Raw genomic sequence first — 56071 nt, 5'->3', positions numbered from 1 at the left:
GGGCAAGAGCCCGAGCGGAGGGATGTATTCCGCCTGGAGGCGTGCAGCGATTGCCCGTAATCGCATGGAGGGGACGAGGGAGCATAAGCGGAGCGTTGGCGCCTGGCGTTAAGAAGGGATTTTTTCCTTGCCAGCTTCCTGGCGAATGGGCGTCGTTCAAGCAGCGCGCGTTTCGCACATTCGTCGGGCTTCGTTAAGAAGGAAAAAATCTCTTTAGCCAGCCGACTTCGCGCAGCGCTGCCCCTCGTCTCCGCCTTTCACATTTAGCTGCGCGCTGAAGCCGGAATGCATCCCGCAGCGGTCTTGATTTCCTCCTTTCATCAAGCAGAAATGCAACTGCCAGCAGTTCCCCGATCGACCCTGCGGGCCACTTCCCCCGAAGGGGGAAGCTTTGCTTCGCGCCCGTGCGCGGGGCTACGACGCTTGTAAATATTCGCAGTCGAGTAGTGTTGATGCCCGTCAGCTCAAGGACCTCTTCCACCGCTTACGCGGTCCCCCTTCCCCGTGCGCGGGGAAGGCTATGCATGAAGATTTCAGATAGACCGTTTATAATGAAAAAAGATTCATCAACAAAAAGAATATGTCAAAGGAGATGAGCAATTTGAAACAAGTATTTGCATCCCTGGCCGCTGGTGCCGTTTTGACGATGGGGACGACGATTTGTGCGGCATCGGTCGCACCCGCTGCACTCGTCGCGGGCGGCATCGAATACGGAGCTTCGGCCGACTATGTCCAGCAGGTATATGGCGCACCTTCTGAGATTGAGACGAAGCATCATCACGAACTCTTTAGCGGTGCGGTCACGAAATACGAATACGGCGATTCCTTCGAAGTGACATTCGTAGACGGCCTGGCACGCCACATCGAGATTTCCCGTCACAATGGCATCAAGACGGCGGCCGGCATCGAGGTTGGCTCCACGCTGGAAGAAGTAAAGGCCGCTTACGGAGAGCCGAACAAAATCCACGGCGACAAGTACATCTATCTCTGTGATGATAACTCGGATCTCGGCATCGTGTTCGAGGTGGAACACAACAAAGTAGACGAGATTGAGATTGGCTATCTGGACTGATCGTCATCATCGCAGACGAAACCAATAGAAACCAATAAATGGGCGCATCCTGCAGGTTCAGCCGCTGCGGATGCGCCCACTGTCTTCCTTTCGTACCTCTCCGGCACTTTTGCAAAGCATCATGACGACGCTGTTAAATAATACGTATTGAATTAATACGTATTATTTGCTAAAATAAGGGAGGATGGATTATGACGCCAAAAGAAATGGAGAAACTTATAAAAAAAGACGGTTGGAAATTAATCCGAATCAATGGATCTCATCACCAATATCGCCATGCGACTAAACCTGGTATCGTGACCATTCCGTTTCATGACAAGCCAAAAGATTTACAAAAGAAGACCGTTTCTTCTATTTTTAAACAAGCAGGGTTGAAATAAGGGAGTGATAAAATGTTAAGCATGTATCCGGCTATTTTTTTCCACGAAAAGGATGGCGGCTATTCTGTCGTATTTCCAGATTTAAATCATCTCTCTACCTGTGGAGACACATTCCAGGAAGCGATGGAAATGGCCGTAGATTGTTTGGCGGGTTATCTTTATACCATGGAAATGGACGGAGAGCCCGTTCCGGCGCCTACCCCCATTGAACAGGTAAATCCGCATGCCGAAGAAGACCCCGATGATCCGTACGCCGATGCGGACATCCTGGTCAACATGGTATCCGTCGACGTTCCGGAGTACGCCAAGCAGCATTTTACGAAATCGGTCAAAAAAACGCTGAGCATCCCGCAATGGATGAATGACCTGGCCATCTCGAAAAAGATCAATTTTTCCAAAGTTCTGCAGCAGGCTCTGTTGAAAGAATTAAACATCAAGAGCACATGATCAATATGGAGGGTTAAATAACATGTCATCATCCCAGCTTTTACCGTTTGCGTCCGACTACATGGAAGGCGCGCATCCCGCGATCCTCAAGCGTCTGGCCGAGACGAACCGCACGCCCATGCCCGGCTACGGCACAGACACCATCAGCGAGGCGGCGCGCGCGAAGATTCGGGCGGCCTGCCAGTGCCCGGAGGCCGACGTCTATTTCCTCGTCGGCGGCACGCAGACGAATGCAACCGTCATCGACGCGCTGCTCGCCTCGTATCAGGGCGTCGTCGCGGCGGATACGGGGCATATCAGCCTGCATGAGGCCGGCGCCATCGAGTTTGGCGGGCACAAAGTCCTGACACTGCCGCATACAGACGGCAAGCTGCGCCCGGAAGACGTCGATGCGTATCTGACGGCCTTCGAGGCCGACGGCAACCGCGACCACATGGTCATGCCCGGCATGGTCTACATCTCCCATCCCACGGAATACGGCACGCTCTACACAGCAGAGGAACTACGCAGGCTCCACACCATCTGCCATGCCCACCACATCCCGCTCTATCTCGATGGTGCCCGCCTCGCCTACGCGCTCGCCTGCCCCGAAAACGACGTGAACCTGCCGCTCATCGCTGCGTGCTGCGACGCCTTCTACATCGGCGGCACGAAATGCGGCACACTCTTCGGCGAGGCCGTCGTCTTCCCCCAAAAGAACCGCGCGCCGCATTTCTTCACAATCATGAAGCAGCACGGCGCCCTGCTCGCCAAGGGCTGGCTGCTCGGCCTGCAGTTTGACACGCTTTTCACGGACGGCCTCTACGAGCGGATTGGCGCCCCCGCCATCGAAGCAGCCGGCACGATCCGCAGGGCCCTGCAGAAGTACGGCTATCGCCTCTTCTTCAAGACCCCGACCAACCAGATTTTCGTCGTCATGGCCAATGACCAGCTCGAAACGCTCGCCAAAGAAGTCTCCTACAGCTTCTGGGAGCCGTACGACGAGGATCACACCGTCATCCGCCTGGCAACGAGCTGGGCCACGACAACGGAAGAAACGCAGCAGCTGCTCGCCGTTCTGGCTGAAACAGCCCATTAAGGTATGTCTATAGACCTCTTCCGGCCCTGCGGGCCACGCCCGGGGATGCAACCGGCATCCCGCTCCTGCGGAGCCCCCAAAAAAGGGGGGGGGAGCTTCGCTTCGCGCCCGTGCGCGGGGCTGCGACGCTTGTGAGGACTTGCTGTCGGGGATTGTTCTTCCCCGTCCGTCCAAGGACCTCTTCCACCGCTTCGCGGTCCCCCTTCTCCGGGGATGCCCCCGGCATCCCGCGCTTCGCGCCCGTGCGCGGGCTACGACGCTTGCAAGAACTTGCAGTTGAGTTTTGTTCTTGCCCGTCTGTCCATGGACCTCTTCCACCGCTTACGCGGTCCCCCTTCCCCGTGCGCGGGGAAGGCACGCGGCTTGCTGTGCTGGTTGTTCCGCCGAAGGGCAAGAGCCTGAGCGGAGGGATGTATTCCGCCTGGAGGCGCGCAGCGATTGCCCGTAATCGCATGGAGGGGACGAGGGCGCATAAGCGGAGCGTTGGCGCCTGGTGTTAAGAAGGGATTTTTTCCTTGCCAGCTTCCTGATGAATGGGCGTCGTTCAAGCAGCGCGCGTTTCGCACAGTCGTCGGGCTTCGTTAAGAAGGAAAAAATCCCTTTAGCCAGCCGACTTCGCGCAGCGTTGCTCCCTTGTCCCCGCCTTTCACATTTAGCTACGCGCTGAAGCCGGAATATATCCCGCAGCGTCTTTTACGTCTGTTTACATCAAGCCTGCGCGTCACGGCTTGCAGGCTCCCCTTCAGTCGGCTGCGCCGACAGCTTCCCCGACCTCATCCGTCAGCCTTCGGCTGCCACCTTCCCCAGAGGGGAAGGCTTTGGGGACGCCGACCGACTTCGCGCAGCGTTGCTCCCTCGTCCCCGCCTTTTTTCGTTTAGCTGCGCGCTGAAGCTGGGATACATTCCAGAGCGTCATTGGTCGTGCATATGGCCTCCTCCATAGCCCCCTTTCGGCCCTACGGGCTACGCCCGGAGATGCTACTGGCTCCGCTCCTTTGGAGCTACCCAAAGGGACCAGCTTCAGTTGAGTCGAGGTAAATAAGCCCGCCCCAAGAAAACAGCCAACAAAAAATCCCTTGCTCCTGAAATATGCAGAAGCAAGGGATTTTTGTTACGCCGTCTGGCTCTTGGCGCGGCGGCTCAGGGCGAGGCCGATGAAGATGACGCCGGCGGCGAGGACGGCCTGGATGGCGATGGCGGCCCAGTCGCCGAAGGTGCTCGTGAGCATCGAGCCGATGATCTTGTCATGGGCGATCATGGAGCCCGCCGTCCACCCGAGGAGGCCGGCGCCGGCGTAGAGCACGATGGGGAAGCGGTCCATGATCTTGCCGATGAGCGTGCTGCCGCCCACGATGATCGGGATGCTGATGAGGAAGCCGAAGACGACGAGCAGGAAGCTGCCGTGCGACGCGCCCGCAATGGCCAGCACGTTGTCGACGCCCATCGCGGCATCGGCGATGATGATGGTCTTGACCGCGCCCATGAGGCTGTCCGATGATTCAACGTGCTCATCCTTCTTCTCCGGCACGAGCAGCTTCACGGCAATCGGCAAGAGGATCAGACCGCCGATGGCCTGCAGGTACGGGATGGTCAGAAGCCACACGGCCACGAGCGTCATGACGAGCCGGATGATGACGGCACCGGCCGTGCCGATGAGGATGGCCTTCCTGCGCAGGTTCTCCGGCAGCTTGTTCGCCGCCATCGCGATGACGACGGCGTTGTCGCCGCCGAGCAGCAGGTCCATCAGGACGATCGTGCCGAGGGCCATGAGGAATTGCATCGATAAGATTTCCATGGTGTAGATTCCTTTCTCTCTCAACTAATACACAGACAACAAACAAAAAGAGACTTCCGCATGGTATCCGAAAACCGGGTATCATGCGAAAGTCTCACCTATTACATCCGTAACGCTGCCACCAGCCGCTCGCGCGGCATGCTTGTTGACGGCAGACCAAAGAGGTTACTCCCCTTCGCTATTCGTTTGTAGCATCAGTATAACAGACAAAGGCACCTGCTGTCAATCTCAGAAATTGTCCTTGTTTGCCGCATAGACTTCCGGCAGGATGGCCGCCAGATTCATGAACTCCTTGATGTTGTGCGCAAAGAGCCCGCGCGCGGCCTCAAGTGGCACCGAAACGCCTTCTGGCAGGGCTTTGACGATTTCGCCCGCGCGCAGCGCATAGCCGATCCAGAAGCGCGAAGCAAACAGGATGCCGTCCTGATACGGGAACCACTTATGCGTCATGGCCGCCGCACAGTCCCCCGCCCCGATGGCACAGACAAGAGACTGACACGTTTCCGTCCCCAGAGCAGATTCGTCAAAGCCAAAATCGCGCGGGCGCTTGAACTGCAAATGGAGAAAAGACGGCCCGTTCCCGATGTCTTCCATGATGTAATGGTCGACGCCCCAGGTTTTCTGCGCGACGGGAACCGCGGGGTCACAGACATATGCCGCCTTATCCGCCCGCGCAAAATAATGGTCTTCCGGGTCCCAGATCTTGTAGCGCAGGTCGGAACCTACGCTGTGCCACGGGAACCACCAGTCCATCATCTCACCGGTCACGCCAGGCATATACGTCTCATTGCAGACAAAGCCCGTCCCGTCCTCCGCCACGCCATAGCCGACCTGGCAGAATTCTTTATCCGTCCCCTGCAGGAAACGGTCTCTCTCCGCAAACGGAACTGCAGGGACAGATGAAGGCGTCTCAACCAACGCGAGCTTCTCGGGCGGGACCTCTGCCATCTTCCGCTCGAAAAGAGAATAGTACGGCAAAGCCTTTTCCTCTTTGCTCACGCCCACCTTTTTCCCAGTATATAGCGACATAAGAAGACCACCTTTCTTGTTCTACCACTCAACTTATGATACGATTGTATCACAGTGAATGTATCAAAACTACCCGTTTACGAGATGTAGAACAGAAAGGCTCAAACATGTATCACATCGCAAACGACCCGCGCGCCAAAAAATCAGCGGCGCTCATCGCCAAAAGCGTCCTGGCCTTGTCACAAGAAACACCTGCCGACCGGCTTGCCATCGCCTCCATCCAGCGTGCTTCTTCCGTCAGCCGCAGCACCTTTTACCGGCTCTTCGATACACCAGTGGATGTGCTGCTCTGGCAAATCGATCAGCTCTTTGACAAATTTGCCCGTCAAGTGCCGCAGAAAAAGACCCGGAAAGACATCCTGTTTTCCTTTTTCTACGCCATCATGGAGCACGCAGATCTGCTTGTCGCGCTCGAGAAATGCAATCGCCTGGATGCCCTGGCCCAGTGCCATCAGCGCTATTTCCAGCAGATGGGCTCCTTGTTCGGCATCCCGACAAATCATGCAGACGGCGGACAGGAATACCTCATCGACATCATGAGCTACTTGCTGCCCGTCGCCATCTCAACCTGGATTCACCGCGGCCAGAGCGATACCCCCGAAGAAGTCTATCGCTACTTCTGGCAAAGTCTCCGGACCATCGCCAAGCTCGACTCGTTATGAAATCATCAGATGACCGCATAGCCGTTTTCCTGCAGGACGGCCATCGCCCTCTCAAAATTCTCTTCCTTGACCAGGATGTAGTCCGTGTTGTAGGTCGAGACGGCAAAAATCCCGATCTTGTTCTCAGCAAGGATCGTGGAAAGCTTGGACAGGATACCGATGAGCGAGAAATCCAGTGTGCCCTCGATGCGGAAGGCCCGCCAGCCATCTTCGCGCGCCGTCGTCTGAGATGGCGTGTCCTCGGTCTTGCAGACCAGCGAGAGTTCTTCGTCCGTCTTGGCGAGGAAAAAGAAGTCTGATTTTGTATCCACTTTGTCCATCGCATCCAGCTTGCATACCGTCAGCGGAAAATCGATCTTTTTCAGTTCCATATGCCCCTCCTTAAAGGCGCTGCTCTGCGGCGCGTACGGCATGGCGCACGCAGTCGTCGCAGGAGCAGAGCATCTTGCCCGTCTCAATGCCCTTGAGGTCCTTGCAGATCGTGGCACCGGCTTTTTCCTCGAACTCATACAGGATGTCGCGCATGACGGCTGCCGTCGGCCTGCCGCTCTTGTTCATGAGCCCCATGACCATGCCCGCGCCGCAGAGCGCGCCGCACGTCGCCTCCGTGCAGCCCATGCCCATGCCAAAGCCCGAGCCGAGTGCCCGAAGCTCTTCCTCCGATTTGCCGAGCTCTTCGGCAAAAGCCAAGAGCACCGCCTGCGCGCAGTTGCAGTTCTCGTGTTTATACGCCACGGCCTGTTCGGCCCGCTTATCCATATCCATGCTAATCCCCACCTGTTTTTCAATGTATTTGCTTCTCTATCATTATACGTGATTCCTGCCGTCTTGCAAGTCTTGTCTCATCCCTGGCGCTCATGGCATTTCCCGCAACAAGCCAGCCATTGCCCGTGTGCCGCCCGACGCTGCTCCGAAACACTCACTTATTGTTGCACAATGTTAGTACATTGTAATATAATTAAATAAAAAGGAGATGATTTTATGGCTACAAACGCAACCATGACCATCCGCATTGATGCGGATCTGAAGCGGCAAGCAGAAGCAATCTGCGAAGAAATGGGACTTACGATGTCAGCCGCCGTTACCATTTTCACGAAACGCCTGGTCAAAGATCGCGCAATCCCGTTCCGCGTCACGGCCGGTGACCCATTCTACAGTGAAACCAATCAGCGGCATCTCCAAGCAGCGGCCCAACGCATGGATGCCGGAACCGAAAATACATACATTCATTCGTGACATCAAACGTCATGGCTATGATAGCGGCGGACAGGATGAACCATTACGCTATTTGGACGGCGGATGGCACAGCAAACGTATTGATAAAAAGAATCGCTTTGTTTATCGAATCTTGGATGACCGTTTGGAAATCATCCAATGTCGCAATCATTATCAGGATTGATGGAGAACAGGAGGTTTTTTATGTTTCGCAAGATGAGACGATTTAAGCAGCAGCTTACAGACGAAGCGTGCATCCAGATTCTCAAGCACGAAAAGCGCGGCGTGCTGTCCGTTCTCGGGGATGACGGCTATCCCTACGGCGTGCCGCTCGACCATTACTACAATGAGGAAAATGGCAGACTCTATTTCCACTGCGCAATGGCCGGCCACAAACTCGATGCCATCCGCGCCTGCGACAAGGTGTCGTATTGCGTCACGGGAGAAGGTCATCACGAAGACGGCGTTTCCTGGTCGCTGACGTTCCGCAGCGTCATCGTCTTCGGCCGCATGAAGGTGCTCGACGATCACGCAGCAGCCCTGCACCTTGCCCGCCTGCTCGGCGAGAAATTCACACAGGATCAGGCGTATCTCGACAACGAAATCAAACATGCCGGACCGCGCATGCTCATGCTGGAACTGACGCCCGAGCACATCACCGGCAAGCGCATCAACGAATCCTGATCGCATCGGCGCACCGGATGGATGCAACAGACCGCCAGACTTTTCCCATTTTCCATCAAAAAAGGCACTGCCAAGCGAGCAGTGCCTTTTTTGATGGAGTCCGTTCTCCTTTATGCGTAGAGACTTTTGAGCAGATCCACATCGATATCGAGGTCGGTATTCCCCGCTTTGACATACGCCACGACCTTCACGCCCGTCAGGGCCTCGATCATGGCGGCGTTGTCATCCTGCATGAGGTCCCCCGGCACAGGACGCCCAGGCTCAACTCCTTGACGAGATCGTCGAGCACGACATGCTGCTGCTCGTCCCAGCGCAGCGGACAGATGATACCGCCGCTCCCTTCCATCGTGAGATACTGGTACCGCTCCCTCGCGCGTGCAAAATCCGCCTTTACCCGGTCAAAATCGATTGGTCGATGATTGAGCTTGGCTGCCAGATGCGGGGATACCGCCTCCTCATACACATACGTGACGAGATTCTCCGTCTTCTCGCCAATCCTGGCCACGCGGTTGACATAGAGCGCGTCGCCCGGCTGAAGATACCCCTCCTCATCCGCGAGGGCCCCAAACCGCACGCCGAGCATCAGGCCCGCGAGTAGCGTAAACATGCCGGGAATTTCGTTGTTCATGATCCAACCGAAACGGATGGTGTCCAATGATTATCTGCTGGGACGAAGAAGCATGGAACGATTATTTCCTGTGACATGGGCCGATTTTTGTCTGTCAAAAGACTGTATACTGTACACTTTTACGGTTCAAGCAGGAAAATTCCCGTTCATGGTGAATGCTAGAACTAAAAGGTATATTTTGTATTTCATTCAGGGATACATAGAGGTGATTATTATGTCAAATGAAAAAACTGCCACTTCGTTTTCGAAGAAATACGGACTCCTCTTTGCGGTCCTCGCGATGCTCGTCGTCTTCCTGCTGCCGACACCGGCCGATCTGACCACGGTCGGTCATCGCATGCTGGGCATCCTGATCTTTGCCATCATCGTCTGGATCACGGAGGCCGTGAGCTATCCGGTCAGCGCCGCCATCATCGCGACACTGATGATCCTCTGCCTCGGCATGAGCCCAAATCCGCAGGACCCCATGAAACTTCTGGGAACCTCAAAAGCCGTCGGCATGTCGTTCGGCGGCATCACGAGCAACGGCGCCGTGCTCGTCGGTGCGGCACTCTTCCTCGCGGCGGCCATGATGCACACGGGGCTTGACCGGCGCATCGCCCTCTTCATCCTCTCGAAGGTCGGCGCGAAGACGAACCGCATCCTCGCGGGCATGATCTTCGTCGGCTTCATCCTCACCTTCTTCGTGCCGAGCACCACGGCGCGCGTCGGCTGCATCGTGCCGATCGTCCTCGGTATCATCTCGGCCTTCAAGATGAAGAAAGACAGCCGCTTCGCCGCCCTGCTCATGGTCGCGACCATCCAGGCGGCGAGCATCTGGAACATCGGCATCAAGACGGCGGCCGCGCAGAACATGGTCGCCCTCGGCTTCATCGAGAAACAGCTCGGCGCGACGATCTCGTGGGCCGAATGGTTCCTCGCGGCGGCGCCGTATGCCGTCATCATGTCCGTCATCCTCTACTTCGTCTGCCTCAAGATGCTGCCGCCGGAAACGATGGAAGTCGCGGGCGGCAACGAGACGGTCCGCCAGGAACGCGCGGCCCTCGGCCCCATGAAGCCCGCCGAGAAAAAACTCATGGTCATCTCGCTCGCACTGCTCTTCCTCTGGGTGACGGAAAAAACGCTCCATCCGCTCGACACGACGACCTCAACGGTCATCGCCGTCACGATCATGCTGCTGCCGGGCATCGGCATCATGAACTGGAAGGAAGCACAGGCCCGCATCTCGTGGGGCACGCTGATCCTCTTCGGCGTCGGCATCAGCATGGGCTCGGCCCTGCTCTCGACGAAGGCCGCCGCCTGGCTCGCGAACCAGCTCATGGACGTCTTCGGGCTGGCCAGCATGAGCGTCTTCATGGTCTTTGCCATCCTCGCACTCTTCCTCATCGTCGTCCACCTCGGCTTCGCGAGCGCGACGGCCGTCGCCTCTTCCATGATCCCGATCATGATTGCCGTGCTGCAGGGCCTCGGCAACGACGCCCTGAACATCGTCGGCATCACCATGGTGCTCCAGTTCGTCGTCAGCTTCGGCTTCATCCTGCCGGTCAATTCACCACAGGGCATCCTCGCATTCTCGACCGAAACGTTCTCGGCCAAGGACTGCATCAAAGTCGGCCTGCCGCTCACGATCATCGGCTACGTCCTCATGCTGATTTTCGCCCAGACCTACTGGCACGTGCTCGGCATCTTCTGATCCCCAATACCAAAAAGACGGACTGCATCGCCATGACCGTGCAGCCCGTCTTTTTTCTTCGAGAGGAAAAGCAAATCGTTTGCCAAAACTCGCCGCCTATTCGTTTCATCGGCAGCGCTTTTGCTTTCGAAAGTACCATGATATAATGAAAAATAAAAGAAGAAAAAGAAAAACAAAGTGTGGTGCGTGCTATGTGGTTAGAGAAGCTGATTGTAAAGAATTTCCGCAGCTTTAAGGAACTTTCCGTTTCATTTGAGCAAGATTATACTATCCTCATCGGCGTCAACGGTTCAGGAAAAACTTCTGTCCTCGATGCAGCTGCGCTTGCTCTGGGCGGATTCTTGGCCGGGCTGGACGGTGTGGAGACAAACTCCCTTCACCTGGAGGATGTTCGCTATGCGATGTACGAACAAGGAAGCAGTGTAACGCGTGAACGTCAATATCCGCTGATTGTGGAAGGGCATATGAACCTGCAGCCCAGTCACGAACTGGTTTGGTCGCGGGAATTAAACAGCGACCGCGGCAGAACGACAAGCCGCCATGCGAAATCCATCATGGATTACGCTGCCGGTTTGCAGAAACAAATACGGGACGGCAGCCCGGATGTCGTGCTCCCGTTGATCGCCTACTATGGTACAGGACGTCTCTGGGCACGGAAGCAGACACGTGCAGCCAAGGCAGCCAAACGACGCCTCGGCCTCAGCTCCCGTATCCGCGGGTACAAGGACTGTCTCGACGCCGCCTCAAATGTCCAGATGATGCTGGAATGGTTCGAGAAAATGACCTACCTGCAATTGCAGGAAGGAAAGGTGATTCCGGAATTACACGCTGTAGAAAAGGCAATGGCGGATTGCTATGCAGAGATGGATGACCGGGCTTCAGCTGTCCAAGTGCGTTACAATGTCAAATACGAAGAATTGGAAATCCTGATACGAAGAGCAGATGGAACATTGGAATACCTGCCGCTCCACCAGCTGAGCGATGGTATCCGTACGATCCTGACCATGGCAGCAGATATCGCCTATCGCATGGCGATACTCAATCCACAAATGCTCGCAGCTTGTGTCAAGGATACGCCTGGTATCGTGCTGATTGATGAAATTGACATGCACCTTCATCCCGCCTGGCAAAAGAACATCATCCGGAACCTCCGGCATACCTTCCCCCACGTACAGTTCATCCTCACGACACACGCGCCAAGCGTTCTGGCCAATGTACATCGAGAGAACATCCGCATTCTGCAGGAGAATCGGGCAGATATACCAGCGGTCAAGAGCTGAGAGAAGCTCTATAGACCGAGCAGGGCGGTCTTTGTGCCTATTGCATGCAGCGAATCCATCCTGAACCTGAACGAAGAACATCTCGTCGATAATCGGCAAAAGAGGTTGATGGCATTGAAACGAGCTCTCATGCAACGCTTCGGCAATAAAGGGATATCCGGACAGGTATGGAATCGCCTATACGAAAAATACGCGCCCAAGCAGGGCGAAGAATACCTCCCCTATGTTGGGATCCTCCTGTGGTATATTCAGAAAAAGATCCATAAGACTACTGTAAAATAAAAACGGCCCGTCAAGTCCTTTCAAATAAGAGAGTGCCATTGCATTCTCTTAGCCACAAAAATCCGTTTGGCAATTCTCTAAAACGGAATTTGCCTGACGGATTTTTGTAGTTCCTTATTCTTATCGAATCTATTCACGTCTCTTTACAACAGCCAACAAAGCAATCTCCAAGGACTTCCAGTTCAAGCCTGCGCTTTTGTCCAGATGTTCTTTCATGAATACCAAGGCCTGGCGTTTTTCGCTTTCTGTAATCTTTTGTTGCTGCAAATCTTCGTGCTCTGCGATAAACGCATCAACATCTTCAACAGTCCATTTATCCTCGATGGCATATGGCCAGCCCTTGACCGATACATTTTCTTCTTTCAGGTCTTCATCGGTCATGACATACTTTCCCTTGTCTGAATCTTTTATGGCCTGCCTCAAGGCATCTTGCCAATCATCTGCTTCTACCGTAATATTCTTTGCATATATATTTTCTATTTTAATTGTAAATTCCATAGCTCTCTCTCATGTTACATCATCGTTTTCATGCGGTATTCGCCCCGCCCCAAGAACTCCAAATATCCTTTATTGCGTAGGAACTGCAACTGTTGGCGAATTTTGGGATGGACGTTATGATTTTCTGGATGTCTTATTTGCAAATAATCAGAAAAATCATATACATCCTGAAGCGAAAAATACTCTTTGCCCAGTTTCTCCAAGCAGTAAAGCACATCCATCAGCCAGCCACGAGCTGAAATTTTGCGAACAGCCAGAGCTGATGTCGCTGCCACCTTTCGACATATCTGTTCTGGCTCAAGAATCTCTCTCTGACGGATAACTGGTATTTTCCCCTGAGTCGGAATATTACGCCAAACGATATTGCATCCAGTCCAACCTGCGCGTTGGGCTTTTGATGAGAGTGGCTTTCGCTTTCGGATAATTTCTGTAGTGAAAAAATATTTGGGGATAATCCAAAGATTCTCTACCACGTACTCTGGCCGTCGGTATTCCATAACAAACAGATGCGGATTATGTCCATCTGTCAATCTCGTCATCATGGTATGGTAGGCTCCATCTACGATAATCCCCCCAAAAGGACCATTATGACTTTTTAATTCAAAGACGCTGTGGCAGCGAGGACACAGCAAGTCAGCAACGGGCTTGTTGTTCTGCAAAGCTTCTAGATGAGGCGCTCCGCACATGACGCAATACATGTTGTCTGCCGCCCAGGCTTCGGTAATCACTCTGGCCTGTTGTCGTAAACTACGGTAGGGAGACCCAAGAGCGGCATCCATGCGTATATCCATGAAAATCCTCCTCTAAAACGATCATGGCCATTAATCAATAGACGATGACCGGGGTGTTCTTGTCGACGTTCTTGTAGATGGCGGCGGCGTTGGCGGGCGGGAGATTGAGGCAGCCGTGGGAGCCGCTGCGCTTGTAGATCTGGCCGCCAAAGGTCTTGCGCCATGGAGCGTCGTGCAGGCCGACGTTGCGGTTGAAGGGCATCCAGTACTTGACCTTGGAGTCGTAGCCCTGGCCACTCAGCATGGCGTCGCGCGTCTTGTACGTCAGGCCGTAAATGCCTTTTGGCGTCGCGTACCCCTGCGTCGGATTGCCCGAGACGAAATAGCTCTCAAGAATGCATTTGCCGTCCTTATAGAGCCAGAGCTGCTGCGCGGAGAGGCTCGCCTCGATGTAGGTCGTGCCCCAGTCCTCCTTGGCATGGACGGCCGCCGTCTGCGCGTAGACAGGCTCGCAGGTCGTGCTCTCCTTCGCGGCGAGCAGCTCCAGAAGATGCGTCATTTCCTGCTCCTGATCGATGCGCCAGCCGTAATCGCCCTGCGAAATCTCGATGTCCTGCCCCGTGCTCGTGTGAAATTTGCGCACGGTGTAGGCCGTGTCGTATTTGTCGGCCAGCTCCTTGATGAAGGCCTTGACCTGCGGCTGGTCGAAGGAAACGCCGGACGCAGCCGTATCGTCCTCCTGGAGCCACGAGACGATGCGGTCGCCCGTGAGCGTTTCGCTCTTGTCGCCGAACGTGTAGGTGATCGTGACACCCGCGTAATCCTGCTGCGCCTGCTCGAGCGGCGTCGGCGGCGTCAGGAGCCGGTTCGCGGCCGAACTGCCCGAGAGGCGGCCGCCGAGGAATACGAGGCCGACGACGAAGCAGGCCGCGAGAAATCCGGCGACGCTAGAGAATAAAAGAAGTTGTTTTCGCTGCTGTTTGCGTTCCTGTTTGCGTTCCATAGAAGAATCCGTCCTTTGTGAGCATCTTATATGCTGACCTGCTGACATGCATATGCGTACATGCGTACATGCGTGCCAAGAATAAAATCTAATTTACAACTAATGTACCACATTCTGCGCTCAAATACAAAACTTCTTCCCGATTTTTTCGGACGATTCCCCGGCGCGGCAGGCGGCGCAGCAAAAAGGAGCACCTCCAAAACGCATGGAGATGCTCCCTGGCAGTCGGCGCCACCCGCGGACTCACGGTGTGCAAGGCCGCTCAGCCGCCTCATTCGGCATGGTTGCGGCGGTTGAAATAATCGATCCATTTGGCCGTCAGCTTGATGTGCGTGACGCCGGCGGCATACGGGGCCAGGTCGTAAGGCTGGTAAATGAGCGCGAGGTCGCCGTTGCCGAGCATGTAGTAATTCGTGCTGATCGCATTGTCCCAGCGGTACTGGCTCAGGTCTTTGTCGGGGATGACTTCATCGCGGGCATTGTAAACCGGGAAGCCCAGGACCTGCACGCGGTCAGCAGGCGTCAGTCTGACAAAGTACGATAGCGGCAGCTTCTCCCCTGTCGCCTTGTCGTAGTTGAGGCCGATGTAATTCGGCATGCCGTGTGCGCCACCCGTCCATTTGTACTCGCAGATGACGATCGAAACGACCTGCTCATCCTCGTACTTGACCTCATACGAGAAACTGCCGTCGATGAAGTCGCCGCGCTCATAAGCCGCGCGGAAGTCCGCGATGTACGTGTAGATATCCGAGTTGATCGCTTCCTGCGCGTCCGGGTTCTGCGTGTAGACGAGCGGATAATTCATCGTGTAGTTGATTTTCGTGTCGGTGCCCGTTTCAACGGTGGCCCCCGCCGGCAGCGGCACGCCCCAGAGCGAGATCGTGCAGAGCCCGGCCAAGAGCAGCCTGGTCAGTTGACGCTTACGCATAAAAATCCCTCCTGTCCATCATTCAACTCCATCATTCAATACAGCCGGCGTCATTCCCCCATAATGGTATCCACAATAGTCAATACCTTCTGAAAGAGATCATCCGGACAAGGTTCCAGAAACTTCCATTTCCGTGACTGGTTCCGTGACTGGCAGTTTACATATCTCTTCATCCGATGCCCCAGTAGCTTCTAGGATATCACGAAAGGCAAAATCTTCCTTCAGCATATACAAAATCAGCTCATCCTGAACAATGCGTGCGCGATTCAAATCTCCTTCTGCTTTCATGATTCGCTTGTTATCAAGCTGTTTTGCCGTCGATTAAATCCATGACTTTTTCAAGCGGCAGGCCGGAAATCTCTGAGATTTCTTCTGGTGAATATTTTCTTTTATTAATCATGTTTTTTGCAACTGTAATCATATTTTTTATTTCGCCGCGCGCTTCGCCACGTTTTTCGATGCCTTCACTCAGATTGCACATTTCGGAAACCCCCTTTTCGAGTTGTGGTGTGACTTCGATGTCGAATTCCTGTTTGAGCGTTTTGATCTTTTCTCCTGGGCTGATGTTGTCCAGAAAGACCATGTTGAGCATTTTCAACAGGCCATGCAGTCGGTGTACTTTTTTTGTCCCAGGCAGACCAGGATAGGTGTTAGCAGGTCATAGTCTGTCTGTGGTGCATGGGATGCTCCTACGAGGTTGTATTCTTGCATTTTGTAACGCGTGATACTGTAGGACCATTCTTGCGTGGGATTGGTACAGATCCATATGGAGTAGACCTTCTGGATTTTTTCGTAGTGGGATTTGGTAAAAACGGAGCCGTACTGGCTGGATATCATCCGGCTACAGTAATAGACGGCACGTTTTAACAATGGATAGCCGGGATTGAAGTCATTCTGAGCTTCGATGTTGATGATGAGCTCAATCAGTTTGCCGTTGTTCGGCACAATGGCCGTAAAACGGATATCATAAAATACGGTGCCTTCTGTTTCGGTCTTGTCTTCGGTCTGCTGATTTTTGATGCGGAACGAACCGCCGTTGTCTGCTTCAACAACGACCGTACCAACGTCTGGTGTTCCTTGGATACAATGACGGACAATGTAGCGGAGAGAATAGCCGCGGAATTCATCCAAGCAGGTCTGAAGGATATAAGCGATGAGGCTTTTTTCGGACAGAACCTGCTTACAAGTCGCATCGTATAATTTTTTCTGCTCGTTGTTTGTATCCTGATTTTTCACGCGCTCACATCCTTTCCGTAATTTATATTTATATTTTACAATAGTAAATGATTTCATGCAATGGATGAAGAACGGCGCTACCGCAATGGGCGCAACGAGGTACGCAACGCGCACACTCCAGCAACGAACGCCCCCGAAGGAGGAAGCTTCGTTTCAATAATCAACATAACGCTTCGCTGCTACAGCATCTTCGTACAGAAAGTCCGGGCCGGACTCGAACTCAAAACCGCAATCCGTCAGGCCATCACCTATTGCGAGACACACGATATCCTGGCGGACTATTTCCAGAAAAATGAAAGTGAGGTGTTCGATATGGTCAACTTCAAATGGGATCAGAAACGCGCACTCGAAATCGCTAAAGAAGACGGCTTCGCCGACGGTATTGCAGTTGGCGAAGCACGTGGCGAAGCACGCGGCGAACGCAAAGCTACAATGAAAATTGCACTTTCTCTCTTAAAGAAAGACCTTCCCGTAGGCGTCATAACCGATTCGACCAATCTCTCACTCGAAGAAATCCGTAAAATCGCCAAGGACAATGGCCTGACTTTCTAACCAGCCGAATAAGATCCAGACACCAAAAACGAGATGCTCATTACCGGGCATCTCGTTTTTGGTAAGCACTAAACCATGCAATGGATGATTGCCTAAGGAGCCAACGCAAGCTCGCGCCCGCTGCTCCTGACAACCGTTTATCAAATATGATAGAATAAAGGTAAAAAGAACGATTAGGCGTCCCCACTGCCTTCCCCTCTGGGGAAGGTGGCAGCCGAAGGCTGACAGATGAGGTCGGGGAAGCTGTCAACACAAATATCTGCTGTTTCCCCTATCGGCCCTGCGGGCCACTTCCCCCGAAGGGGGAAGCTTCGTTTTCCTGGCAGACTATTTCCAGAAAAATAAAAGTGAGGTGTTCGATATGGTCAACTTCAAATGGGATCAGAAACGCGCACTCGAAGTCGCTAAAGAAGACGGTTTCGCCGACGGTATTGCAGTTGGTGAAACACGCGGCGAACGCAAAGCCACAATCAAAATTGCACTTTCTCTCTTAAAGAAAGACCTTCCCGTAGGCGTCATAACCGATTCGACCAATCTCTCACTCGAAGAAATCCGTAAAATCGCCAAGGATAATGGCCTGGCTTTCTGACCAGCCGAATAAGATCCAGACATCAAAAACGAGATGCTCATTACCAGGCATCTCGTTTTTGGTAAGCACTAAACCCTGCAGTGGATGGTTGCCCAATGTCCATAGGCCTTATCCGCCCTGCAAACTCAGCGCTGGATGAGGTCGTCATTTCATTATACACCCTCCCTCATATTGAAATCAAAATATGAACGGGCGCCAAGGTCATCAGGACCTTATACTGCTCTTCTCCAAAAACATCTAAATGGTTCTGAATCTGATCCTCGTGGAACCAATCCGACAATTTCGTTTCGACCGCGACCTTGAAGCTCTGCTGCACAATCACTGCATCCAGCCTCCTCTTAGGAGCATTTTCCTGCAGATTAAACGCCAGCCCCGGATTAAAATCCCATCTTGAATTTGATGCACGAACTTTATCTCCATTCATCCTTTCAATTGTCAGAATGAACTGCGAATCATTATATCTAACGGATATTTATTTCATATGTACACCTACCTCACCTCTACTATCTATCCCATACAGCGGCCGGAGCTACCGGATGGACCACACACTCATACGGTAGGATGTTGTAGTGGAACCCGCCTCCTGACAAGATCCGCTGAAAGTGGGAAATTTCCCACGATGATGACGGAGATTTTTGATAATGAAAATGAGGAAATCTGCCTGACAAAAACAATGGAAAGCAAATATCATGAGCGCGGCAAAAATACGGAATAAATCAAGCCCATAAAGGCGCTGTCTGAGACATTATCATACTCTCCTTTGTAAAGTATAAAATCATATCAATCAATATACCTTGTAGAATTTTTTAAAGTGTCTTCCATTATCTCGTTCCTGCTGATAAACGAAAACATGCTCGATATTCCCACGATCAGAGAGTTTCAATGCGTCTTGTGCAATATAAAAAGTATGTTTAGGATTTGTAGTCGTATAGATGTTAACCGTAACCTTATCTGGTAAATCTCTTAAGACCCTTACAATCTCATTAATGAATTGGCGATTGAAGTGACGATCTGATTTTCCTTTATTGTTCCTACTGATTTTAAAAGACGGAAGTTCTTTTTTATCAAGAGGAAGCTGCTCCATCGATATTAGGTAAGTATCCTCAATGATTATATTATATTCTAATCCACCATGTAAGTTATTAAAGTCCTTAACTATTACTTTTTCATCCGCGTCGCTCTCTGGAAAGCTTTCATCTTGTAAAGGAAATTCGTGAAATACTTGATGTATGACTAAACTGAATTGCATATGGATTGGTACCAAGATCAAGTTGCATTTTGATATTCCCATTATGGATGAACAAAATCTATACCAAAAATACGAATAATCGTGATAATAATTATCCATATTCAAAATATATTCTTTATTACAAGAGCGAATCTTATACAAGATAAACCCGAGAAGCATAATCTTTAGAACAGGTATAGCGGGAAAAGCAGTTATGATAATATAGAATATACTATCTGGCAAGTCTTTAGGGTTTAACCATCGTTCACCAAAAGACTCAGGCAAATCCACGGAATACACAAGTATTAGCGCGATAATAAACATCAAGATTTCAATAACAATACGCTTATTATCAGAGATAAAATTGATAATCTTTTTACAATCCACAACATTGACATCCCTTCATTGGTATAAGATTATCCGGATATTCCACAGCAAGAGGCGTAATAGTCGTAAGCTTATGTTGGATACCATAATTAGAGTAAATTTGTTGTAATGTATCCAATAAAACGGCAGTAGTCCGTAAAAGGATAGTTGTCCCATATGCAGCACGTGTTCCACCGCATCCATTTCGTATGATACTATCAACATATGAATCGTTTAGTGTTTCTGACATATGAATTGCTCGATTATTGATCATCTTCCCATTTTCATCGGTGAACAAACATTGATAACAGCCCTTACTTTGATAATCAACAGCTAAAATATGACTGTATCGTCCACCAGCCTCAAGCCAAGTATAAATCACAGGAATATTACAATGATTCATTTTTAAAGCACGATTAAATGCTAATTGTGAATCACTGCTCCCAATGGTAAATATAATAAGACTGAATTCCTTAATCATATCACATAAGATTTTTTTATCGAGTTTCTTGTGGAATGCCGTCACATTTATTTCCGGATGAAAGTTTTCTAGCAATTTCTTGATATAATCGACCTTATATCCCCCTACTAGAGCAGGATTGCCAGCCCAACGCATCGTATTCTCAATTGACAAATAATCCGAATCATATACTGTCAAAGATATACAACCATTTTTCACTAATTCCGAAGCAACATAACTTCCCAATGATCCACAACCTACCAAAAGAATTTTCTTCCCATATAATTTTTGTTCATTTCCAACAATACGATTCAAGAAAAGATAATCCATGCGTCTTGTACGAAATGTTTTAATCTGCTCTGCAGCATGCATAATTTCATTTAACAAATTCTCATGCTTTTGATTTCCACAACGGATTTTGACTGTAAATAAAATATCAATCTCTTGAACATGCATAGAAAAAACGAACCATATATTACGTTTAGAAGAAGTAATACGTTTCAGCTTTTTATATATATCGGGAGAAATATGATCGATAGCCACATCAGCTAAAATATGCTGAATATTTTTAATAGACCATGGATTTTTTCGATACGGTGGAATGATATTTCTCTTATCGCTAATAGGGATAAGATAGGCATCATCTCCTACATCTTCTTCCCATATCCTCACATCCTGACTAAGCAAATCATTTAAGGTAATCCCATCTTCAACAAGTCGCATATTTTTACCATGTCGATAAATCTTTAGTTTAGAAAAGCTTTTTGCTTGATGCAAGAACACATCGACAGTCATCTTCTCTGTCGCCATATTATGCCAATAGACCGAGAATTCTTTCTGAAACTCTCGCTCTTTATCAACAGGGCTCATGAATAAAAGCTTCAAGAGTCTTCTAATGGCATCGTATATCTTATCTTCATAAGAAAACAGAGAAGATATATAATCATATGCTTCATATAAGCAAAGAGGTGCATATGCCTCATCTGGCAAGAAATCGAACTCTTTCTTTGTATAATCGTAAAAAAATATATGAGGAATAAAACCAACATGTTTTACATTGATAAATAAACTGACCTTGCTCTCAGGAAAATCTAGTCGTGGAGGGAAGAGCAAGAATTCCTTCTTATCGACATAAAAAGAATAGGCAATGTCCTTAATATTTTTTGTATCAGATATCTGTTCAAATTGCTCTAAAATTTTCTTTACTATATTTTGCTTATCCAAAGCCATGCTCCCTTTTAGACTTTATAAGGATACTTGCAGACTTCACTGATGCATCTTCTGGTACTTCGAAATCATCACCCAGAACTTTCTGAACTGACAGTGCTGCATCATGATCAGAAGAAGCATTGACTGCATCCTCAAGATTCGAAACAGCTGTCGATAAACGCTTATAAAAGGTCAGCATATACTGCTCACTGCTGTTGCGCATCTTATCGAATACATCTGTATACGGTTTTACCGTAAGATAACGTTTAATATCTGCACCTACAACATTATAGTAAGCATCAAATCTAAGAGAAAATCTTCCTTGAATTTGTTTTAGCGTATTCTTAAGCGATAATAAATCATAATCTTTGCCATCTTCTATTGCAGGCATAAAGCAATCACATGCCAGCAAAGTCAAGCCTATGCTAGGTGGAACTTCATGGTCTGATTTAGAATTTGCATATGCTTCATTTTTCCATTTTTTTATATACCGAATAATGCGCCGCAACTGTTCATTTCCATTGATGGTATTGCAGAGTGTATCATTCAAGCTATCTGGATCAGCACTCTCCCAAGAATAGGTTTCACCATATTCTTTTCCGCGTGCCAGGTACAGAGAACCATTATGATCCGCATATAAAGGCAAATCAACGTGAAGCCACTCTTTTCCGTCCTCATAATAAGAAGCCCGCACACATGGCTCTTTGATTGATACTGTCCGCGTTGGAATTGTGATAGCTTCCCTTAAATATTTCTTAATTTCTCTAGGATCATCTTGTTCATCAATATCCAAAGGGATGATGACCGCTACATCGCGATCCACTACATCCGATTTTATCGTCGTATGATACTTATAACTCCCTTGATCAATCATTCGTATATCTGACTTATTCAGAGAAATATCGTGTTCGCCGAGAATATCCGGTAGTTTATTTTTGATATCATCTTCTAGTATTTCTCTCTTATCCTTTAAAGCTTCTGCTTCTTTATCAATACAAATCTGAGCATAAAAATCATCAAATTCTTTCTTTAATTTCATGATTAACCCTCCCTATATAATCTTTATTAATCTCTTGAATTCTTCTCAAGAATTTTATCATTTCAGCTCATGATTACAGCAAATCACAACAGGATTCAATAAGCAACATAATTTTCTTTTATTATACTCCAAAATACTATGTTATACAATAAAAGATACAGACTACAGCTCATCTAGAATTTCTCAAATTACTGATAAGTGAATATTCTCCTTGAAAGAAACCGTAAAACCACTACATAGAAACTGAGATTCTAGCCCACCCCCTTTTAGTCTATTGTGAATGTCAAAAAGATGAGCCATGTGCGAACGAATAACTGAGCTACCTTGGATATCATCTCATCTGTTAACTGCCTAACCGAAAGGAGGCACCATTGTAAGCGCTAAATCATCCGGTGTATAATCTGCCAGTCTGCTAGCTCACTTTTTGTTATCACTGAAATATGCATCAAAAAAGCTCCGCCGCACAAAACGGTGAAGCTTAGAAGATTTATTTGCAACTTTGCTGGATAATCTCGTTCCATGGTAGGACGTTGTCGAGGTGCTCGGGATGCCGCTGGATATCAGCGTTCCATGTCAAAAGACAAGGAAATCCTGGTTCATCTCGCGCAGGGAAAGAGCCAGCGGCACATCGCAGCTGCGCTGCATGTGTCGCGCAACATGGTTGCAAAAGTGGCTGCCGCTGCCAAGAATCTGTCGCTTTCACCAGCAGACTGGAAGGAGTTGGCGGAATCAGAGCTTCTGAGCCGGTGCCGGTCATACCAGACTTCTGCTATATCCATCGAGAGCTGCTTCGCAGCGGTGTCACGCTGAAGCCACTCTGGGAAGAATACGTAGGCAGCTATTGGCAGAGCCATCAGCTCTGCTTCCATTACTCACAGTTCTGCAAGTGGTATCAGAATCATGTTAAGCAGAACAATCTCACCATGCACATCCGCCATAAGCCTGGCGATTACATCAATGGCCGACTGGAGCTAAACTAAGATATCGGCTTCCAGGAACAATCATCTACCGAGATTGCTCAAGGATGCGAGGCTGTTCTATCCGAATGTCACATTGCGAAATCACATTGCGAAATATCGAGTATCTTCCAAACGGCCATCTCAATCGAGATTTACTGAAATGCTTGGAAAGCAACGAGTATATCTAGCATCACACCAATATCGTCATCATCGGCGCGACCGGCTCCGGTAAAACCTATCTGGCCAACGATCTCAGCACCAATGCGTGCTACGACGACTTCAAGGTCAAGTAAATGCGCTTGACTGACATGTTCACTACTTACCGCGAGGCCAATCATTCACCACCATCATCCATTCGCAATACGACCCGGAAGAAAGAATTGATTGCCTGGGTGAATCAGCTGTATCCGACGCCATCCTGGACCATCTGCTCAGCAACCTGTGTTCATTTACATCGAATACCCATCAAACACCGATCATGGCTGCTCCGTTCAAAATCAAATCCAATTATTTAGGAATAGATATATGATACTTTTTATTCATATCCAAATCAGGCTCTATCGTGATTTTCAATTGTTTTGAAATCAATCCGTGTTTATACATGGTACGGCTTAAAGCATTGCCCATATATAATGGATGTGGCCAGTTATCACGATTATCACCTTTCGGTACTCGTAAAACTACCTCCTTTTCTCCATTGCGATCTGCTTCCTGCAGTTGCTGAATAATCTCTCGATCAACTGCTATACATTCCTTTTCCGATATTCCATTCGATATAACATTTTGTTGAAAGCCGCTGCCACCAATAGCCTCTATAGCAAAGTAAAGTACAAGAATCGGAAGGATTATTGCAACTTTTGATATTCGTTTTATTAAATATGCCAAGGAAAAACAGATAAACAGGAGAGTCCATATAATAAAGGAAATAAATACGTCGCTACGTCCTATATAGGCTGGGGAAGCTTTTGCACAAATCAGAAGCAAATAAAGACAGGATATAGCAGATGTTAAAATATACATTTTAAAAAAGTTACGATAAACATATGAATCTTTTTTGTAACTTACAAAAATCCCGCCCACTATAAAGAGCAAAGCAAAGCATATGAATTCCTTGCTCATCTTAGCAAGAATTGCCAGAAAATATTTCCCTGTTTCTACAATCGGCAATGAGAAAACACTATGTCCAATATCATGAGCTCTTCCGCCATGAGCTTCAAAAAACAAAGAGGTTAACCAAACTAGTAAGATTCCAATATAAAGGAGATTATCCTTCACGAATATTTTATATTCTTGATTAGTATGCTGTTCCTGCAAAAAACGAAGCAGCAAAGCACTAAAAACATAAGATGCCAGAATAATACTAGCAAGTATATTGGAAAATATTGCTAGATATACAATAAAAATTAAGCAACTCCAAGAAGAAATTGAACGAGAGAAAAGCATTCCATGTTCACATGAAGCAACAGAATTTTCTTTAAAAGCCAAAGCCATAAAATCATATCTAGCCAGATACAAGACAAGAGAAATATTTACGATTGCAGGTATCACATAATGATATAAGCATGTAAGATTATATGTTCCAAGCAAATAAGCAGCAACAGAATTTTTTGAATAAAAAATTACAAAATGAAGCGATAAAAACAATGCTGTAAGTAGGATTGCAACTGAAGTTTTTAAAGAAAATATCGTTTTTATAAATTGATAGAATTGATACAAATAGGCGCAGATTAACAGACTAAATACCGCAGCTGAAACAAAAATAATGGAGTAAATATAGTCTCCAAGTACAGGGAAGATCATATTTGCTGAGAATATTCCAACTAAGGGAAACAGATCTTCTGGAAGGACCTTAACCGGATTATAAGTTGACAATAATGGCACAGCCTTTCGCATAAGCGATAAATTTGCCCAGTCATCGCCATCATAAGGAACCAAAGGATGTGCCACAGTGAAAAATGAAAAAACAGCTACAAAAATAGATGTGAAAAATGTGATTTCCTGCCAATGTCGTTTCCAGTACTTATTTTCCATGATGAATCCCCCTCTTGCTGACTTCTTGGTTGAGCTTTATTTTTCCGTTATAATCCTTCACCAAATAGAGAGGGCGAAACTTGCTTTCGTTAAATACTCGACCCAAATACTCGCCGATGATTCCCAGGAAAAGCAGCTGGACGCCGCCGATGAACAGGATGACCGAAATCAGCGACGGATACCCCGCTACATCGCCGCCGTAAATCAGGGTACGCACGACGATATATACCATGTACAAGATGGCCACGAATGCCAGGATACAGCCGAGGAACGACGCCGCTCGGAGCGGTGCGATTGTAAAACTCGTAATGCCTTCAATCGCCAGATTCATGAGCTTCCAGTAATTCCACTTCGTCTTGCCGGCCGCACGTGCATCGCGGTCGAACAGGATCTCTTTCTTGTTGAAACCAATCCAACTGAAGAGTCCCTTCGTGTAACGCTGCGACTCACGCATCAGACGCAGGGCATTGAGGCACTGCTTGTCAAGGAGACGAAAATCGCCGACATCGGGCTGGATGGGGATATTCGTCAGATGCTGCAGGATGCGGTAAAACGCATGCGATGACCACTTCTTGAAGAACGTCTCCCCCGCTCGGCTGCGGCGTTTGGCACAGATATCGTCATAGCCTTTTTCCCACCACGAAATCATCTCCGGGATGAGCTCCGGCGGGTCCTGCAAGTCCGCATCCATGATGACCGCCGCATCGCCCTGCAGGTAATCAATCCCTGCAATCATCGCGATTTCCTTGCCGAAGTTCCGGGACAAATTGACATATGATACGCGCGCATCCTGCGCACGCAGTTCCCGCATGATGGCAAGCGTCCCATCGCGGCTGCCGTCATTCACGAAAACGAACTCAAAATCGTAATCCGGAATCCCACGGACCACCTCCGACGTCCGCGCATAGAACTGCCGCAGCACCGCCTCCTCATTGTAGCATGGCACCAGAATAGAAATCAGGCGTCTGTCTGTCTGTCTGTCTGTCTGTCTGTCTGTCTGTCTGTCCTGAGTGTACTTGTTTTCATTCATCTGTCAATCCCTTTCCCTAAAATCAAACATTATTTTTTCATTATAACATATTCCTCAGGAAAACATAAAGGGACTTGAGATATGCCCAATGTCCCTACAACTGCAACCGTATATCCCTGTTCTCTTTCCTAAACAAATCGTTTGAAGATTTTCTGGACTTTACTCTTTTCATCCGCATTCATCGCCAGGAAATAAACCATCACACCATACAACAGGGTATATCCCACAATCTTGAGAAGGAACACGAACTTCCCATCTCCCGGCGTATAGGCATTGATTCCATAGCCGAGCAAAAGACAAAGAACGATTGAGACAGAAGCCTTGCCAATCTGCTTCCAGAAGGCCGGTATATCGAGGCCAATGTACCGATGATAGAAGCAGTTCATTGCGAGGCCATTCCCCAGCAACATGGAAAAACCTGTAGCCACAGCGCAGCCGAGCCCGCCGAAATGCATGCCAAGCGGAATGGCCAGCAGGAGATTCAATACCCCCGTCAGAAAATAAATCTTCGCGCGGAAATCATACCGGTTCATCGCCTGCAGGATGGCCAGACCGATATTCTGGATAAGATCGATTGTAAACGGCAGGACAATGAGAATGGTAATCCAGTAAGCATCTTCAAATCCGCTGCCCGCCCAGAGGGCGATGAACTGGCGGCCGAAGATGATGAAGCCCGTGGCCACCAGAGCCAGCAGATAATACTGCCAGCGGCCAATCTGGATGAACAGCGCCGAAAGCTCCTGCAGCGGGCGCCGCTTGGCCACGAGTTCTGTAATGTGCGGCAGGTAAACACCCGAAATTGCCGTAGAAAGAGCCATATAATTCATGTAGATCAGCGACGCGATGGAATACACGGCCACCGCGCCCGTCCCCTGCACGATGCCCAGGATGATCTGATTCGTCTTCCAGAAGACCTGGTCAATGAGGCTGACAAAGAAGACGCTGAGCGCCAGCTTCTTGAAATCATGGAACAACGCCTGATTCCAATAATGAAAGCGGATCGTGACATGCAGGCGCGCAAAGCAGTAATACATGCGCGCGAGAATCAAGGCCACGTTCAGGGCCGTCTGGGCAACGGCAACGGCCATCGCTGTTGGGACTTTCTGGAGAATGAGGATGACGAGGAGTGGCTGCAGGATCAGCTGCACCGTTTCGAGGCCCTTCAGGAACAGGAACTTCTCATGCGCATTGATGACCGAACGGAACACCATCGTCGAGAGGCTTACGGCGATATTGAACAGCAGCAGTAAGAACATTTGCCGTGCTTCCGCAAGCTCCCCTGCCGTCATACTGGCTTCGAAAATCGCATCGAGATTCCAGTAACAGATGACCCCGACCAACAAAGACAGCAATGTCGCCGCTCCATACCCATAAAGTGAGATCGCCAGGATATTCTCCATGCCCTCCTTGTCCTGCAGGGCCTTGTACTTCGTATAGAAGCGCGTCACTGCAGCCGTCAGGCCAAAGTCCATGATGCTGAAATACGCAATCAGGGAACCGATCAGCTGGTAGAGCCCGTATTCCTCTTTCCCGATAAAATGCAGCAGGATAGGAACATAGAGAAAGCCCACGACCGCATGGAGTGCAATATTCAGATAGCTGAGTAAGATACCGATTTTACGTTCATTCATTTTATATCCAGTCTTTTAATCCCTTCCGGCTCCTGATAAATCTCAGCATATGCATAAGCCAAAATCACCCAGTATGCATACAGTAATGACAGCGAACCATTGCAACCAGCTACAGCACTGCCAATAAGTGACAATGTAACCGCCATGGTATCCAATTGTTCTGTTCCAGTTGTCACCCGGATTTTCTTGAAGAGTTTAAGCACGATGAAAAAGAAAGGAAACATAAATACCAACAAGCCAATAACACCATGCTGTGCAAATTGAGAAACATATTCGTTCATTGCACCTAACCCATATTTCAATACTCCCTGCTCATTAAAGCTATGCACCCACAATTGGACTTCTCCATTTCGTAAATCGTATTCATTAAAATTGTGAACCGTATAAGAAGAAGTCAAATAATCACCCGTTCCAAAAAATGGATGCTCCATCCCTGTTTTGAGGTTAGAACGGATTAAAGCATATCGCGCTCCATTACTTCTGGCATTGTCCTTGGTTAAAGAACTTACATTATCACTCAAGTAGCTTTCTACTGTCACGACCTGATTATTCTGCTGCATGAAGACTTTAATAAATCCAACAGAAAATAGTAATGATAAGGCAGTGATAAGCAGAATAGCACCGAGTCGTTTTACGTACATCCTACGCGTAAAGACAAGTGTAAAAATCACAAATAATACTAAAAGTCCCCAATACATTGCCACGGGTGTACGTGCCTTTGTCATAAAAATCAAGAAGGTATAAAAGAAAATTAATATGATTTTAGGCGTAAAAATAGTTTTCGCCTTTAAAACATACATCCATAAAAATGGCAGGGCAAAAGCGGCATAATTTCCCATTCGCGATGGTTCTGAAAACACCGAACGAAGCTGATTTTTCCAAAGAAGTGGAGGCCACCAGCCATGATCAACCGCAATGGGATGCAGCATCGGATTGATGAATGATAAAACCGATGTCGCTACAGGATTCCCAGCTAAATAAAGCAATTCAATACAAGAATATACAGAAATAATAGCAACAGAAATAAATACGCATTTCTTTAAAATCCGTAAATAATCTGGATATGAATTTTTGATAACAGAATATAAAATGAATGCAAAACCAAATGTATAAATAACATTAAAAATTGTACCTTTTACAGCTCGTACACCAATCCAACTCATGAAAACGCTTTGTACAGAAACACTAATTCCATGATTCTGGAAGAACTGCAATACATAGGGCAGTTTTTCAATCTGACTCAAAGGACCGGCTAAAAGTTCATCATAATATGGATAAACCAATAACCCTTGAATATTAGATACCAATATGATACAGGTAAAAAAGAATATATATCGCAACATATATATTTCTTTTTTACCTAAACTGCTTCTTTGCCGATAATATTCCTGTATCTTGAGTAACAATAATATGAGCAAAGGATACCAGGTGAATTTACCAGCGGCACCACCACTGATAGTAGTCAGCTGCAAAGCTTTCGGTATATTGTCAAAAATCAATGCTACGATGGAAATAGCTACAAAAATTCGATACTTATCCATAGAGTTCCTTTCTCGATAATACAACCGTTTACAATTTTTCTTATCCGTTTATCTTGACTGAATCCCTCCCAGAATGGCACCACATGCATTATGTCGTAAAATTTTGGCAGTAGATTTTCTAAACACTAGTAACCACATCATTATATCATAGATTGTTCGAAAAATATTCTTTTCTGGAAAATTTGCGCTGGATTCCTGCGGACATTTTCTCACTCAACCTGTGTATAATATTGTGGATTAGCTGTGTATATCCTGTGGATATTTTGTGTATAAAAAACAAACCAAATCAGGATGCAGCTACAAATGTGGTTCAGGTTGCGATTCAAAATATCATTCATCATGATCCGCCTGAAACGGGCAAACACTTATGCCTCAAGGCCTCCCATGTCCTCTATACATAGACAAAGAAAAAGAGAAAAATAAAACCATCATAGTACGTAGCGCATCGTCGAAGCTCCTGGAAAACCAGGAATCCAGGATCATAGCAGCCAATAAACGGGTGTAAACTAAAAACCAAAATTTTCGTTTAGGAAAAATATTTTGTTCTATTTTGTCTTTCACCGGTTGACAAATCCGAGAAAACTCGATAATATCTTATACAAGACGAGCAAACAATACTTCGTTGTTGTTTGATTGTGGATTTTCATAATCTTTGTTTTATTTTCAAAAGGGAGGATGATTTCCATGCTTTTTGTACACATCACACAGTATCCAACCAGCTCACAGCAGGCTCGTCGTTCGTCCTGCTGTGAGCCGCAATGAGCAAGCATGGCGGCTGGATTCCTGAAACGGTGTATTTCTACAAACAGCAGACAATGCGGCCGCTTTCCACAAAAGCTCAAGCACTCTGGCATTACCTGATGTATCGGGCCAACAACGTCCATTGGACCTTCCCTATCATTCTGCGTCTCGGAGAAATCGCTGCTGCCTGTGATTTCTCCATTGCTTCAGCCCAGCGAGCACGCGAGGAACTCGCCAAGAATTATTACCTGGTCTATGAGTCGCGCGGTGGCAGCCGGTCGGCCGCTTACACGGTGCTCAGCAATATATATCCCGGCCAAGCCGTACAAGCAGGCGATCCGCCCAAAGAGGAACTCGGCCTGGAAAAATTCAATCCCGCTGCCGCGTTCTTTTCCCTAGCCGATATCCATGATCAGGAACTGTACGACAACGACGAAAGGAGTTCTCATGACACAGACAAACCAGCTGGCAAACGGCATGTGCCACACGTACGAAAAATTGCCCTCGACAAAGGCCAAGAAGCTGTACGCCGCTCTCGCAAAAAGAAACGGCGGCGTCATACCTGAATACAGGCTGCGCGATGATACCGGGCTGTCACACGGCTCTTTTATCGCCGCCCGTCAGGAGCTGCGCCGGCTGGGACTCATCGAGCTCAACCATGTGAACCGCCGTGCCTGCTACAGGCTGGTCGATCCTGATGAACTGGAAAACAGACTGTTAGGAGGGAATTCCGTGAACATTTTCCTGAATCCCGGTCATGCCCCGGGTGGCCGCCCCGATCCCGGTGCCGTCAACAAAGAACTCGGACTCGTGGAGGCAGATCTCACGGCTAAGATTACGGCCGTCTGCCGGCGTTATCTCATTGGCAACGGCCATGAGGTCAAGGTGCTGCAGAGCCACAACCTCATGGGAGAAGCCCCGGGCTATCCCAATGTCGTCATTACGGCCAACGAATGGTACGCGGATTTCTTCCTCTCCATCCATGTCAATGCCGGCGGAGGACGCGGCTGCGAAACCTACTGCTACGACATTGACTCGGCCGGCGGCAGGCTCGCCGTCAGCATCCAGAAAAATCTTGTCGCCAACATCCGTGCGCTCGATCCGACCTTCCCGGACCGCGGCATCAAGGAGAATCCGAATCTCGCCGTACTGCGCGGCACGCGCATGCCGGCCATCCTCGTCGAAACGGCCTTCATCGACAACCAGGATGACGCCTGGCTGCTCCAGCACTACCCGGACATCTTCGCACACGGCATCGCGTCCGGCGTCGAAGAAGCCCTCCAGCCCACCTTCATTCATTAAATAGGATAAAGGCGTCCCCAAAGCCTTCCCCTCTGGGGAAGGTGGCAGCCGAAGGCTGACGGATGAGGTTGGGGAAGCTGTCAGCACAGCTGACTGAAGGGGTATCCTGCGTACAATAACATACTTATTCAATGTAAACCATACTCTGGAATTCGCATTTCATCAATTAAAAAAGCAAATACCAGCAAGTTCCCCTATCGGCCCTTTGGGACACTTCCCCCGAAAGGGGAAGCTCTAAAAAAGGGCTTCCTTTTGACATGTCAACTCCGTATAATGAAATCAAGGCAAGGTTTTCCCTCCCACGAAAACCTCCCAACCTGCTTTCCTGCGGCTTGTCCGCTGGAATACGGCTGTCCGCTGCATGCCCCAGCGGCCGGCAGCCGGGGCTCTATACCAACTGTCCATGTATTGGGACTCGAAAGTCCCGCGAAAGGAGGATGCCTTATGGCAACGCAGCGCATCAACGTCACCACGACTCTCAAGATCAAGGTTGAGAACGGCGCAACCGCCACGGGCGCGACGAAGTACGCAACGCGCACAGTCAGCAACATCAACCCGGAGATCACCGACGAGGACATGCTCGCCATCGGCGAGGAGTTCGCCGCTCTGCAGACGCACACGGTCGGTGACATCCAGCGCTCCGAGATCTCGACGCTCGTCAACAACGCCTGACCCCGCGCACGTGCATCCCTTGCCAGCCTCCCCGGAAAGGGACGCACGCAAAATGAGGCTGCTCCCCAGCAGCCTTCATCCCATTCCCGCCACAACCTGAAGCCACCCCCGAATCCTTGAAAGGAGGAACTCCCCATGAAACGTACCCTTGAAATCACCTTCGCTCTCGACGACGCCAAGACGAAAGCCATCTCGCTCCTCGACCCGCGCGAAGACCTGACGCGCGAAGAGGCTCAGAAATGGGCCGATAACGTCATCGCCAAGAAGGCCATCGTCGTCAAAGGCGCGCTGCCGACGGCGTTCCAGAAAGCCATCGTGCGGACGGTAGAGGAAGAGGAGCTCGCCTGACGCCAGCCTTGTCCGTTCTCGCCCCGCACCTTCCCCACCAACCACCCAATCTTCCCTGATCCCAGCCTGCAGCGCCAACGCCAGCCACGTCCCGGCCCATCCCGAACGACCTGACAGGAGGATGCCAGATGGAACAGAATCTCCTGACCGCGATTTCTTCCGTAGGCTTCCCGATCGTCGTGACGCTCTATCTCCTGACGAGCTTCCAGCGCTCCATGGACCGTTTCACGGCCGAGCTCAGCGAACTCGTCAAAGAGCTCCAGCGCCACACCTTCCACTGACAAAACAGTAACAACCCCCCGAAGAATCGCCAAAGCCCCTGCGAATAAACTCGCAGGGGCTTTTCTGATGCTCAACAAATTGTAAGGCATTTTTACACTTCAGACGAAGCAGATATGACAAGTTCACCCTTTAACACGCCATCGCACCGCTCCATCTGGATTACCTCCGCCCTGGAACGCATAAACCTCATCGAGGATACGCTCCAACGCATCATTAAAACTAGGAACCTCAAAGCCATACTTCTGCGGTTTCAGCTTTTGGACGACAGTTCCGCTCTGTTCCACGGGATCCCTTAATTCCTTCAACTCCTTTGAGAACTGATACATCCTGACCTGGCGATCCTGCAGCAAATCAACAGAGTCATAATCAAACTTTTCCATGAGCTGCTTGCATTCCGTGCCAGGGCGTTTTGCCAGCTTCAACATATTGTTGATATGCTGCAATATCGTATCGCTATGCGTCGTAACCCATACCGACTTCTTATTGTTCACCAGACGAACGATGAACTGCGCCACCCGCTTCTGCAGCGCAGGGTGAAGGTGCGCTTCAGGCTCTTCGATGATAATGGTCTTGAAGTTGATTCCTGACTGCAACAGCAGCGACAGTGGTGCCGGCTCTGTGATGACCGATGACGTGATGTAAAGCGGCATATCCGTTGCCACGTTCTTGGGCGTGTACTGAAAATCAGGAAGAAGTGTGCGCTTGATCTTAAAAGAACCATCCGTCATGTACGTTTCCAGGAATGGCATCAGTTGCGTTGCCAGCGCATTCGTCCGATGCGGTTCAAACTTCGTGATGAGCTGCAGAAAGTCGACGTATGGCAACGTCAGCGCGCCCCTTGCATCCGCTTCGCTCTGGCCGAAGTTCGCCTGGATGGATTGTTCCAAGAGCTGCTTATACGTGAGCATGAATCCCGTCCGAGAAGCCGGCAGGTACACCGGCTCACCATTCCGGCGCCCTCGCATTACCGGCGTATAAAGGGGGGCGGCGATATCCCCCATCAACAGATTCCAGCAGATGTACGTATTCATCCGCAGCAGTTCCTCACGCGTATACACCTCACTCTGCGGGAAGCTGATATCGCGTCCTGGATTGAATGTATAGCGTTTGCCCTCACGGAAATGCAGCTTCAGCGGCTTTTTCTGTCGATATGCCCGGATTTCCATCTTGCCGGATTCCATCGTATAGTTGAACAGATGGCGGAGGAAATCCTTTTTCCTCTGGCTCAGCAGTTCATTGAACCAGTTGAGGTAAAGCGCAACGACTTCGTCGTCAAGCACGCTCTCCTTATTGGCATGTTCGCGTAGCCAATCCTCACACGCTTATACGTCCGGCTGTCCGACGGACGTGCAGGGAAAAGATTCTTTCCCAAGAACAAGAGCCTCCATAGGATGGTCATCATGTAGGATTTGCCGCTGTTGTTATCGCCAATAAAGAAAATCAGCGGTGCAATCTGGATATCCGCCTTCGTGATTTTTCCGATCCGCTCCACATGCAGAGTCCATTCCTGATTCATATGCTTTCCCCCTGAATCATAGATATTCTCTTTCATTATAACACGGATACCCTGGACCGACCAGCACCAGCCTCCATGGTTTTCTGTTATCCACGGTATGAGTTGCTCAATCTGTTCCTGGCAAAACTGCTCAATCTCTGGTGATGATGGTCCAAAAACCGATAGAGCCTTATCTTGTAAGGCTTAGGTGTGTAAAGTTTAAGCAAATTATTCAAAATGCAATATATGATCATAAAATTCAATAGCTAAAAATTCGCCACGTTCTCTCGGGTTAAATTTTTTATTCTGCGCATAACGTTTTGCAAAGTCTCGAGTCGTTTTATAGTTTGAATCCTGATAAATAGCGAGTTTTTGCTCAAAAGATATATTACCACATTTTTGATTCAAATGTTCTTCTAATGGCAATAAATTTCCTATTTGACAATTTTCTGTTTTTTCACTATCAGGAAGAGCATGTTCTATCGTCATATTCTCTTGAAATAAATCATGATTTTTATACCTCTCAAAAATTTCCAAGACAATTTTTACTTTTTCCTTATCTTTTGCATCTGTATAGGGGCCATCATGATGTGACCAGCCAATAGATTGAAATCTATCTATAAACTGTGATCTTGTCGGTAACTTTTTCTTCAGATCCGACATGAGGTTACGAACTAAATCATCAGAATAATGGTCCAGTAAATTTTCGGAATATTTATTTACTATCCCAGTTAATTTATTTGAATTTTCTTTACTAATAATATTGAAGCAAACATAGAAATGAAATAAAAACTCAATAACTTTTTCATATAATTTATTATTTATTTTTTCAAGTTTATGATTAGTAATAAGCGTTAATAATAATGGCCTCATTTGTTCTTGTCTTCTTTTTTTAAAGAAATTAAATATCTTATATTCAAGGTTAGAGCAATTTTTATTATCGCCGTCAAAATTAGGAGAAGCCAACATTAAATAGTATTCTGATTTTTTTACAATATCATCTAAAAGGTACTGTGTATCATGTTGTTTATTATTCTTTTGTATAATTTTATAATCAGATATCTTGTCGCCTTTACTTCTTTGTGTTCCATATCTATGTATTGTATAATGACGAATGAATTTTTTTAAATTCGTATTCCCAAGCTTTTGTTCAATTAACATCCACTCTTGTTTTGCTTGATCCCTTGTAGTTTCTGGTTCTATATAGCGCATAATATAATTCTTCAAGAGTTCATGATCTTCTAAATCTAACCCTCTGGCGTTTAATATTTCAAATATAGTATAAGAGTCCTCTTCTGATGTTGCAGTAATATTTATAAACTCGATATCTCTAACAGCCTTTCTTAAAAAAATAATTTTATTTTCATCCCCAGAACTATATTTCTCTATTTCATATATAAAAAACTTAAAAGCTGCAACTATATTTTTATCTATGGAAATTGATGGTTTTTCTAAAAAATATGTAAGAGTATTATTTTGTAATGATTCTGATGTTTCTTCCATCAAGTGCCGTACTATTTTTTCATATGATCTATTATTTTCAGCATCCAAAACCACGACTTCTTTGTTGCTTTCATTGGTTGTAATCACATATGGCTTTGTACCATTAAAATCATTCATTTCATTATATTTTTTCATCAAATACATAATACTAACCAAAAAAATAGAAATAGTCATTATTCGCTGTTGACCGTCTATAATTGTGAATGTAGGAACGCCATCTTTTATCTCCCCCTTTTTCAATACAATACTGCCAATGAAATGTGAATAATCTTCTTTACGTTCTCGGTATAATACATCATTAAAGAGCTCTTGCCAATTCGTTCTGCCCCATACATATCGTCTTTGATTTCTTGGTATAGCATATGTCTTTCTATTAAATAAATCATATATACGTTCTTCTTTAGCATTGAAACTCATTTTAAACTCCATTTCTCATTACTTTCGTCAAAAGCATAAACAGAAAATACTATACTTTTCATTTGACTAATCGCTTCAAAAGTCTATTCAAATAAATAAAAGCCCCATATAAGAAAAATGCTCGATGTATCACTAAGTAATATTGAAGTCGCGTCTTCCGCCCCATTGCAGAAATATCTGCATCTTTTCCTAATAAACATAAATCATTTGAAAAATTTTTCTTGACAGAACGGTATCGTTGAAAAACAGAAAGTTTATCGTTAGTAAACTCCATTTTTATCAAGCTTTTCAGGATCATCATGGCACGATTTGGTATTTGCTCCTTAAGATAACCTTTTTGATCGATCTCTTGCAAGCGCTTAAAAAACAATTCAAAATTTTTCCAATATGCGGCGTTATAACTTCTCGTTGCTTGTCCTTGCCGTACCACATAATAGTATAACGGCGCTTGCATAACATACATGCTATTTATACTATACAACACCTTAAACATTCCAATTTGATCTTCACTATGGACAAGACCTTTTCCAGCTTCCAATGCCGCTTGTACAAAGCATCTCTTGAAAAGTCTTGTACAAAGATATCCCGTCATGCCTGCCCATTCTGTATGTTTATCATAAAGAAAATTACTCGCTAAAAGTTCTCGAATCTTCTCTTGATTATAGTAGCCGAGGTTAGGGCGAATAAGGGAAGGAACTTCTTGTCCGTCTATCACATCATAATATTGGCAAGAAACCATGTCTACCTGATATGTCTGCTGTGCCTGCACCATCAAGTTTATGATATGCGTTGAAACATAATCATCCGCATCAACGAACATGATCCAGTCTCCATGCGCATGAAAAAAGCCATTCATCCTAGCCGATGTAACTCCGGCATTTTCTTGCGTAATGAGCTGTATTCGCAAATCTCTTGCTGCGTATTGTTTGCAAATCGATATACTGTCATCCTGACTTCCATCATCCACCAGAACAATCTCAATATTTTTATATGTTTGTTGTATTAAACTATCTAAACATTTTGATAAATATTCCTCGACATTGTATATAGGAACGATAACAGAAACTAATGGCGTTTCTAACAGTTGTTTTTTTTTATTCATCTATTCTCTCCCGCCAAAACGGCAGGAATAGATCATCTTACCGCTTTAGCCTTATACGTTTTAATTTGTATACTGTAAGCAGACAACCCGCCTTCATCAAGGCAAACTTAATAAGGGTTTTCACCCCCCCGGTTTGCATATTTATACGTAATTAATGTATATGGATAACTTTTCACCATTTGATTAAACTCCCTCATGCTCTTCAAAAATCCTTCTTTTTTGAGCGGTGTTAAATAATATCCATTAATAATTGCGTGCAGTGACTCAAAGACCCGATTGGCAAAAGCGCCCTCTAAGCTGCCCTCATGTTTTTGCATGTAGGGCAGCTTAGAGATCAAAAGGTCTCTATGCTGCCCGATAAAATCTGGATTTGGTTTACGGCTCGTCGACATCAGGTTCTCTATATACAGATACCATTCGTGATACACAACAGCCAGTTCCTTCGTAGCCTCCAGGAGATCCAGGTTCCAAAGTTCATCTTCACCCAAGACCAGATCAGACTTGAAAAGATGCTTTTCTGCCAGTTCGCGCTTCACGATACGTGCCACAGGACCACGACTGACATAGCCATTATCCTTCCTATAAAGTGGAGATCCCAAGTCGAACATATGACGATACAGCTCACGATATCCTTTCGCATCTATTTTTTTCAGCTCCAAGGAATCGATATGAGGATTTTCTTCTTGTTCTGTTCCTTTTTTTACGTAGTGAACCAAGCCATATACGACATCATAATCACATGCATATTTTTTCAGTTCAGCAAGGTCAAGAAGGAATTGTCGTGTGACCATATCATCAGCATCCGCAAAGCATATATATGTTCCTTTTGCACGGTGAATACCTTCATTTCGTGTTCTTGCAGCACCGCCATGAGCTAAATGATAGACGCTTGCATGCGGATATTCTATAATAATTTGATCTAACACACGGGCACATTCTTTTTTACTTCCATCATCCATTATAAGCAGTTCAAAATCCGTAAAGGTACTTTGATAAAAACTATTGAGACATCTTTTTACATCTAAAATCTCGTTGTTGTATACGGGAATAATGATTGAATAAAACAAGAAGATTGCCCCTTCCTTACCTGCCACGCAGCCTCATATATCTGTCGATTTATTCCATTAACAGGATCATACGCGTAAACATTCCCGTCAAATCCGTATGGGCCTTCCATCCCAATTGCTGTAATTTATTCGTATCCAGCTGCATATACAATTCCGGCGGATAGAGTTTCCCATCATTTTTCGATTCATCGATGACAACCGACACGGGACCATTAAACTGCTCACGGATAAGGGGAAGATCTGCTACGGTTTCTGCCATTTCTTTAATGGAGCAGTATGCTTGCTCGTTGGCAGCATTGTATGCCTCGCCATTCTTGCCAAGCAGCAATACAGCCAGGATAGCCGTCACCGCATCAGCCGTATAAAGGTACATGTGTTCTGTTCCCCCACGCGTAAACATGACGATATTCTCATGGTTCATGGCAGAGCGGGCAAATTGGGCAAAAACGCGATTGTCGTCTTTACGTACACCAGCGCCAAAGGTCTGAGTCAAGCGGATGACCTTCGCCGGCACATGGTATTCAGCCGCATAGCAGGCGCACAATGATTCAATCATGCGCTTGACTTCTGGATAACTGCTGCGCGGCACCATCGTATTGACAAAGCTGGCATGCGTTTCATCAACCACTTCATGCTGATGAATCCCACCGTAGACTTCCATACTCGACAAAAACAAAAAGCCTTCCGCCTGATTCCGCTTGGCTAACTCCAGTAAGGACAAAGCCCCGTGTAGATTACTCGTAATGGTTTCCACAGGATGTTCTGCAAAATATCTGCTGGCAGTTGGACTGCCGCCATGAATCACATAATCGATGTGTTCCTCAATCGCCGGAATATGGTCAAGATCCCCCACGATGAAATCCAACGGAGCGCCTGCCTGCAGAGCCTCATGAAAACGTTCCTTAGCTTTTTCCTCACTGCGAACCAGAGCCAGCACCCTTAAAGGAATATCCTTATGAAGTGACACATACAACAATGCAGAAACCAGGTTGAAGCCGATCAACCCCGTAGCTCCGGTTACAAGGATGGCCTTATGCTTCAGACGATCCCAGGGAATATACGATGCATTCGCAATGAATTCCATATCCTCTTTAAAGATATCATTCTCTATCCACATGATACAGCCTCCTCAAACGCCAACGATTTGCATATTTTCTTTTGCATCAAGCATAGCACGGAAGAGATAAAAGTCCATAGGTGTCGTAATTTTTATGTTTTCGACAGGACCATTGACCATGTAAAGCTTCGCCCCATAATGCTGCATCATCATGGCAGAATCAATGAAATCCGTTAACCCCTCCGCCTGTGCCTTCTTATGATTGTCATAAATTTCCTTGAGGTAGAAGCATTGCGGTGCTCTGGCCATCGCACATTGCGAACGGTTGAAAATACTGCCCACTTGCCCATTTTTCCCATCAACAAAAATCGTCTCAATAGCAGGTGTCGTCGTGACGGCATTCCCATGTTCACGGACGCAGGATAGGCAGTTTGTTATCGTTTCGGAATCAATCATGGGACGAACACCATCATGAATCAGGACGACATCATCCTGGCTTACGGAAAGATGATGTGCAGCATCCAGGCCATGAAAGATGGATTCCTGCCCTGTTTTTCCTCCGGGAACAATACTCGTGACCTTCGTAATCTGGAACCTCTTCAGCAGTTTCTTTGCATAGGGAATCCAGGATTCCAGGCAGACCAGCACAATGCTGTCAATGTCAGGATGGTTATCAAATTTCTCCAACGTGTAAATGATAACCGGTTTGCCATGGAGCTCCAGGAATTGTTTTGGTATCGTTTTCGTATTCATTCGCTTGCCAGTACCACCGGCAAAAATAACGGCTATATTCATCGAATCAATCCTTTATTTTTCTCCAGAAATTTTTTCATTTTTATAGCATATTGCCTTAATTAAACGACACATCTGCTCAGATGCAGTTCCGTTTTCATAAGATCCCAATGCTCTATGATGTTCAAATATACGTTCTTTGTATATATCAGGATTAAAGTTCTCTATATTTCGAACCATCTCTTCATTATTTTCTGCTAACGGAAAAGGCCATTCATCAATAGGAGTGTGAAAATTTCTTTCTTTATAATAGCTATTTAAATCATTTGCATAAATAAAACAAGGCCGTCCTGTTAAAGAAAAGTCCCACATGCAGCTTGAATAATCTGTGATTAATATGTCTGTTGCTGCCAAAAGTTCTTGCATATCTACATAATTACTTACATCTATAAGCTCTTCCTGCTCATTTGCCTTAGCAAAAATATCTTTTGCTAAATGCGGATGACTACGAACAAGAAGTATAAATGACTTTTTAAATCGTAATTGCAATGAGGATAGCAATTTATTTATATCTAAGTCCATCTTCATGCTATTGTCTCTAAAAGTAGGTGCATATAAAACTATCCCTTTCTCGAGTTGTATGCGATACTTTTTCCGTACTGACTTAACAGCATACTGCATCCGATTGGTATCAAAAAAAATATCATTACGAGGCATACCGATTGGTAGAAAAGTAGCATGTATCCCTGTATCTTCCTTAAATACTTTAGTAAATTTCTCACAAGAACTCACTATATAATCAACACGTTGCCAGGCTTTTTCTGCACGGATTAGCTCCCATTTATTCTGTATATTTTTAAATACTGAATCAATTTTTTTATAAGCGCCACCACCATGCCAGGTCTCAATAAAAGTCTGACCATTTCGTTTATACAACCATCTTGGTAATCCACTATTAAATATAATTATTGATGAAGTATAGAAATGATAAAACATTGCTATGCTATTTCTTTTGACATATTTTACACCAATTGGATATGAAATATCACTATCATTAGTTGATTCCCACATGATTATAACAGGCAATCGTTTTTCTCTTATCTTCTCATCAATATATTTAAGATTACAATAGTAATGCCCATTAAATGGAAAGAATAAAATCTTTTTGTTTTGTATCGGAAATATTTTAAATAAATGTAAAAAAAACGACATAGAAAAGACCATTATAGTCTTAAAAAATTCATATTTCTTCATTCATGCAAAGCTCCTTTATTATGGTTATCTTGAAATAAATAAGCATCAACCCATTTCAAAAGAGGAGTAAATATGATAACTAACAACCAGGTTATACTTGCAGATATAATTAGGAACCGATAATTATGTCCATAGAAATAAGGTTGCAATAAAAGCATCGGTATTCGCATCAAAATATAGATTTCAAATAGATGCTTTCCCATCCAATTCAAAATTGTATTATTAAATTCAAATCTCATCGTAAACAATACAACAAATACTGTAAATAGCAATACCCAAATCTCATAACAATAAAAATTTGACTGGTATTTTCCTAATATGTATGTCCCCCCCCGAGAGACATTAATATACACCAATATAGCCAAACATTAATTTTTTTTAAAAGAAGTTCTTCTATCTTGTCTTTAAAAAGGGCAAAATACATCCCTAAAGGAAAGCATAATAAAGTATTATACCAATAAGACGGTTTGTAAAAAGAGATTAAATATGCAAATACAATTATAAATAGCACAGTAAGAGAAAGCTGTAAAACATACTTATTTGTTTTAAAAATATAAAATACTATGAATGAAATGATCCATAAAATTAAAATAGCAAAAATATACCAATTAGAATTACCAAAACCTCCCCACCCAATATAGCCTAATACAACATCTTTGAATGAGGGAACTCCTGTCTTATAAATGGATATCATTAAGTATATAGTCACTGCTATATCAAAATGAATAAGTGTCCTAATTATACGATGTGATGGCATCTTCTTAATGTAAGGTATTCCTTTTTTCATAATAGAAATCATCAATCCATATCCTGAATAAAAAAGGAATAATGAAACTTGAAATTGATTAATATAATGCATAAAATGCATATACGGAATATCCAAATAATTATTAAGCTTCGCATAATCTGTAAAATGGTTTAAAAAAACAATACCAATAAAAAATCCTTTAATAGTATTACAATGATATTTATCTAAGTAAGCTGTACAATATCCATTCTTATAAATCTTAAAATTAGAAGCTAATAATAAACATAGAATAAAGAAAAAACATATCATAAAACTTTCCTCAACTTCACCAATACACGAAAAAGAATTTTAATAAAATATAAAACTGTTATATTTTTTTAATTGAAGCTTGACATGTTCTACAAACTCAGCATAAGGAGTCATCATATTTGTTATGTTATGAATTTCATCTAATGTTAGAGAAGAAAAAAAATTCATTAAGGATTCTTTCCCTTCATCAATTACAAAACCAGAATGATTCTCTTTGACCATATTCCCCACCAATGTATTTTTAGTGGTAATAATTGGTTTTCTTAATAAAATTGATTCATAAAATTTATTTGGTGCAGCAAATCTATGGTTTGGATTGTCTAAATAATACATGGCATACAAGATATCAGCATCTTGCATTAACATCAATGCTTTTTCATAACTAACTTTCCCCAGAAAATTGATATTATCACATAATTTAGCATGTTCACTAATATTATCGGTAATTGCTTCAGATCCATATCCTGCTATAATAAGCTTAATATACGGGAATAATGCAATAACATCTATAAGTTCATTAAGACCTCTATTCTCTACCAAGCCTCCCACATAGACCAATCTAATCTCTCTATGATGGTCATCTATATCTTTTCTTGACGTATCTACTTTATTGCAAAAGAATGGCATATTAGGGATTATTAAGTATTTATGAGGAGTAATCTTCATCTGCTCCAAACGACCTTTTTCACAAATAATCACTAAATCAGCTAGCTTTACAGAAGTTTTTTCCAAAAAATTAATAAGGCTATCAATAAACCATATCCCCGTTTTCACTTCATCACTAAACCAATCAAAAATATCAAAGATAACCTTTTTCCCAAAAAACTTCATCAGCAGTGCGGGAAGAACCGTATCAAAATCACATGCATGTATTACTTTATACTCCTTCAAGTGCTTGAAAAGATATCGGAGTAAAAAAAGGTCCCACTTTATACGTCCAGCAATTCCCCGAGCACCTTGCTGAAAACCTGCTATTCCTGTATAATAATCTGTATTTTCTCTTGTTAAGTTTTGTCGTTTCCTATCCCATCCAACAATTCGATAAGCTATACCATTTTTTTTATACCATTTCTCATATTTGATAACACGACTATCGGAAAAAATATCTTGTGATCTTAATAATACGATTTTCGTATCAAACATTAATTACCCCTTTATCATTACTTCCAATATGTTTTCATCATGCTGCATTTGCGCTTAATTTTTACTGGAATATATTTCTCATTCAACCCCATTTTATAAGCCAAGAACTTACATCCATCTCGAAAAATCGCTTCAGGAATACGATATACTCCATGATAAAACAAATATGTTAATTCAGTAATTACAAACCTCTTTCCTTCTCCTTCAGCCTCACCGAAAAATTTTCGAATCCACGGTTCCCTAGAGTGGAATACTCCCGTATCAAAATAACGGCGAAATTCTTGGAGAATAGAATAGTTATGTGAATGAAATACTTGAGCATCAGCCACGTATGCATTAACCCATTTGGAAATAATCATCTTAGAAGCGACATAAGTATCTTCGCCAAGAATGACATCCTCAGGAAATCCTCCTATCTCTTTCAAAGCTGCAACACGATAAGCTGCAAAAGTATCAGAAATGAAAGATGTTTTTATTCCTAATTTATTAATATTAAAGTATCCCTTTAAACAACTTTTATTGGGATAATTAAATAAGCGTGCTTTAGTTGCAAAGATATTTGCATCTTTATGAGGCAATTGCCTTCCATAAGCACATCCAACGCTCGGGTTCTGAAAAGCTTTTAAGAGATTACTTATAGAAAACTCATCTACCGGAATAGCATCTTGTGTCATAAAAACAAGATATGAATAATCTTTGCAATTTTCCGCTGCATCTCGTCTTGTTTTTCCATGATTAAATTCCTGAGGTGTTGTCTTTACAATACGATAGGACAATCCATCTAAGTCTCTTTGATAGTCATTTATTCTAGACCCTGAATCTATGATGTATACATCAAAAGGGACTTTTTTTTGTTTCTTTAGCATATGTAAAAGCTGATTAAATTTACTATCCGGTTTATAAATGGGAATAATAACAGCAGTTTTACCTAATACATTTACCATAAAGGAACCTCTTTTATGATTATTTATATAGCTTTAATATGCACCTTTTCCGAAGAATACAGCTTTGACAGTTTTGAACAGATACATAAGATCTACCCAGATGGACCAGTTGCGGACGTACCAGGTGTCCATGGCGACGCGTTCTTCGTAGGTGGTGTCGCTGCGGCCGCTGGCCTGCCACATGCCGGTGATGCCAGGCAGGACCATGCTGTACTCGCGGAAGTATTCGCCGTAGCGCTCAATCTCGGCCGTGACGATGGGCCGCGGGCCGACGAGGCTCATGTCGCCGCGGACAACGTTCCAGAGCTGCGGGAGCTCGTCGAGGCTGGTCTTCCGGAGGAAGGCGCCGAGTTTCGTGACGCGCGGGTCGTGTTCGAGTTTGAAGTTGGCTTCCCATTCCTTACGGGCCTCGGGGTTCTCGGCGAGGTATTTCTCGAGGGCCTGCTGGGCGTTCGGGATCATGGTCTGGAACTTGTAGCACGGGAAGAGCCGGCCGTTCTTGCCGACGCGCTGGTGCGCGAAGATGACGTGACCTTTGTTGTTGATGGCGACGACGAGGACGAGGCCCACCAAGATTGGCGAGATAACGATGCTGCCACAGATGGTGCAGACGAGGTCGAACACGCGCTTGATGGCACGGTTGCGGCGGCTCGCGAGGTTGTTTTTCATCGTGAGCATGAGGATCTCTTCGCTGAAGAGGGTCTGCGTCTCGATGCCGGCCATCGGAGTGCCGATGAGGTCGGGCACGAAGGAGATGCTCTTCACGTAGGGCTGGATCTTCTGGATGAGGTCCTGCAGGGCTTCTTTTTTGAGGCCCGGGGCCGTGATGATGACGTTCTGGATGCCCGAGTCGCGCACGATGCGCTCCGCGTCTTTCATTTTACCATAAAGCAGGAATTTTTGTGAGATGCGTTCGGAAATCGGGTGGTCGTCGATGATGCCCGTGATGTCGTAGCGGTAGCCGAGGTCGCCGTGAAAGAAGCGCAGGACGCGTTCGGCGGTGCGGCCTGCGCCAATGAGGATGACGGGCTCGTAGAAGATGTGCGCTTTCTTGAGGAAGAGGCGCAGCAGGTAGCGCACGATGAGCACGGAGAAGATGACGAAGATGCAGAACAGGCCGGCATAGATGCGCGAGAGCGCAATGCTTTCCTTGAACAGGAAGAGCAGGATGATGCAGCTCACGATGCCGTAGACGATAGCGCAGAAGCCTTTGCGGACGGCGTCGAGCATGGGCTGCATCTTCGTGTAGGCGTGCGTCTGTGCCAAGAAGACGAAGAAGATGAGCGGCACCCAGAGGTAGATGTACTGGGCTGGTATGGTGTAGACGACGTTCCAGTTGCGGCACCAGAGGGCCAGTTTTTCCGCCCCGACGATGGCTAGGTAGTCGGCCAGGACAAAGACGAGCGGCGCCAGATAGCGTATGTATTTTCTATTCACTTCGGTACCTCTCCTCTTTGCAAGCACGGATCAGCAAAAATGGTTGCTGTTGTTTCGTATGGATATATGTAGGATTCAATGGAGTGATTCCCCCTTGTCGCCCATTGGTGATTTTTCATAGTATACACGAATTCTATTATATGGCAAAAATGCAGCGATAGCAAGGCATTTCAGCGAGGGAAGGCGCAGTTGTAACGATGTAATCAAACTTTTGTTCTCTACCTTTCTCTTGCCTGCGGGGATGGCAACAGCCCGCCATTGGCAGGGAACCAGGGCGGGCTGTTGCTTGTGGTGCTGTTATGGTTTGCGGTGCTTGATTTCGGGGATTTCTCTTTCGAGTTCGGCGAAGTCGTCGGCGTCGGCCTGCAGGGCTTCGGCTTGCTTGCGGCGGGCGTCGAATTCGGCGTAGGTATCCGTGACGTAGCGGACCATTTCGTCATGGGAGTGGCTGCCGCGGCCGGCAAGGATGGGAATGCCGTGGTCCTCGAGGAGCTTGTCCACGGTGCCGCGCCAGTAGGCGAGCGTCAGGTCTTTGCGCATTTTGGCGCGCAGTTCGGCGCTTTCGAGGAAGATGGTGACGAGGCGGTTGAGTGTGTCGATCTCGTCTGCCGTCAGGTAGTTCTTGGCGATGATGATGTCGCTTTTGCGCACGATGGTCCCCTTCCAGGACGTGAGTGCCATGTTCTGCCTGGTGGCGTCGGCACGCGCGATGATGAGGTCGGCGGCGGTCTGGCCAGTCACGCCGTAGATGAGTTTGTTCTGGACTTCGGCAAAGAAGAGCTGCGTGGCACGGTCGGTCTTGTCGTAGTCGGAGGAAAGGGCGAAAAGGTCGCGGAGTTTCTGGTAGAAGCGCTTTTCGCTGGCCCGGATGTCGCGGATCCGCGCGAGGAGTTCGTCGAAGTAGTCCGGGCGGCCGTCGGGGTTCTTCAGGCGTTCGTCGTCGATGACGAAGCCCTTTTGCAGGTATTCGTTGAGTGTCGTGTTCGCCCAGCGGCGGAACTGGGTGCCGCGCGGGGAACGGACGCGGAAGCCGACGGCGAGAATAGCGTCGAGGCTGTAAAAGGGCAATTCACGTTTTACGGAACGTGTCCCCTCCTGGCGAACCTGTAAGAATTTCTTACAGGTTGCCTTCTCGTCCAATTCGCCATCTTTATAGATGGTTTGGAGATGTGCGTTCACGTTCGGACGAGTACACTGGAACAGTTCGGCCATCTGTGCCTGTGTCATCCAGACCGTGCCGTCGTTGGCGTAGAGCTTGACGCTGGCGGCGCCGTCGTCCGTGTTGTAGATGATGATATTGTCCATTGCTGCTCCTTTCGTCTGAATATGTGCTCCCCCACTCCGCCTGGCTCAGAGCTGTTCGGGTTTGAGGAAAGGCTTTTCGAGGCAGAGGAGCATTTCGCGCAGGATTTTGAGGGCGGTGGCGGTGGAGGCGCCGCTTGGGTCGAGGGGCGGAGAGAGTTCGACGAGGTCGCAGCCGACGATGTTGCAGCCGCGGATGACAGTGAGTGCGGCGCGCAGGAGTTCCTGGAAGGTGACGCCGCCGGCTTCGGGGGTGCCGGTGCCGGGGAAGCACGAGGGGTCCAGGACGTCAAGATCAATGGTGAAGTAGACGGGGCGTCCGCGGAGTGCGGCGATGGTTTCCTGGAGGCCCGTGAAGTTGAATTTCTGGATGTGGGTGTGGCCCTCCCTGCTCCAGTACCATTCGGCGCGTTCGCCGCTCCGGATGCCGAACTGGTGGATGCGTCCGTCGCCGAGGAGGTCCCAGATGCGGCGGATGACGGTGGCGTGCGAGAGGGGATTGCCGAGGTATTCGTCGCGCAAATCGGTGTGGGCGTCAAAGTGGATGATGCAAAGGTCGTCATAGGCGGCGTGGACGGCTTTGACGGCGGGCAGGGTCACGAGGTGTTCGCCGCCCAGGAGGAACGGCAGTTTGTGGTCCTCCACCACCCTCCTGGCAAATTTCTCGATGTCCGCGAGGGCGCGCGGGGTATCGCCGAAGCAGAGTTCGAGGTCGCCGCCGTCGAAGATTTTGGCGTCTTCAAGGTCCATGTCCTGATACGGGCTGTAGGTTTCGAGGCCGTAGGATTCGGCGCGCATCGTGCGGCTCGCGAAGCGCGTGCCGGGGCGGTACGAGGTGGTCGAGTCGAAGGGCGCGCCGTACAGGACGATGCGGCTTGCTTCGTATTCCGTTTCGCAGCCGAGGAAGGTTTCGATATTACGGTTCAATGGGTTCTGGTTCGACATCGCGGAGCATCTCCTCTACGTAGTTTGGCAGGGCGAAGGCGCCTGCGTGCAGCTGGGTGTTGTAGTAACGGGTGTTGAGTCCGAGGGCGTTCCAGCGGACCCAGTTGACGTCTTTGACGGGGTGGCGGTTTTTCGAGGCAAAGCCGAAGAGCCAGTGGCCCGAAGGGTAAGTCGGGATGTGGGCCTGGTAGACGCGGCTTATGGGAAAGGAATCGACGATGCGTTTGTGGGCGCGCTGCATGGCGTAGGCATCCTGGGTGTAGAAGGGGCTTTCGTGCTGGTTGACCATGATGCCGTCGTCGTGCAGGGCCTTGTAGCAGTTGCCGTAGAATTCCTTGGTGAAGAGGCCTTCGCCGGGACCGAAGGGGTCGGTCGAGTCGACGATGATGAGGTCGTAGGCGTCTTCGCAGTGGCGGACGAATTTGAGGCCGTCTTCGTAGTGGATGGCGAGGCGCAGGGCGCTGAGGCAGCCGGCGGTCTGCGGCAGGTATTTGCGGCAGACTTCGACGACGAGTTCGTCGATCTCGACGAGGTCGATGTGTTCGATGGCCGGGTAGCGCAGAAGTTCGCGGACGGTGCCGCCGTCGCCGCCGCCGATGACGAGGACGCGCCGGGCGTCGGGGTTGACGCACATGGGGACGTGTGTGATCATTTCGTGGTAGATGAATTCGTCTTTTTCGGTGAGCATCATGTAGCCGTCAAGGGTCAGGAAGCGGCCGAATTCGCGCGAGTCGAAGATGTCGATGCGCTGGAATTCGCTTTTGCCGGAGTAGAGCTGGCGGTCTACTTTGATGGAGAGTTTGACGTTTTTGGTGTGGTTTTCGGTGAACCAGAGTTCCATATGAGCTCCTTTCGTAGAGTGTAAGCGTTCCGTTCGATTTTCACATAGCGGTAAAGGGATTGCCTGCAGACTCCCCTATCGGCCCTGCGGGCCACGCCCGGGGATGCCACTGGCATCCCGCTCCTGCGGAGCCCCCCGAAGGGGGGAAGCTAAGCCTTCCCCTCTGGGGAAGGTGGCAGCCGCAGGCTGGCGGAAGGGGCGACTGCTCGCAGCCTAGTGTCGGCACGCTGAAAACGGAATGTAAGATTCGCCTTTCAGTGCGCAACGAAGGGATTGCCTGCAGGCTCCCCTATCGGCCCTGCGGGCCATGCCCGGGGATGCCACCGGCATCCCGCTCCTGCGGAGCCCCCCGAAGGGGGGAAGCTAAGCCTTCCCCTCTGGGGAAGGTGACAGCCGCAGGCTGGCGGATGAGGTCTTGGCAGATTATTTCATGACGTTGAGGTACTGGATGTTCATGTCTTCGGGGCCGGTCATTTGGCAGCCTTTTTTCTTGGCGTAGCGGATGTAGGTGAGGATTTCGTCGGTGATGCGTTCGCCCGGAGCGAGGATGGGGATGCCGGGCGGGTAGCACATGACGAATTCGCTGCAGACGCGGCCGGCGGTCTTTTCGATGGGCAGGGCTTCTTTTTCGGCGTAGAAGGCTTCCTGCGGGCCGTGGACGACTTCGGGCTCGATGTATTCGGCTTTGAGCATTTTCGAGGAGTCCTTGCGGTAGTTGCGGCGGATCTCGGCGAGGGCGGCGACGAGGCGTTCGATGTCCTTGGGGCGGTCGCCGACGGAGACGTATGCGAGGAGGTTGGCGATGTCGCCGAATTCGGTCTGGATGTCGTATTCGTCGCGCAGGAGGTCGTAGACTTCAATGCCGGCGAGGCCGACGGGGCGCGTGAAGATGGAGAGTTTCGTGATGTCGAAGTCGTAGATGGAGTCGCCGTTCACGAGTTCTTTGCTGTAGGCGTAGTAGTCGCCGATGGTGTTGATTTCGTCGCGCGCGTATTCGACGAGGCGGATGACTTTGTCGAAAATCTCGTGGCCGTGCAGCGCGAGGTTGCGGCGGCTGATGTCGAGGCTGGACATGAGGAGGTAGGAGCCGCTCGTCGTCTGCGTGATGTTGATGATCTGGTGGACATAGCCGGCGTTGACGCCCGGCCCGCATAAAAGCATGGAGCTCTGCGTGAGGGAGCCGCCTGATTTGTGCATGCTGATGGCGGCCATGTCGGCGCCGGCGTCCATGGCGGAGACGGGCAGATCGTCGTGGAAATAGAAATGGGTGCCGTGGGCTTCGTCCGCGAGGACCATCATGCCGTGGGCGTGCGCGAGGCTGACGATGGCCCGGAGGTTCGAGCAGATGCCGTAGTAGGTCGGGTTGTTGACGAGGACGGCTTTGGCGTCGGGGTGGCGGCGGATGGCCTCCTCCACCTCCTCCACGCGCATGCCGAGCGAGATGCCGAGGGTGTGGTCCATCTGCGGGTTGACGTAGACGGGGATGGCGCCGCAGAGAATGAGGGCGTTGATGGCACTGCGGTGGACGTTGCGCGGCATGATGATCTTGTCGCCGCGGCCGACGGCCGTGAGGACCATGGCCTGGACGGCCGAGGTGGTGCCGCCGACCATGAAGAAGGCGTGCGCGGCGTGGAAGGCTTCGGCTGCGAGGGTTTCGGCGTCTTTGATGACGGAGACGGGATGGCAGAGGTTGTCGAGCATCTTCATGGAGTTGACGTCGACGTCGAGGCATTTGGGGCCGAGGAAGTCCCGGAGTTCGGGGTTGCCGCGGCCGCGTTTGTGGCCCGGTACGTCAAAGGGTACGAGGCGCGCGCGTTTCATGCGTTCGAGGGCTTCGAGCACGGGTGCCCGGTCCTGCGAAAGGTAATGGTTCACGTATTTTCACTTCCTTGTCAGTAGACGTTGCGGCCGCTGAAGATCTCGATCATCTCGCGGCGCAGGCTGTTGCTGATGGCGAGGCGCTCGCGGGGCGGGATCTCGTAGATGTCGGTGTTGAAGAGGTAATTCTGGAGCGGCAGCTCCTTGATGAGCATGCGCGTGTGATAGAGATTGGCCTGGTAGAGGTTGATGTCCACGGCGTCGTAGCGGTCGAGCGTCGCGGGCTCGATGAACTGCTGGATGGATGTCATCTTGGAGTCCATGAAGAGCTTGCGGCCGTGCAGGTCGCGCGTGAAGCCGCGCACGCGGTAATCCATCGTGATGATGTCCGAATCGAACTGCGCGATCATGTAGTCGAGCGTCTTGAGCGGCGAAATCTCGCCGCAGGTGGCGACATCGATGTCGACGCGGAACGTCGCGATGCTCGTCTCGGGGTGGAATTCCGGGTATGTGTGCACCGTGACGTGGCTCTTGTCGAGATGCGCGAGGATCGTGTCGCCGAGGATGGCGGACTCCACGGGCTTCTTGCGCCCCGAGGTCACGGCTTCTTCCTCGGCGATGAGCATCGTGACGCTCGCCCCCTGCGGGTCGTAATCCTGTTTGGCGATGTTGAGGATCCGCGCGCCGATCATCTCCGTGACTTTCGAGAGGATTTTCGTGAGGCGTTCGGAGTTGTACTGCTCATCGATGTATTTGATGTAGTCCTGCTGTTCGCGCGGTGTCTTGGCGTAACAGATGTCGTAGATGTTGAAACTGAGGGATTTCGTCAGGTTGTTGAAGCCGTAAAGTTTCAGCTTTTCCTCCAATCCAGCTAACCTACCTTTCGTTTGTTCGTAAATGACGTTTCGTCAAAAAAGGCCACGGCTCCGAGAGTCGTGACCTGCCTGCAAAACTCGCTTTTATTTTATCAAAGAAGACCCGGCAAAACAAGAAAAATATCGCGTCAAAGCACCGCTTGCCCCCAGGGGACGCCCCCATCTGCCTCCGTGCCTTCTCCGGGGTTCACGTTAAGCGGCTGAGCGCGTGGTGGAAGTCCTCGCGGAGGTCGTCGGGGTCTTCGAGGCCCACGTTGATGCGGACGAGATCATCCGTGACGCCGGCGGCCCGCTTTTCTTCTTCGCTGGCATGCAGGAAGATCGTGGAGGCGGGGTGCAGCACGAGGGTGCGGGCGTCGCCGATGTTGGAGACGTTGAGCGCGTAGCGCAGGCTGTTGATGAAGGCGAAGGCCCGTTCTTTGGTGCCGAGGCGCAGGGTGAGCATGGCACCGAAGCGGCCGCCAAACTGTTTGTCGGCGATGGCGTGATACGGGCTTGACGCAAGGCCGGGATAATTGACCGCGGCCCCGCTTGCAGCGAAGTCCTCGGCGAGGAGCTGCGCCGTCGCCGTGATGCGGTCGAGCCGCAGGGAAAGCGTATCAAGGCCGATGCCCGTGAGGTAGGCGTTCATCGGGGCCATGCAGCCGCCGTAGTCGGTGACCATGCGCATGCGCAGCCGCACGAGGAAGCTCAGGGGCCCGCAGGCGTAGTCACGGAACTTCTCGAAGCGCTTGGGATCCCAGGCAAAGCGGTTGCCGCTCACGACGAGGCCGCCGATGGAGTTGCCGTTGCCGTTGAGGGCCTTCGAGGTCGAGTGAAGGACGACATCGGCGCCGAGCGACAAAGGCTGGCAAAGATAGGGCGTCGTCACGGTGTTGTCGACGAAAAGCGGCACGCCGTGCGCATGGGCAAGTTCCGAAAGCGCCGCAAGGTCCGGCACGTCAAGCTTCGGATTGCCGATGGTCTCGACGTAGAGAAGCTTCGTCCTTGCCGTCATGACGGCCGCAAAGTCCTCTGCCCTGTCGCCTGATGCATAGCGCACGGTGATACCGTAATGCGCGAGGTCGCGGAAAAACGAGCTCGTGCCGCCGTAGAGGCCGCCCGAAGCGACGAGTTCATCCCCGCTGGAGAGGACGTTGAGCACGGCATGCGAGACGGCGGTCATGCCCGAAGCGAACGCCACGGCCCCCGCCCCGCCCTCGAGGCCGTTGATGCGCCGCTCCAGGCTCATGACAGTCGGGTTGTTGACGCGCGTGTAGACGAAGCCCGGCTTGCGTCCGGCAAAGACATTTGCCATGTCTTCCGCCGTTTCCTGGTAAAATGCCGAGGTCTGGTAGAGGGGCTGCGTCACCGAGCCCGTGGCCGCGTCAGGGCCGAAACTCCCGTGCAAGAGTTTTGTCGCAAATTTCATGCTGAGAGACCGCCTTTTTCCACGATGAGATCGTACGTACCGTCGTCGTTGCGGCTGACGGAGAGGACCTTGTGGCCCTCGTTCTTGAGGCTGCGCGGCACGTTTTCGATGGGCTCGCCCTCGTTGAGGTGCACGGCGAGTTTCTGGCCGTCCTTGAGGTCCTCGAGGGCTACCTTGACCTTGACGAAGGTGATTGGGCAGACGACATCGGTGATGTCGATGCTGGCGTCGGTTGCAATGTTGCTCATAATACGGCCTCCACGTTCTGCTGGAATTTGTCCCAGCCCACACGATCGAGGCAGTTCGCGAAACGCTCGCTCGGTTTTGCGTTCTCCTCGAAGAATTTCAGGGTCACATCGACAATCTCATAGAGCTTCGCCTCGTCGAAGACAATCGGCAGGAAATGGCGGCCGACGGCGATGCGGTTGCCGTAGAGCCCGCCGAACGAGATGACGAAGCCATTGTCGCCCTGCCAGGCGTCCGTCGGGCAGCTCTTGATGCATTTGCCGCAGTACACGCATTGCTCGCGGTCAAAGGTCACCTGCTGTGCGTCCTTGTCGACCTTGATGATCTTCTGCGGGCAGACGGCCTCGCAGACGCCGCAGTAGATGCACGCGGGAGCTTCCCAGCGCGGCAGCACGCCGCCCTTGACGCCAAAATCGTTTTCTTCGGCCTTGAGGCAGTTGTTGTGGCAGCCCGTAAAGCCGAATTTGAATTTGTGTGGCAGCTCCCTGCCGCCGTAACGCTTGTCGAATTCGTTCGCGAGCTTCACGGTGTCGATGAGGCCAGACGGACACGTCGCCGCGCCCTGGCAGGCCGTGATCGTGCGCACGCGCGGGCCGCAGACGCCGACCTCGACGCCGCCCTCCTGCAGCGCCTTCTTGACTTCGTCGATGTCCTCCAGGCGGATGTACGGGATCTCGATGCCCTGGCGGCTCGTCAGGTGCACGTAGCTCTTGCCGTATTTCTCGGCGACCTTCTGCACCGTCGCAAGCTGCGCGGCCGTGAAGTGGCCGCCGACGGACTTGAGGCGCATCGAGAAACAGTCCTTCTGCTTCTGGCGCATGAAGCCGCCTTTCTTGAGTTCCTTGTAGTCTACTGCCATGATGGTTCCTCCCAAAAATATACACATGATTGCATCTTTCACACACATTTACATCGAACCTCTACGTTATGGCCTTCGGTTACCCCTTCAGTCGGCTACGCCGACAGCTTCCCCAAAGGGGACGCCTGCGCCTTCTCCGCCACTCAGCGGATGCGCAGGTCCTCTTTGCTCACGCGGGTATGCTTCTCGATGTGGAAGCTGCTCAGCACCGGCTCGCCGCCATTCAGCGACAGGATGAAGTAGCTCAGCCTGCTGTCAAAGGCCAGGCGCTTGTCCTCCTCGCTCGGCCGCGACGGGCTCGCGGGATGGCTGTGCCAGTTGCCGAGGAGCTTCCACCCCGCCGCGCGCATCTCTTTGATGGCCGCAAACTGCTCCGCGGGGTCGAGCGCGAAATGCTCCGGGCTGTGGTCGACGTTCGTGAGGTAGAACACCTTCTCGACCGTGCGGACGCCGTTTTCCTCCGTGCCGGCCAGGAGCCCGCAGTCCTCGATGGGCGCGACCTGCCGCGCGTGGCGGACCATCGCGAGGTAATCGTCAAGCTTCAGCCAGACGATATGTTCCTTCGCCGCCCGGCCCTCGTTTTCCTCTGCTGCCATAAAATCAGCCCTTTCTCGCCGCACGCAGATCGCATGCCGGCTGCTCGTAGTCAATGAGCTCCGTGATCGTCGGATGCTCGCCGCAGACGGCGCAGTGCGGATTGCGCGGAATCTTCACCTTGCGGAAATTCATCGTCAGCGCATCGTACGTCAAAAGGTATCCCGTCAAAAGATCACCGACACCGAGGAGGTACTTGAGAGCCTCAGTCGCCTGCAGCGTGCCGATGACACCGCCCATCACGCCGAGCACCCCGGCCTGCCGGCACGTCGGCACCGCGTCCTTCGGCGGCATCGTCGGGAACACGCAGCGATAGCACGGCCCCCTGCCCGGCACGTACGTCATGAGCTGCCCCTGGAAACGGATGATGCCCGCATGCGAGAACGCTTTTTTCTCAAAGACGCACGCGTCGTTGATGAGGAACTTCGCGGGGAAATTATCCGTGCCGTCGATGATGAAATCGTAATCCTCGTCGCGGATGATGTCGCGGATGTTCGCGGCCGTCACCATCTCGTTGTACGTGCGCACCGTAACGTCGGGATTCATCGCGTTGATCGTCTCCTTGCCCGACTGGACCTTCGGCCGGCCGACATCCGGCGTCTGATGAATGATCTGGCGCTGCAGATTCGAAAGATCGACCACATCAAAATCCACGAGGCCGATCGTGCCAACGCCCGCCGCCGCAAGATACATCGCCGCCGGCGAACCAAGGCCGCCCGTGCCGATGACGAGCACCTTGCCCGAGAGGATCTTCTCCTGCCCCTTGCCGCCGACCTGCTGCAGGATGATGTGGCGCGAATAGCGCTCAAGCTGTTCGTTCGTCAGGCTCATCTCGCACCGCCTCCCATGAAATACAGGAACTCCACCGTGTCGCCGTCCTTGACGAACGTCTTGTCAAAGCCCGAATGATCGACAAATTCGCCGTTGAGCTGCACTGTCACGTACTCGGGCTGCTCCGCCTTCGCCACCTGCAAAAATTCCGTCAGGTTGATGGATTTCTCGATTTCCAAAGGTTCGCCGTTTACTGTAACTGTCATACCGCATGCCTCCCAAGCTGCACATCCCAGATAAAAAAGCCTGCGGAGCCCGTCTCTCTGTCCGCCCGCGCATGTTGTATCGCAGGCACGCCAAATAAAAGACCAGCCCCACAGGCTTCCGTTTTCGAATGACCTATGGATGTTATCTCATATAAATCAGCTATGTTTTAAAAACATGCTATTATGATACACCGGAGACGCGCGTTTGTCAACCGTTCGCCCGCAATCTCCGCGCCTGTTTACATCGAGCTGCTGCGTCACTGCCTGCAGTCACCCCTTCAGTCGGCTGCGCCGACAGCTTCCCCAAAGGGGAC

63 protein-coding genes are annotated in these 56071 nt (G+C 48.9%); 19 read left to right on the top strand and 44 right to left on the bottom strand.

Annotated elements, in window-relative coordinates; all coding sequences use genetic code 11:
* Nucleotides 1-601 precede the first annotated feature (601 nt).
* The 4 genes from DWZ54_RS05060 to DWZ54_RS05045 all read left to right on the top strand — a co-directional run bounded on the left by DWZ54_RS05060 (nucleotide 602) and on the right by DWZ54_RS05045 (nucleotide 2977).
* A complete protein-coding gene (locus DWZ54_RS05060; RefSeq protein WP_370245739.1) occupies nucleotides 602-1072 on the top strand; it encodes a hypothetical protein in 471 nt (156 codons plus the stop codon).
* Between the two features lie 191 nt (nucleotides 1073-1263).
* Nucleotides 1264-1452 carry a type II toxin-antitoxin system HicA family toxin gene (locus DWZ54_RS05055; protein WP_118474757.1) on the top strand — a complete coding sequence of 63 codons (189 nt, stop codon included), beginning with the start codon at nucleotides 1264-1266 and terminating at the stop codon, nucleotides 1450-1452.
* Nucleotides 1453-1464: 12 nt separating this feature from the next.
* Complete coding sequence (locus DWZ54_RS05050) at nucleotides 1465-1899, top strand: type II toxin-antitoxin system HicB family antitoxin (RefSeq protein WP_118474756.1); 435 nt, start codon at nucleotides 1465-1467, stop codon at nucleotides 1897-1899.
* Between the two features lie 22 nt (nucleotides 1900-1921).
* Nucleotides 1922-2977: a low specificity L-threonine aldolase gene (locus tag DWZ54_RS05045; RefSeq protein WP_118474755.1), complete on the top strand. Its 1056-nt coding sequence runs from the start codon at nucleotides 1922-1924 to the stop codon at nucleotides 2975-2977.
* A gap of 1111 nt (nucleotides 2978-4088) precedes the next feature.
* Here DWZ54_RS05045 and DWZ54_RS05040 read toward each other — a convergent pair.
* Both DWZ54_RS05040 and DWZ54_RS05035 read right to left on the bottom strand, forming a co-directional pair.
* The gene (locus DWZ54_RS05040; protein WP_118474754.1) at nucleotides 4089-4772 is read right to left on the bottom strand and encodes a TerC family protein; all 684 of its coding nucleotides are present in this window, start codon (nucleotides 4770-4772) and stop codon (nucleotides 4089-4091) included.
* 228 nt (nucleotides 4773-5000) lie between these two features.
* Nucleotides 5001-5771, bottom strand: a complete 771-nt coding sequence (locus tag DWZ54_RS05035) for a DAPG hydrolase family protein (protein WP_233541625.1) — start codon at nucleotides 5769-5771, stop codon at nucleotides 5001-5003.
* Between the two features lie 137 nt (nucleotides 5772-5908).
* Here DWZ54_RS05035 and DWZ54_RS05030 point away from each other — a divergent pair, with 137 nt between their 5' ends.
* Nucleotides 5909-6463, top strand: coding sequence for a hypothetical protein (locus DWZ54_RS05030; RefSeq protein ID WP_118474752.1), 555 nt, complete (start codon nucleotides 5909-5911; stop codon nucleotides 6461-6463).
* 5 nt (nucleotides 6464-6468) lie between these two features.
* On the opposite strand, the gene DWZ54_RS05025 is transcribed toward DWZ54_RS05030, so the two are convergent.
* Together DWZ54_RS05025 and DWZ54_RS05020 are read right to left on the bottom strand one after the other, a co-directional pair.
* Nucleotides 6469-6834 carry an ACT domain-containing protein gene (locus tag DWZ54_RS05025; protein WP_118474751.1) on the bottom strand — a complete coding sequence of 122 codons (366 nt, stop codon included), beginning with the start codon at nucleotides 6832-6834 and terminating at the stop codon, nucleotides 6469-6471.
* A gap of 10 nt (nucleotides 6835-6844) precedes the next feature.
* Entirely contained in the window at nucleotides 6845-7228 is a 384-nt protein-coding gene (locus tag DWZ54_RS05020; protein WP_118474750.1) for a C-GCAxxG-C-C family protein, read from the bottom strand.
* Between the two features lie 216 nt (nucleotides 7229-7444).
* Between DWZ54_RS05020 and DWZ54_RS05015 the strand changes: the two genes are divergently transcribed.
* The 3 genes from DWZ54_RS05015 to DWZ54_RS05005 are packed head-to-tail and all read left to right on the top strand — an operon-like array spanning nucleotide 7445 to nucleotide 8362.
* Nucleotides 7445-7699: a type II toxin-antitoxin system RelB/DinJ family antitoxin gene (locus DWZ54_RS05015; RefSeq protein ID WP_118015867.1), complete on the top strand. Its 255-nt coding sequence runs from the start codon at nucleotides 7445-7447 to the stop codon at nucleotides 7697-7699.
* The gene (locus DWZ54_RS05010) at nucleotides 7665-7862 is read left to right on the top strand and encodes a type II toxin-antitoxin system YoeB family toxin (RefSeq protein WP_118474749.1); all 198 of its coding nucleotides are present in this window, start codon (nucleotides 7665-7667) and stop codon (nucleotides 7860-7862) included. The genes DWZ54_RS05015 and DWZ54_RS05010 overlap by 35 nt, the downstream gene beginning before the upstream one ends.
* 20 nt (nucleotides 7863-7882) lie before the next feature.
* Nucleotides 7883-8362: a pyridoxamine 5'-phosphate oxidase family protein gene (locus DWZ54_RS05005; RefSeq protein ID WP_118474748.1), complete on the top strand. Its 480-nt coding sequence runs from the start codon at nucleotides 7883-7885 to the stop codon at nucleotides 8360-8362.
* A 110-nt stretch (nucleotides 8363-8472) separates the two neighbouring features.
* Here DWZ54_RS05005 and DWZ54_RS12075 read toward each other — a convergent pair whose 3' ends face one another.
* Nucleotides 8473-8595, bottom strand: a complete 123-nt coding sequence (locus DWZ54_RS12075) for a hypothetical protein (protein ID WP_255418102.1) — start codon at nucleotides 8593-8595, stop codon at nucleotides 8473-8475.
* Nucleotides 8571-8969: an ATP-dependent dethiobiotin synthetase BioD gene (gene bioD, locus DWZ54_RS05000; RefSeq protein WP_147369896.1), complete on the bottom strand. Its 399-nt coding sequence runs from the start codon at nucleotides 8967-8969 to the stop codon at nucleotides 8571-8573. Before bioD ends, DWZ54_RS12075 begins: the two co-directional genes overlap by 25 nt.
* Nucleotides 8970-9204: 235 nt before the next feature.
* Between bioD and DWZ54_RS04995 the strand changes: the two genes are divergently transcribed.
* Entirely contained in the window at nucleotides 9205-10683 is a 1479-nt protein-coding gene (locus DWZ54_RS04995; RefSeq protein WP_118474746.1) for a DASS family sodium-coupled anion symporter, read from the top strand.
* 191 nt (nucleotides 10684-10874) lie between these two features.
* Nucleotides 10875-11963, top strand: a complete 1089-nt coding sequence (locus DWZ54_RS04990; RefSeq protein ID WP_118474745.1) for an AAA family ATPase — start codon at nucleotides 10875-10877, stop codon at nucleotides 11961-11963.
* A 411-nt stretch (nucleotides 11964-12374) separates the two neighbouring features.
* Here DWZ54_RS04990 and DWZ54_RS04980 read toward each other — a convergent pair whose 3' ends face one another.
* The 7 genes from DWZ54_RS04980 to DWZ54_RS11900 all read right to left on the bottom strand — a co-directional run bounded on the left by DWZ54_RS04980 (nucleotide 12375) and on the right by DWZ54_RS11900 (nucleotide 16641).
* Nucleotides 12375-12743 (bottom strand): hypothetical protein, encoded by a 369-nt coding sequence (locus DWZ54_RS04980; protein ID WP_118474743.1) that lies wholly within the window; start codon nucleotides 12741-12743, stop codon nucleotides 12375-12377.
* Nucleotides 12744-12757: 14 nt separating this feature from the next.
* A complete protein-coding gene (locus DWZ54_RS04975) occupies nucleotides 12758-13534 on the bottom strand; it encodes a DpnI domain-containing protein (RefSeq protein WP_118474742.1) in 777 nt (258 codons plus the stop codon).
* A gap of 34 nt (nucleotides 13535-13568) precedes the next feature.
* Nucleotides 13569-14477 (bottom strand): L,D-transpeptidase/peptidoglycan binding protein, encoded by a 909-nt coding sequence (locus DWZ54_RS04970; RefSeq protein WP_118474741.1) that lies wholly within the window; start codon nucleotides 14475-14477, stop codon nucleotides 13569-13571.
* A 271-nt stretch (nucleotides 14478-14748) separates the two neighbouring features.
* Nucleotides 14749-15405 carry a DUF3298 and DUF4163 domain-containing protein gene (locus DWZ54_RS04965; protein WP_118474740.1) on the bottom strand — a complete coding sequence of 219 codons (657 nt, stop codon included), beginning with the start codon at nucleotides 15403-15405 and terminating at the stop codon, nucleotides 14749-14751.
* Nucleotides 15406-15504: 99 nt separating this feature from the next.
* Nucleotides 15505-15693: a hypothetical protein gene (locus DWZ54_RS11810; protein WP_147369895.1), complete on the bottom strand. Its 189-nt coding sequence runs from the start codon at nucleotides 15691-15693 to the stop codon at nucleotides 15505-15507.
* A gap of 13 nt (nucleotides 15694-15706) precedes the next feature.
* On the bottom strand, nucleotides 15707-15988 hold the full coding sequence (locus DWZ54_RS11905; RefSeq protein ID WP_199663241.1) for a hypothetical protein: 282 nt from the start codon (nucleotides 15986-15988) through the stop codon (nucleotides 15707-15709).
* A gap of 11 nt (nucleotides 15989-15999) precedes the next feature.
* A complete protein-coding gene (locus tag DWZ54_RS11900; RefSeq protein WP_199663240.1) occupies nucleotides 16000-16641 on the bottom strand; it encodes a PD-(D/E)XK nuclease family transposase in 642 nt (213 codons plus the stop codon).
* A 60-nt stretch (nucleotides 16642-16701) separates the two neighbouring features.
* On the opposite strand from DWZ54_RS11900, the gene DWZ54_RS04955 reads away from it, so the two are divergent.
* Nucleotides 16702-17193, top strand: a complete 492-nt coding sequence (locus tag DWZ54_RS04955) for a hypothetical protein (RefSeq protein WP_118474739.1) — start codon at nucleotides 16702-16704, stop codon at nucleotides 17191-17193.
* Between the two features lie 361 nt (nucleotides 17194-17554).
* The gene (locus tag DWZ54_RS04950) at nucleotides 17555-17782 is read left to right on the top strand and encodes a hypothetical protein (protein WP_147369894.1); all 228 of its coding nucleotides are present in this window, start codon (nucleotides 17555-17557) and stop codon (nucleotides 17780-17782) included.
* A gap of 166 nt (nucleotides 17783-17948) precedes the next feature.
* Here DWZ54_RS04950 and DWZ54_RS11805 read toward each other — a convergent pair whose 3' ends face one another.
* The 4 genes from DWZ54_RS11805 to DWZ54_RS04935 all read right to left on the bottom strand — a co-directional run bounded on the left by DWZ54_RS11805 (nucleotide 17949) and on the right by DWZ54_RS04935 (nucleotide 22084).
* On the bottom strand, nucleotides 17949-18206 hold the full coding sequence (locus tag DWZ54_RS11805; protein ID WP_147369893.1) for a hypothetical protein: 258 nt from the start codon (nucleotides 18204-18206) through the stop codon (nucleotides 17949-17951).
* 360 nt (nucleotides 18207-18566) lie between these two features.
* On the bottom strand, nucleotides 18567-19397 hold the full coding sequence (locus DWZ54_RS04945) for a hypothetical protein (protein ID WP_118474737.1): 831 nt from the start codon (nucleotides 19395-19397) through the stop codon (nucleotides 18567-18569).
* Nucleotides 19387-21060 carry a ThiF family adenylyltransferase gene (locus tag DWZ54_RS04940; protein WP_158573615.1) on the bottom strand — a complete coding sequence of 558 codons (1674 nt, stop codon included), beginning with the start codon at nucleotides 21058-21060 and terminating at the stop codon, nucleotides 19387-19389. Before DWZ54_RS04940 ends, DWZ54_RS04945 begins: the two co-directional genes overlap by 11 nt.
* Nucleotides 21053-22084, bottom strand: a complete 1032-nt coding sequence (locus DWZ54_RS04935) for a cyclic GMP-AMP synthase DncV-like nucleotidyltransferase (protein ID WP_118474735.1) — start codon at nucleotides 22082-22084, stop codon at nucleotides 21053-21055. The genes DWZ54_RS04940 and DWZ54_RS04935 overlap by 8 nt, the downstream gene beginning before the upstream one ends.
* Before the next feature lie 570 nt (nucleotides 22085-22654).
* Between DWZ54_RS04935 and DWZ54_RS11800 the strand changes: the two genes are divergently transcribed.
* Both DWZ54_RS11800 and DWZ54_RS12145 read left to right on the top strand, forming a co-directional pair.
* The gene (locus DWZ54_RS11800) at nucleotides 22655-22894 is read left to right on the top strand and encodes a helix-turn-helix domain-containing protein (RefSeq protein WP_147369892.1); all 240 of its coding nucleotides are present in this window, start codon (nucleotides 22655-22657) and stop codon (nucleotides 22892-22894) included.
* A 349-nt stretch (nucleotides 22895-23243) separates the two neighbouring features.
* Nucleotides 23244-23336, top strand: coding sequence for a hypothetical protein (locus DWZ54_RS12145; RefSeq protein ID WP_199663254.1), 93 nt, complete (start codon nucleotides 23244-23246; stop codon nucleotides 23334-23336).
* A 214-nt stretch (nucleotides 23337-23550) separates the two neighbouring features.
* On the opposite strand, the gene DWZ54_RS04920 is transcribed toward DWZ54_RS12145, so the two are convergent.
* The 4 genes from DWZ54_RS04920 to DWZ54_RS04905 all read right to left on the bottom strand — a co-directional run bounded on the left by DWZ54_RS04920 (nucleotide 23551) and on the right by DWZ54_RS04905 (nucleotide 29276).
* Complete coding sequence (locus tag DWZ54_RS04920) at nucleotides 23551-25074, bottom strand: hypothetical protein (RefSeq protein ID WP_118474733.1); 1524 nt, start codon at nucleotides 25072-25074, stop codon at nucleotides 23551-23553.
* Entirely contained in the window at nucleotides 25064-26020 is a 957-nt protein-coding gene (locus DWZ54_RS04915; protein ID WP_370245738.1) for a glycosyltransferase family 2 protein, read from the bottom strand. Before DWZ54_RS04915 ends, DWZ54_RS04920 begins: the two co-directional genes overlap by 11 nt.
* 212 nt (nucleotides 26021-26232) lie before the next feature.
* A complete protein-coding gene (locus DWZ54_RS04910; RefSeq protein ID WP_118474731.1) occupies nucleotides 26233-27735 on the bottom strand; it encodes an oligosaccharide flippase family protein in 1503 nt (500 codons plus the stop codon).
* On the bottom strand, nucleotides 27732-29276 hold the full coding sequence (locus DWZ54_RS04905) for an O-antigen ligase (RefSeq protein WP_118474730.1): 1545 nt from the start codon (nucleotides 29274-29276) through the stop codon (nucleotides 27732-27734). Before DWZ54_RS04905 ends, DWZ54_RS04910 begins: the two co-directional genes overlap by 4 nt.
* A 758-nt stretch (nucleotides 29277-30034) precedes the next feature.
* Here DWZ54_RS04905 and DWZ54_RS04900 point away from each other — a divergent pair.
* From DWZ54_RS04900 to DWZ54_RS04880, 5 genes are all read left to right on the top strand, one after another.
* Nucleotides 30035-30583, top strand: a complete 549-nt coding sequence (locus tag DWZ54_RS04900) for a hypothetical protein (RefSeq protein ID WP_118474729.1) — start codon at nucleotides 30035-30037, stop codon at nucleotides 30581-30583.
* Complete coding sequence (locus DWZ54_RS04895) at nucleotides 30465-31319, top strand: N-acetylmuramoyl-L-alanine amidase (RefSeq protein ID WP_199663238.1); 855 nt, start codon at nucleotides 30465-30467, stop codon at nucleotides 31317-31319. Before DWZ54_RS04900 ends, DWZ54_RS04895 begins: the two co-directional genes overlap by 119 nt.
* Before the next feature lie 444 nt (nucleotides 31320-31763).
* Nucleotides 31764-31991 carry a DUF1659 domain-containing protein gene (locus DWZ54_RS11840; RefSeq protein ID WP_158573614.1) on the top strand — a complete coding sequence of 76 codons (228 nt, stop codon included), beginning with the start codon at nucleotides 31764-31766 and terminating at the stop codon, nucleotides 31989-31991.
* Between the two features lie 135 nt (nucleotides 31992-32126).
* On the top strand, nucleotides 32127-32339 hold the full coding sequence (locus tag DWZ54_RS04885; protein ID WP_118016480.1) for a DUF2922 domain-containing protein: 213 nt from the start codon (nucleotides 32127-32129) through the stop codon (nucleotides 32337-32339).
* 128 nt (nucleotides 32340-32467) lie between these two features.
* Nucleotides 32468-32620 (top strand): YvrJ family protein, encoded by a 153-nt coding sequence (locus DWZ54_RS04880; protein WP_118016481.1) that lies wholly within the window; start codon nucleotides 32468-32470, stop codon nucleotides 32618-32620.
* 123 nt (nucleotides 32621-32743) lie between these two features.
* Here DWZ54_RS04880 and DWZ54_RS04875 read toward each other — a convergent pair whose 3' ends face one another.
* The 23 genes from DWZ54_RS04875 to thiS form a co-directional block, all read right to left on the bottom strand.
* Nucleotides 32744-33901: an AAA family ATPase gene (locus DWZ54_RS04875; RefSeq protein ID WP_199663236.1), complete on the bottom strand. Its 1158-nt coding sequence runs from the start codon at nucleotides 33899-33901 to the stop codon at nucleotides 32744-32746.
* Entirely contained in the window at nucleotides 33847-34137 is a 291-nt protein-coding gene (locus DWZ54_RS11890; protein WP_199663234.1) for a hypothetical protein, read from the bottom strand. Before DWZ54_RS11890 ends, DWZ54_RS04875 begins: the two co-directional genes overlap by 55 nt.
* A gap of 207 nt (nucleotides 34138-34344) precedes the next feature.
* Complete coding sequence (locus tag DWZ54_RS04870) at nucleotides 34345-36036, bottom strand: DUF262 domain-containing protein (protein WP_158573613.1); 1692 nt, start codon at nucleotides 36034-36036, stop codon at nucleotides 34345-34347.
* Between the two features lie 58 nt (nucleotides 36037-36094).
* A complete protein-coding gene (locus DWZ54_RS04865; RefSeq protein WP_118474725.1) occupies nucleotides 36095-37138 on the bottom strand; it encodes a glycosyltransferase family 2 protein in 1044 nt (347 codons plus the stop codon).
* 107 nt (nucleotides 37139-37245) lie between these two features.
* The gene (locus DWZ54_RS04860) at nucleotides 37246-38232 is read right to left on the bottom strand and encodes a glycosyltransferase family A protein (RefSeq protein WP_118474724.1); all 987 of its coding nucleotides are present in this window, start codon (nucleotides 38230-38232) and stop codon (nucleotides 37246-37248) included.
* Between the two features lie 22 nt (nucleotides 38233-38254).
* Nucleotides 38255-39322, bottom strand: a complete 1068-nt coding sequence (locus DWZ54_RS04855) for an NAD(P)-dependent oxidoreductase (RefSeq protein WP_118474723.1) — start codon at nucleotides 39320-39322, stop codon at nucleotides 38255-38257.
* 12 nt (nucleotides 39323-39334) lie between these two features.
* Entirely contained in the window at nucleotides 39335-40057 is a 723-nt protein-coding gene (locus DWZ54_RS04850) for a 2-C-methyl-D-erythritol 4-phosphate cytidylyltransferase (RefSeq protein ID WP_118474722.1), read from the bottom strand.
* Nucleotides 40058-40069: 12 nt separating this feature from the next.
* Nucleotides 40070-41248 (bottom strand): CDP-glycerol glycerophosphotransferase family protein, encoded by a 1179-nt coding sequence (locus DWZ54_RS04845; RefSeq protein ID WP_118474721.1) that lies wholly within the window; start codon nucleotides 41246-41248, stop codon nucleotides 40070-40072.
* A 313-nt stretch (nucleotides 41249-41561) separates the two neighbouring features.
* On the bottom strand, nucleotides 41562-42305 hold the full coding sequence (locus DWZ54_RS12140) for an acyltransferase family protein (protein ID WP_118474720.1): 744 nt from the start codon (nucleotides 42303-42305) through the stop codon (nucleotides 41562-41564).
* 39 nt (nucleotides 42306-42344) lie between these two features.
* Nucleotides 42345-43448: a glycosyltransferase gene (locus DWZ54_RS04835; protein WP_118474719.1), complete on the bottom strand. Its 1104-nt coding sequence runs from the start codon at nucleotides 43446-43448 to the stop codon at nucleotides 42345-42347.
* A gap of 17 nt (nucleotides 43449-43465) precedes the next feature.
* Nucleotides 43466-44392 (bottom strand): glycosyltransferase family 2 protein, encoded by a 927-nt coding sequence (locus tag DWZ54_RS04830; RefSeq protein ID WP_118474718.1) that lies wholly within the window; start codon nucleotides 44390-44392, stop codon nucleotides 43466-43468.
* A 33-nt stretch (nucleotides 44393-44425) separates the two neighbouring features.
* Nucleotides 44426-45829, bottom strand: coding sequence for an undecaprenyl-phosphate galactose phosphotransferase WbaP (gene wbaP / locus DWZ54_RS04825; RefSeq protein ID WP_118474717.1), 1404 nt, complete (start codon nucleotides 45827-45829; stop codon nucleotides 44426-44428).
* Nucleotides 45830-46126: 297 nt separating this feature from the next.
* On the bottom strand, nucleotides 46127-47134 hold the full coding sequence (locus tag DWZ54_RS04820; protein WP_118474716.1) for a virulence RhuM family protein: 1008 nt from the start codon (nucleotides 47132-47134) through the stop codon (nucleotides 46127-46129).
* 45 nt (nucleotides 47135-47179) lie between these two features.
* Entirely contained in the window at nucleotides 47180-48076 is an 897-nt protein-coding gene (gene speB, locus DWZ54_RS04815) for an agmatinase (RefSeq protein ID WP_118474715.1), read from the bottom strand.
* A complete protein-coding gene (gene speE / locus DWZ54_RS04810; protein ID WP_118474829.1) occupies nucleotides 48048-48917 on the bottom strand; it encodes a polyamine aminopropyltransferase in 870 nt (289 codons plus the stop codon). Before speE ends, speB begins: the two co-directional genes overlap by 29 nt.
* 423 nt (nucleotides 48918-49340) lie before the next feature.
* Nucleotides 49341-50792 (bottom strand): aminotransferase class I/II-fold pyridoxal phosphate-dependent enzyme, encoded by a 1452-nt coding sequence (locus DWZ54_RS04805; RefSeq protein WP_118474714.1) that lies wholly within the window; start codon nucleotides 50790-50792, stop codon nucleotides 49341-49343.
* A gap of 17 nt (nucleotides 50793-50809) precedes the next feature.
* Entirely contained in the window at nucleotides 50810-51601 is a 792-nt protein-coding gene (gene speD / locus DWZ54_RS04800) for an adenosylmethionine decarboxylase (protein WP_118016231.1), read from the bottom strand.
* Between the two features lie 196 nt (nucleotides 51602-51797).
* Nucleotides 51798-53021, bottom strand: a complete 1224-nt coding sequence (locus tag DWZ54_RS04795; protein ID WP_118474713.1) for an O-acetylhomoserine aminocarboxypropyltransferase/cysteine synthase family protein — start codon at nucleotides 53019-53021, stop codon at nucleotides 51798-51800.
* Nucleotides 53018-53269 (bottom strand): sulfurtransferase TusA family protein, encoded by a 252-nt coding sequence (locus DWZ54_RS04790; protein WP_118474712.1) that lies wholly within the window; start codon nucleotides 53267-53269, stop codon nucleotides 53018-53020. The genes DWZ54_RS04795 and DWZ54_RS04790 overlap by 4 nt, the downstream gene beginning before the upstream one ends.
* Nucleotides 53266-54126, bottom strand: a complete 861-nt coding sequence (locus DWZ54_RS04785) for a 4Fe-4S binding protein (RefSeq protein ID WP_199663232.1) — start codon at nucleotides 54124-54126, stop codon at nucleotides 53266-53268. The genes DWZ54_RS04790 and DWZ54_RS04785 overlap by 4 nt, the downstream gene beginning before the upstream one ends.
* A gap of 143 nt (nucleotides 54127-54269) precedes the next feature.
* Nucleotides 54270-54722 (bottom strand): M67 family metallopeptidase, encoded by a 453-nt coding sequence (locus DWZ54_RS04780; protein ID WP_199663230.1) that lies wholly within the window; start codon nucleotides 54720-54722, stop codon nucleotides 54270-54272.
* Between the two features lie 4 nt (nucleotides 54723-54726).
* The gene (locus tag DWZ54_RS04775) at nucleotides 54727-55551 is read right to left on the bottom strand and encodes a molybdopterin-synthase adenylyltransferase MoeB (RefSeq protein ID WP_118474711.1); all 825 of its coding nucleotides are present in this window, start codon (nucleotides 55549-55551) and stop codon (nucleotides 54727-54729) included.
* Complete coding sequence (gene thiS, locus DWZ54_RS04770; RefSeq protein ID WP_118474710.1) at nucleotides 55548-55757, bottom strand: sulfur carrier protein ThiS; 210 nt, start codon at nucleotides 55755-55757, stop codon at nucleotides 55548-55550. Before thiS ends, DWZ54_RS04775 begins: the two co-directional genes overlap by 4 nt.
* Nucleotides 55758-56071 lie beyond the last annotated feature (314 nt).

Origin of the sequence: Mitsuokella sp. AF33-22 (genome assembly GCF_003475755.1) — a bacterium.
GTDB lineage: Bacteria > Bacillota > Negativicutes > Selenomonadales > Selenomonadaceae > Mitsuokella.
Note: the sequence above shows the minus strand (reverse complement) of the source record. Positions and strands in the feature narration are given on the sequence as shown.

Excerpts from the sequence above, each read along its gene's own strand:
- DWZ54_RS04830 (WP_118474718.1), bottom strand. The coding sequence starts at position 44,392 with ATGGTAAATGTATTAGGTAAAACTGCTGTTATTATTCCCATTTATAAA.
- DWZ54_RS05005 (WP_118474748.1), top strand. The coding sequence starts at position 7,883 with ATGTTTCGCAAGATGAGACGATTTAAGCAGCAGCTTACAGACGAAGCG.
- DWZ54_RS04870 (WP_158573613.1), bottom strand. The coding sequence starts at position 36,036 with ATGAGTTTCAATGCTAAAGAAGAACGTATATATGATTTATTTAATAGA.
- DWZ54_RS04995 (WP_118474746.1), top strand. The coding sequence starts at position 9,205 with ATGTCAAATGAAAAAACTGCCACTTCGTTTTCGAAGAAATACGGACTC.
- DWZ54_RS12140 (WP_118474720.1), bottom strand. The coding sequence starts at position 42,305 with ATGATATGTTTTTTCTTTATTCTATGTTTATTATTAGCTTCTAATTTT.
- DWZ54_RS04845 (WP_118474721.1), bottom strand. The coding sequence starts at position 41,248 with ATGAAGAAATATGAATTTTTTAAGACTATAATGGTCTTTTCTATGTCG.
- DWZ54_RS04835 (WP_118474719.1), bottom strand. The coding sequence starts at position 43,448 with ATGTTTGATACGAAAATCGTATTATTAAGATCACAAGATATTTTTTCC.
- speE (WP_118474829.1), bottom strand. The coding sequence starts at position 48,917 with ATGGAACTCTGGTTCACCGAAAACCACACCAAAAACGTCAAACTCTCC.
- DWZ54_RS04910 (WP_118474731.1), bottom strand. The coding sequence starts at position 27,735 with ATGAATGAACGTAAAATCGGTATCTTACTCAGCTATCTGAATATTGCA.
- DWZ54_RS04920 (WP_118474733.1), bottom strand. The coding sequence starts at position 25,074 with ATGGAAAATAAGTACTGGAAACGACATTGGCAGGAAATCACATTTTTC.
- DWZ54_RS04980 (WP_118474743.1), bottom strand. The coding sequence starts at position 12,743 with ATGGAATTTACAATTAAAATAGAAAATATATATGCAAAGAATATTACG.
- DWZ54_RS04785 (WP_199663232.1), bottom strand. The coding sequence starts at position 54,126 with ATGGCAGTAGACTACAAGGAACTCAAGAAAGGCGGCTTCATGCGCCAG.
- DWZ54_RS04990 (WP_118474745.1), top strand. The coding sequence starts at position 10,875 with ATGTGGTTAGAGAAGCTGATTGTAAAGAATTTCCGCAGCTTTAAGGAA.
- DWZ54_RS04885 (WP_118016480.1), top strand. The coding sequence starts at position 32,127 with ATGAAACGTACCCTTGAAATCACCTTCGCTCTCGACGACGCCAAGACG.
- DWZ54_RS11890 (WP_199663234.1), bottom strand. The coding sequence starts at position 34,137 with ATGAATCAGGAATGGACTCTGCATGTGGAGCGGATCGGAAAAATCACG.
- DWZ54_RS11840 (WP_158573614.1), top strand. The coding sequence starts at position 31,764 with ATGGCAACGCAGCGCATCAACGTCACCACGACTCTCAAGATCAAGGTT.
- DWZ54_RS05055 (WP_118474757.1), top strand. The coding sequence starts at position 1,264 with ATGACGCCAAAAGAAATGGAGAAACTTATAAAAAAAGACGGTTGGAAA.
- DWZ54_RS04950 (WP_147369894.1), top strand. The coding sequence starts at position 17,555 with ATGGTCAACTTCAAATGGGATCAGAAACGCGCACTCGAAGTCGCTAAA.
- DWZ54_RS05025 (WP_118474751.1), bottom strand. The coding sequence starts at position 6,834 with ATGGAACTGAAAAAGATCGATTTTCCGCTGACGGTATGCAAGCTGGAT.
- DWZ54_RS04965 (WP_118474740.1), bottom strand. The coding sequence starts at position 15,405 with ATGCGTAAGCGTCAACTGACCAGGCTGCTCTTGGCCGGGCTCTGCACG.
- DWZ54_RS04905 (WP_118474730.1), bottom strand. The coding sequence starts at position 29,276 with ATGGATAAGTATCGAATTTTTGTAGCTATTTCCATCGTAGCATTGATT.
- DWZ54_RS11905 (WP_199663241.1), bottom strand. The coding sequence starts at position 15,988 with ATGGTCTTTCTGGACAACATCAGCCCAGGAGAAAAGATCAAAACGCTC.
- DWZ54_RS04775 (WP_118474711.1), bottom strand. The coding sequence starts at position 55,551 with ATGAGCCTGACGAACGAACAGCTTGAGCGCTATTCGCGCCACATCATC.
- DWZ54_RS04880 (WP_118016481.1), top strand. The coding sequence starts at position 32,468 with ATGGAACAGAATCTCCTGACCGCGATTTCTTCCGTAGGCTTCCCGATC.
- DWZ54_RS04850 (WP_118474722.1), bottom strand. The coding sequence starts at position 40,057 with ATGAATATAGCCGTTATTTTTGCCGGTGGTACTGGCAAGCGAATGAAT.
- DWZ54_RS04790 (WP_118474712.1), bottom strand. The coding sequence starts at position 53,269 with ATGAGCAACATTGCAACCGACGCCAGCATCGACATCACCGATGTCGTC.
- DWZ54_RS04970 (WP_118474741.1), bottom strand. The coding sequence starts at position 14,477 with ATGGAACGCAAACAGGAACGCAAACAGCAGCGAAAACAACTTCTTTTA.
- DWZ54_RS04900 (WP_118474729.1), top strand. The coding sequence starts at position 30,035 with ATGAGCAAGCATGGCGGCTGGATTCCTGAAACGGTGTATTTCTACAAA.
- DWZ54_RS04820 (WP_118474716.1), bottom strand. The coding sequence starts at position 47,134 with ATGGACAATATCATCATCTACAACACGGACGACGGCGCCGCCAGCGTC.
- DWZ54_RS05010 (WP_118474749.1), top strand. The coding sequence starts at position 7,665 with ATGCCGGAACCGAAAATACATACATTCATTCGTGACATCAAACGTCAT.
- thiS (WP_118474710.1), bottom strand. The coding sequence starts at position 55,757 with ATGACAGTTACAGTAAACGGCGAACCTTTGGAAATCGAGAAATCCATC.
- DWZ54_RS05045 (WP_118474755.1), top strand. The coding sequence starts at position 1,922 with ATGTCATCATCCCAGCTTTTACCGTTTGCGTCCGACTACATGGAAGGC.
- DWZ54_RS05040 (WP_118474754.1), bottom strand. The coding sequence starts at position 4,772 with ATGGAAATCTTATCGATGCAATTCCTCATGGCCCTCGGCACGATCGTC.
- DWZ54_RS04955 (WP_118474739.1), top strand. The coding sequence starts at position 16,702 with ATGGATGAAGAACGGCGCTACCGCAATGGGCGCAACGAGGTACGCAAC.
- DWZ54_RS04855 (WP_118474723.1), bottom strand. The coding sequence starts at position 39,322 with ATGTGGATAGAGAATGATATCTTTAAAGAGGATATGGAATTCATTGCG.
- DWZ54_RS11810 (WP_147369895.1), bottom strand. The coding sequence starts at position 15,693 with ATGAAAGCAGAAGGAGATTTGAATCGCGCACGCATTGTTCAGGATGAG.
- DWZ54_RS04895 (WP_199663238.1), top strand. The coding sequence starts at position 30,465 with ATGACACAGACAAACCAGCTGGCAAACGGCATGTGCCACACGTACGAA.
- DWZ54_RS05015 (WP_118015867.1), top strand. The coding sequence starts at position 7,445 with ATGGCTACAAACGCAACCATGACCATCCGCATTGATGCGGATCTGAAG.
- speB (WP_118474715.1), bottom strand. The coding sequence starts at position 48,076 with ATGTCGAACCAGAACCCATTGAACCGTAATATCGAAACCTTCCTCGGC.
- DWZ54_RS11800 (WP_147369892.1), top strand. The coding sequence starts at position 22,655 with ATGTCAAAAGACAAGGAAATCCTGGTTCATCTCGCGCAGGGAAAGAGC.
- DWZ54_RS11805 (WP_147369893.1), bottom strand. The coding sequence starts at position 18,206 with ATGAATGGAGATAAAGTTCGTGCATCAAATTCAAGATGGGATTTTAAT.
- DWZ54_RS12075 (WP_255418102.1), bottom strand. The coding sequence starts at position 8,595 with ATGCAGGATGACAACGCCGCCATGATCGAGGCCCTGACGGGCGTGAAG.
- DWZ54_RS04780 (WP_199663230.1), bottom strand. The coding sequence starts at position 54,722 with ATGGCAGCAGAGGAAAACGAGGGCCGGGCGGCGAAGGAACATATCGTC.
- DWZ54_RS04975 (WP_118474742.1), bottom strand. The coding sequence starts at position 13,534 with ATGGATATACGCATGGATGCCGCTCTTGGGTCTCCCTACCGTAGTTTA.
- DWZ54_RS04795 (WP_118474713.1), bottom strand. The coding sequence starts at position 53,021 with ATGAAATTTGCGACAAAACTCTTGCACGGGAGTTTCGGCCCTGACGCG.
- DWZ54_RS05050 (WP_118474756.1), top strand. The coding sequence starts at position 1,465 with ATGTTAAGCATGTATCCGGCTATTTTTTTCCACGAAAAGGATGGCGGC.
- bioD (WP_147369896.1), bottom strand. The coding sequence starts at position 8,969 with ATGTTTACGCTACTCGCGGGCCTGATGCTCGGCGTGCGGTTTGGGGCC.
- DWZ54_RS05020 (WP_118474750.1), bottom strand. The coding sequence starts at position 7,228 with ATGGATATGGATAAGCGGGCCGAACAGGCCGTGGCGTATAAACACGAG.
- DWZ54_RS04935 (WP_118474735.1), bottom strand. The coding sequence starts at position 22,084 with ATGAAATTAAAGAAAGAATTTGATGATTTTTATGCTCAGATTTGTATT.
- DWZ54_RS05030 (WP_118474752.1), top strand. The coding sequence starts at position 5,909 with ATGTATCACATCGCAAACGACCCGCGCGCCAAAAAATCAGCGGCGCTC.
- DWZ54_RS04865 (WP_118474725.1), bottom strand. The coding sequence starts at position 37,138 with ATGAATAAAAAAAAACAACTGTTAGAAACGCCATTAGTTTCTGTTATC.